At 59.9% G+C, this 45186-nt stretch carries 39 protein-coding genes and 5 tRNA genes (1 of these 44 cut by a window edge); 30 read left to right on the plus strand and 14 right to left on the minus strand.

Annotated features, from left to right (window positions below; genetic code table 11):
• The 5 genes from purD to QKD99_RS02675 all read left to right on the plus strand — a co-directional run.
• Positions 1-804, plus strand: the 3' portion of a protein-coding gene (purD, locus tag QKD99_RS02655; RefSeq protein WP_347950642.1) for a phosphoribosylamine--glycine ligase. The gene continues 471 nt to the left of window position 1, outside the view; 804 of the gene's 1275 nt are visible here — the last part of the coding sequence; its start codon lies off the left edge, out of view; the stop codon is at positions 802-804.
• Positions 805-845: 41 nt separating this feature from the next.
• Positions 846-2276: an adenylosuccinate lyase gene (purB, locus tag QKD99_RS02660; RefSeq protein ID WP_284766981.1), complete on the plus strand. Its 1431-nt coding sequence runs from the start codon at positions 846-848 to the stop codon at positions 2274-2276.
• 143 nt (positions 2277-2419) lie between these two features.
• Entirely contained in the window at positions 2420-3313 is an 894-nt protein-coding gene (locus tag QKD99_RS02665; protein ID WP_347950643.1) for a phosphoribosylaminoimidazolesuccinocarboxamide synthase, read from the plus strand.
• A 39-nt stretch (positions 3314-3352) separates the two neighbouring features.
• Positions 3353-5476, plus strand: coding sequence for a S9 family peptidase (locus tag QKD99_RS02670; RefSeq protein WP_179386956.1), 2124 nt, complete (start codon positions 3353-3355; stop codon positions 5474-5476).
• Between the two features lie 56 nt (positions 5477-5532).
• On the plus strand, positions 5533-6216 hold the full coding sequence (locus tag QKD99_RS02675; protein WP_005325788.1) for a DUF2334 domain-containing protein: 684 nt from the start codon (positions 5533-5535) through the stop codon (positions 6214-6216).
• Between the two features lie 186 nt (positions 6217-6402).
• On the opposite strand, the gene QKD99_RS02680 is transcribed toward QKD99_RS02675, so the two are convergent.
• Complete coding sequence (locus QKD99_RS02680) at positions 6403-9177, minus strand: ExeM/NucH family extracellular endonuclease (RefSeq protein ID WP_347950644.1); 2775 nt, start codon at positions 9175-9177, stop codon at positions 6403-6405.
• A 232-nt stretch (positions 9178-9409) separates the two neighbouring features.
• On the opposite strand from QKD99_RS02680, the gene purS reads away from it, so the two are divergent.
• Genes purS through purL form a run of 3 tightly spaced genes read left to right on the plus strand, consistent with a single transcriptional unit; the run spans position 9410 to position 12659 of the window.
• A complete protein-coding gene (gene purS, locus QKD99_RS02685) occupies positions 9410-9652 on the plus strand; it encodes a phosphoribosylformylglycinamidine synthase subunit PurS (RefSeq protein ID WP_150850979.1) in 243 nt (80 codons plus the stop codon).
• Entirely contained in the window at positions 9653-10336 is a 684-nt protein-coding gene (gene purQ, locus QKD99_RS02690) for a phosphoribosylformylglycinamidine synthase subunit PurQ (RefSeq protein ID WP_005325791.1), read from the plus strand.
• 13 nt (positions 10337-10349) lie between these two features.
• Complete coding sequence (gene purL, locus QKD99_RS02695) at positions 10350-12659, plus strand: phosphoribosylformylglycinamidine synthase subunit PurL (RefSeq protein ID WP_347950645.1); 2310 nt, start codon at positions 10350-10352, stop codon at positions 12657-12659.
• An 81-nt stretch (positions 12660-12740) separates the two neighbouring features.
• Here the strand turns inward: purL and QKD99_RS02700 are convergent, their stop codons facing one another.
• Positions 12741-13715: a GIY-YIG nuclease family protein gene (locus QKD99_RS02700; protein ID WP_347950646.1), complete on the minus strand. Its 975-nt coding sequence runs from the start codon at positions 13713-13715 to the stop codon at positions 12741-12743.
• Positions 13716-13805: 90 nt separating this feature from the next.
• Between QKD99_RS02700 and QKD99_RS02705 the strand changes: the two genes are divergently transcribed.
• Entirely contained in the window at positions 13806-18815 is a 5010-nt protein-coding gene (locus QKD99_RS02705; protein ID WP_347950647.1) for a DEAD/DEAH box helicase, read from the plus strand.
• A gap of 169 nt (positions 18816-18984) precedes the next feature.
• The gene (locus QKD99_RS02710; RefSeq protein ID WP_347950658.1) at positions 18985-19647 is read left to right on the plus strand and encodes a hemolysin III family protein; all 663 of its coding nucleotides are present in this window, start codon (positions 18985-18987) and stop codon (positions 19645-19647) included.
• On the opposite strand, the gene QKD99_RS02715 is transcribed toward QKD99_RS02710, so the two are convergent.
• Together QKD99_RS02715 and QKD99_RS02720 are read right to left on the minus strand one after the other, a co-directional pair.
• Positions 19644-20798 (minus strand): asparaginase, encoded by a 1155-nt coding sequence (locus tag QKD99_RS02715; RefSeq protein WP_347950648.1) that lies wholly within the window; start codon positions 20796-20798, stop codon positions 19644-19646. The two genes, QKD99_RS02710 and QKD99_RS02715, sit on opposite strands and share 4 nt — an antisense overlap.
• Before the next feature lie 136 nt (positions 20799-20934).
• Positions 20935-21945, minus strand: coding sequence for a hotdog domain-containing protein (locus QKD99_RS02720; RefSeq protein ID WP_347950649.1), 1011 nt, complete (start codon positions 21943-21945; stop codon positions 20935-20937).
• Between the two features lie 33 nt (positions 21946-21978).
• Between QKD99_RS02720 and QKD99_RS02725 the strand changes: the two genes are divergently transcribed.
• The 3 genes from QKD99_RS02725 to purM are packed head-to-tail and all read left to right on the plus strand — an operon-like array spanning position 21979 to position 24961.
• Positions 21979-22383: a sterol carrier family protein gene (locus tag QKD99_RS02725; RefSeq protein ID WP_317026927.1), complete on the plus strand. Its 405-nt coding sequence runs from the start codon at positions 21979-21981 to the stop codon at positions 22381-22383.
• A 10-nt stretch (positions 22384-22393) separates the two neighbouring features.
• The gene (gene purF / locus QKD99_RS02730; protein ID WP_049360063.1) at positions 22394-23890 is read left to right on the plus strand and encodes an amidophosphoribosyltransferase; all 1497 of its coding nucleotides are present in this window, start codon (positions 22394-22396) and stop codon (positions 23888-23890) included.
• 18 nt (positions 23891-23908) lie between these two features.
• On the plus strand, positions 23909-24961 hold the full coding sequence (gene purM / locus QKD99_RS02735) for a phosphoribosylformylglycinamidine cyclo-ligase (RefSeq protein WP_239230571.1): 1053 nt from the start codon (positions 23909-23911) through the stop codon (positions 24959-24961).
• 89 nt (positions 24962-25050) lie between these two features.
• On the opposite strand, the gene QKD99_RS02740 is transcribed toward purM, so the two are convergent.
• On the minus strand, positions 25051-25248 hold the full coding sequence (locus QKD99_RS02740) for a DUF3073 domain-containing protein (RefSeq protein ID WP_005330028.1): 198 nt from the start codon (positions 25246-25248) through the stop codon (positions 25051-25053).
• A gap of 140 nt (positions 25249-25388) precedes the next feature.
• On the minus strand, positions 25389-26453 hold the full coding sequence (locus QKD99_RS02745) for a folate-binding protein (protein ID WP_347950650.1): 1065 nt from the start codon (positions 26451-26453) through the stop codon (positions 25389-25391).
• 30 nt (positions 26454-26483) lie between these two features.
• Here QKD99_RS02745 and QKD99_RS02750 point away from each other — a divergent pair, with 30 nt between their 5' ends.
• Entirely contained in the window at positions 26484-27347 is an 864-nt protein-coding gene (locus tag QKD99_RS02750) for an aminodeoxychorismate lyase (protein ID WP_250413435.1), read from the plus strand.
• Here the strand turns inward: QKD99_RS02750 and QKD99_RS02755 are convergent.
• Positions 27344-28039, minus strand: coding sequence for an FABP family protein (locus tag QKD99_RS02755; RefSeq protein WP_284814367.1), 696 nt, complete (start codon positions 28037-28039; stop codon positions 27344-27346). The genes QKD99_RS02750 and QKD99_RS02755 overlap by 4 nt on opposite strands.
• A gap of 53 nt (positions 28040-28092) precedes the next feature.
• On the opposite strand from QKD99_RS02755, the gene QKD99_RS02760 reads away from it, so the two are divergent.
• Positions 28093-29130, plus strand: coding sequence for a diacylglycerol kinase family protein (locus tag QKD99_RS02760; RefSeq protein WP_347950651.1), 1038 nt, complete (start codon positions 28093-28095; stop codon positions 29128-29130).
• Here QKD99_RS02760 and QKD99_RS02765 read toward each other — a convergent pair.
• The gene (locus QKD99_RS02765) at positions 29114-29941 is read right to left on the minus strand and encodes a DUF2993 domain-containing protein (protein WP_347950652.1); all 828 of its coding nucleotides are present in this window, start codon (positions 29939-29941) and stop codon (positions 29114-29116) included. The genes QKD99_RS02760 and QKD99_RS02765 overlap by 17 nt on opposite strands.
• Before the next feature lie 33 nt (positions 29942-29974).
• On the opposite strand from QKD99_RS02765, the gene mshD reads away from it, so the two are divergent.
• The 5 genes from mshD to pstB all read left to right on the plus strand — a co-directional run bounded on the left by mshD (position 29975) and on the right by pstB (position 35132).
• Positions 29975-30892: a mycothiol synthase gene (gene mshD, locus QKD99_RS02770; protein ID WP_347950653.1), complete on the plus strand. Its 918-nt coding sequence runs from the start codon at positions 29975-29977 to the stop codon at positions 30890-30892.
• 214 nt (positions 30893-31106) lie between these two features.
• A complete protein-coding gene (gene pstS, locus QKD99_RS02775) occupies positions 31107-32210 on the plus strand; it encodes a phosphate ABC transporter substrate-binding protein PstS (protein ID WP_284769289.1) in 1104 nt (367 codons plus the stop codon).
• Between the two features lie 121 nt (positions 32211-32331).
• Complete coding sequence (gene pstC / locus QKD99_RS02780) at positions 32332-33378, plus strand: phosphate ABC transporter permease subunit PstC (RefSeq protein ID WP_347950654.1); 1047 nt, start codon at positions 32332-32334, stop codon at positions 33376-33378.
• 14 nt (positions 33379-33392) lie between these two features.
• Entirely contained in the window at positions 33393-34307 is a 915-nt protein-coding gene (pstA, locus tag QKD99_RS02785; RefSeq protein ID WP_239273290.1) for a phosphate ABC transporter permease PstA, read from the plus strand.
• Positions 34308-34358: 51 nt separating this feature from the next.
• Entirely contained in the window at positions 34359-35132 is a 774-nt protein-coding gene (pstB, locus tag QKD99_RS02790; protein WP_023019857.1) for a phosphate ABC transporter ATP-binding protein PstB, read from the plus strand.
• 72 nt (positions 35133-35204) lie between these two features.
• On the opposite strand, the gene phoU is transcribed toward pstB, so the two are convergent.
• Both phoU and dusB read right to left on the minus strand, forming a co-directional pair.
• A complete protein-coding gene (phoU, locus tag QKD99_RS02795; RefSeq protein ID WP_239278187.1) occupies positions 35205-35933 on the minus strand; it encodes a phosphate signaling complex protein PhoU in 729 nt (242 codons plus the stop codon).
• Positions 35934-36034: 101 nt separating this feature from the next.
• Positions 36035-37180 (minus strand): tRNA dihydrouridine synthase DusB, encoded by a 1146-nt coding sequence (dusB, locus tag QKD99_RS02800; RefSeq protein ID WP_239273288.1) that lies wholly within the window; start codon positions 37178-37180, stop codon positions 36035-36037.
• A gap of 191 nt (positions 37181-37371) precedes the next feature.
• On the opposite strand from dusB, the gene QKD99_RS02805 reads away from it, so the two are divergent.
• Positions 37372-38874: an acetyl-CoA hydrolase/transferase family protein gene (locus tag QKD99_RS02805; protein ID WP_239273287.1), complete on the plus strand. Its 1503-nt coding sequence runs from the start codon at positions 37372-37374 to the stop codon at positions 38872-38874.
• Positions 38875-38982: 108 nt separating this feature from the next.
• Positions 38983-39055 (plus strand) — tRNA-Lys (locus QKD99_RS02810).
• A gap of 31 nt (positions 39056-39086) precedes the next feature.
• On the opposite strand, the gene QKD99_RS02815 is transcribed toward QKD99_RS02810, so the two are convergent.
• Positions 39087-39419 (minus strand): metal-sensitive transcriptional regulator, encoded by a 333-nt coding sequence (locus QKD99_RS02815; RefSeq protein WP_005325826.1) that lies wholly within the window; start codon positions 39417-39419, stop codon positions 39087-39089.
• An 82-nt stretch (positions 39420-39501) separates the two neighbouring features.
• On the opposite strand from QKD99_RS02815, the gene QKD99_RS02820 reads away from it, so the two are divergent.
• The 6 genes from QKD99_RS02820 to QKD99_RS02845 all read left to right on the plus strand — a co-directional run bounded on the left by QKD99_RS02820 (position 39502) and on the right by QKD99_RS02845 (position 40648).
• Positions 39502-39577: transfer RNA gene (locus QKD99_RS02820), tRNA-Glu, on the plus strand.
• 35 nt (positions 39578-39612) lie between these two features.
• Positions 39613-39686 (plus strand) — tRNA-Asp (locus QKD99_RS02825).
• Between the two features lie 57 nt (positions 39687-39743).
• On the plus strand, positions 39744-40058 hold the full coding sequence (locus tag QKD99_RS02830) for a DUF4288 domain-containing protein (RefSeq protein WP_269953840.1): 315 nt from the start codon (positions 39744-39746) through the stop codon (positions 40056-40058).
• Between the two features lie 85 nt (positions 40059-40143).
• Positions 40144-40217, plus strand: a tRNA-Asp gene (locus QKD99_RS02835).
• A gap of 19 nt (positions 40218-40236) precedes the next feature.
• A tRNA-Phe gene (locus tag QKD99_RS02840) sits at positions 40237-40309 on the plus strand.
• A 48-nt stretch (positions 40310-40357) separates the two neighbouring features.
• Positions 40358-40648 carry a GNAT family N-acetyltransferase gene (locus QKD99_RS02845; protein WP_284767165.1) on the plus strand — a complete coding sequence of 97 codons (291 nt, stop codon included), beginning with the start codon at positions 40358-40360 and terminating at the stop codon, positions 40646-40648.
• A 39-nt stretch (positions 40649-40687) separates the two neighbouring features.
• Here the strand turns inward: QKD99_RS02845 and epsC are convergent, their stop codons facing one another.
• On the minus strand, positions 40688-41251 hold the full coding sequence (epsC, locus tag QKD99_RS02850) for a serine O-acetyltransferase EpsC (RefSeq protein WP_086589216.1): 564 nt from the start codon (positions 41249-41251) through the stop codon (positions 40688-40690).
• A 70-nt stretch (positions 41252-41321) separates the two neighbouring features.
• Complete coding sequence (gene cysK, locus QKD99_RS02855) at positions 41322-42257, minus strand: cysteine synthase A (RefSeq protein WP_347950655.1); 936 nt, start codon at positions 42255-42257, stop codon at positions 41322-41324.
• Between the two features lie 264 nt (positions 42258-42521).
• Here cysK and ramA point away from each other — a divergent pair, with 264 nt between their 5' ends.
• Positions 42522-43361, plus strand: a complete 840-nt coding sequence (gene ramA, locus QKD99_RS02860) for an acetate metabolism transcriptional regulator RamA (protein ID WP_005325834.1) — start codon at positions 42522-42524, stop codon at positions 43359-43361.
• Between the two features lie 21 nt (positions 43362-43382).
• Positions 43383-44651, plus strand: coding sequence for a UDP-N-acetylglucosamine 1-carboxyvinyltransferase (murA, locus tag QKD99_RS02865; RefSeq protein WP_239278180.1), 1269 nt, complete (start codon positions 43383-43385; stop codon positions 44649-44651).
• A 192-nt stretch (positions 44652-44843) separates the two neighbouring features.
• Here the strand turns inward: murA and QKD99_RS02870 are convergent.
• On the minus strand, positions 44844-45186 hold a 343-nt coding region (locus QKD99_RS02870), incomplete at its 5' end, for a hypothetical protein (protein WP_347950656.1).

Raw genomic sequence — 45186 nt, forward strand, 5'->3', positions numbered from 1 at the left:
GTCGTAGTCACCCCGGACCGCGCCGCCGCCCGCGCCCACGTCGATGCCGTCCTCGCAGCCGGTAACCCGGTGCTGTTGGAATCCTTCCTCGACGGCCCCGAAGTCTCGCTCTTCTGCTTAGTCGATGGCGAGACCGTTGTCCCACTGCTGCCGGCTCAGGATCACAAGCGTGCCTATGACAACGACGAGGGCCCCAATACCGGCGGCATGGGCGCCTACACCCCGCTGCCGTGGCTGCCGGAAGACGGCGTGCAGCGCATCGTGGACGAGGTCTGCACCCCTGTGGCCAAGGAGATGGCGCGCCGCGGCACCCCTTATTCCGGTCTGCTCTACGCCGGCCTGGCCTGGGGCGAAAAAGGCCCGGCCGTCGTCGAGTTCAACTGCCGCTTCGGCGACCCAGAGACCCAGGCAGTGCTCTCCCTGCTCAAGTCCCCGCTGGCTGAGGCCCTCCACGCCACGGCCACCGGCACCCTCTCCGAGCTCCCGCCACTGGAGTGGGAGGATGGCTTCGCCGTCATCATCGTAATGGCGGCCGAGGGCTACCCGGCCTCCCCACGCAAGGGCGATGCCATCACCGGCGCCGCCCTGGACGATCCGCAGCGCGTCCTCCACGCCGGCACCGTGCATACCGATGGCGCCTACCGCACCGCGGGCGGCCGCGTGCTCAGCGTGCTGGGCAAGGGCGCCACGCTTGCCGACGCCCGCGCAGACGCCTACGCCACCGTCGACGGCATCGAGTTTGCGGGTGGCTTTGTGCGCCGGGACATCGGCAAGCGAGCAGAAGACGGTGAGATTTCTCTCTAACCCTTCACCCCGCGGCGGGGCAGGCATGGAATAATGGCCACGTGGCTGAAAAGAAGAAGATTTCCAACGTCCTGTCCTCCCGCTATGCTTCCGCGGAGCTGTCCAATATCTGGAGCCCGGAGCATAAAATCATCTTGGAGCGCAAGCTCTGGATTGCGGTCATGCGCGCCCAGAAGGATCTGGGCGTAGACATTCCCGCCAAGGCCATCGATGCCTACGAGGCCGTGGTAGAGGACGTGAACCTCGAGTCCATCGCGGAGCGCGAGCGCGTCACCCGCCACGATGTGAAGGCCCGCATCGAAGAATTCAATGCGCTGGCCGGCTACGAGCACATTCACAAGGGCATGACTAGCCGCGATCTCACCGAGAACGTGGAGCAGCTGCAGATCCATACCTCGCTGGAGATCATCCGCGATAAGGCCATCGCCGTGGTCTCCCGCATCGGCCGTCACGCCGCCGAGTACCAGTCTTTGGTCATGGCGGGCCGCTCCCACAACGTGGCCGCGCAGGCCACCACCCTGGGCAAGCGCTTCGCTACGGCCGGCGATGAGATGCTGCTGGCCATCGAGCGCGTCGAAGACCTCCTCGGCCGCTACCCGCTGCGCGGCATCAAGGGCCCGATGGGCACCTCCCAAGATATGCTGGATCTCATGGGCGGCTCCGAGGACAAGCTCGCCTCCTTGGAGACAGCCATCGCGGATTACCTAGGCTTCCACCGCATCTTCAATTCCGTGGGCCAGGTCTACCCGCGCTCCCTCGACTTCGACGCCATCTCCGCCCTCGTGGAGCTCGGCGCCGCCCCGTCCTCGCTGGCCACCACCATCCGCTTGATGGCCGGCAACGAGACCGTCACCGAGGGCTTCAAGGAAGGCCAGGTTGGCTCCTCTGCTATGCCGCACAAGATGAACGCCCGCTCCTGCGAGCGCGTCGGCGGCCTGCAGGTCATCCTCCGCGGCTACCTCACCATGGCCGCGGACCTCGCTGGCCAGCAGTGGAACGAGGGCGATGTTTTCTGCTCCGTCGTCCGCCGCGTCGCGCTTCCCGATGCCTTCTTTGCCCTCGACGGCCAATTCGAAACCTTCCTCACCGTCCTCGACGAGTTCGGCGCCTTCCCCGCCATGATCGACCGCGAACTGGAGCGCTACCTGCCGTTCCTGGCCACCACCCGCATCCTCATGGCGGCTGTGCGCGCCGGCGTGGGCCGCGAGACCGCTCACGAGGTCATCAAGGAAAACGCTGTGGCCGTCGCGCTCAATATGCGCGAAAACGGCGGCGAGCAGGACCTAGTCCAACGCCTCGCCGCCGATGACCGCCTGCCCATGGACGAGTCCGACCTCGAGGCCGCCCTGGCCGATAAGCACGCCTTCATCGGCGCCGCCGAGTCCCAGGTCAGCCAGGTGCTCAACCGCATCAACGCACTGGTAGGCGAGCATCCCAAGGCCGCGGCCTATACCCCGGGCGAGATCCTCTAAAACGATCCTCGCTGGGCTCCTTCCTTTTTGCAGTGCGTCTTTCTTTTTCGCATTTCGATCAAATAGCCCCCGAATCCCGCGCGGATCTCGGGGCTTATTTGATCGAAACGTGCTCGCTACCCCAGGGCGCTAGAATGAAGGTCATGCGTCCTGAGCTTTCTTCTTATACCCATCTTGCCTCCGGCAAGGTCCGCGATATCTACGATGTAGACGAGAACACCCTGTTGATGGTGGTCTCGGACCGCATCTCCGCCTACGACCACGCCCTAGAGCCGGCCATCCCGGACAAGGGCCGCGTGCTGACCGCGACCTCGAAGTTCTTCTTCGACTCTATCGATTTCCCCAACCACTTGGCCGGCCCGCTCGATGATGAGCGCATCCCCGCCGAGTGCCTCGGTCGCGCGATGGTGGTCAAAAAGCTGGATATGCTGCCCTTCGAGTGCGTGGCGCGCGGCTTCCTCACCGGTTCCGGCCTGAAGGAGTACAAGGCCAACGGCACCGTGTGCGGTATCGGGCTGCCGGAGGGCCTGGTTGAGGCTTCCCGCCTGCCCGAGCCCATCTTCACCCCAGCCACCAAGGCGGAACAGGGCGAGCACGATGAGAACGTCTCCTTCGACTTCGTGGTGGATAGGCTGGGCGCCGAGCGCGCCGAGGAGCTGCGCTCGGCCACCCTCCGCATCTACTCCGAGGCCGCCGCGCTCGCGGAGGAGAAGGGCATTATCCTCGCCGATACCAAGTTCGAGTTCGGCCTGGACAAGGACGGCACCCTCGTGCTGGCCGATGAGGTCCTTACCCCAGATTCCTCCCGCTACTGGCCGGCCGATTCTTACGTGGAGGGCGAGGTCCAGCCGTCCTTCGACAAGCAATACGTGCGCAATTGGCTGACTTCCGACGCCTCCGGGTGGGATCAAGCCGCCGACGGCACCCCGCCCCAGCTTCCCGATGACGTCGTTTCCGCCACCCGCCTGCGCTATATCGAGGCCTATGAGCGGCTTTCCGGCGAGCGCTTCGCGGACTTCCTCTCGCCCGAGGCCTAGCTCTCGCTCTACGGGGCGCCACGCGTACAGTGGGGCGGCATGAGCAATGAGAATCTTTCCGCCCCGGTGGCTGCCGTCCACCCCGTGACCCGTTCCTTCCACGGACGCGAGTTCGTGGATAACTACGAGTGGCTGCGCGATAAGGAATCCCAGGAAACCCTGGATTACCTCAACGCAGAAAATGATTACACCAAGGCGAAGACCGCGCACTTGGATGAGATGACGGAGAATATCTTCCAGGAGATTAAGTCCCGCATCAAGCAAACCGATATGTCCGTGCCTTCTCGCCGCGGCGATTACTGGTACTACGGCCGTACCGAGGAGGGCAAGAGCTACGGCTACTCTTGCCGGCTCCCGGTAGAGGAGGGGGCTGACCCATGGACGGCCCCGGTTATCCCAGAGGAAGGCACCCCGGAAGGCGAGGAGATCATCCTCGACGCCAACGCGCTGGCGGAGGGCAAGGACTTCTTTGCCCTCGGCGCCGCCTCCATCTCTGATTCCGGCCGCTACCTGGCCTATTCCGTGGACTTCGCCGGCGACGAGCGCTTTGAGCTCTATATTAAGGACTTGGAAAGCGGCGCGCTTCTCGACGACCACCTCAAGGGCATCTTCTACGGCGCCACCTGGGCCGGCGACGGCTATATCTTTTACACGACCGTCGACGAGGCATGGCGCCCTGACGCCATCTGGCGCCACAAGGTCGGCACCGCGCAGTCCGAAGACGTGCAGGTGTTCAAGGAAGAAGACGAGCACTTCAACGTCGGCATCGGCAGCGCTCGCTCCGATAAATACCTCTTCCTTGGCGTGAGCTCCAAGGTGACTTCTGAGGTGTGGGTCCTCGAAGAAGACAACCCCGAGGGTGAATTCCGCCTGCTGTGGGAGCGCGAATCCGGCGTGGACTACGACGTCGATCACGCCGTCGTTAAGGGCGAGGATTACTGGATCGTCACCCACAACGCTACCGGCCCCAATTTCGAGGTCGGATATACCAAGGCCAAGGATGAGCTGCCCACCCTACGTGACCTGCCGGCGCTCTTGCCGCACGAGGAGACCACCCGCATCGAGGGCGTGGACACCTACCGCGATCAGATTGTGGTGGGCTACCGCCGCGGCGGCATCGGCCGCGCCGCCATCATGCGTGTGAATGACGGCTTTAGCGAATTCGAAGAGCTCAACTTCGACGAAGAACTCTTCACCGTGTCCGTATCCGGCAATCCCGAGTGGGACGCACCGGTGCTGCGCGTGAGCTACGTGTCTTTCACCCAGCCCTCCCAGCTCTTTGATTACCGCGTGGATACCGGCGAATTTACCCTGCTCAAGGAGCAGGAGGTTCCCGGCGGTTATAACCCGGATGACTACGTGGCCTACCGCCTGTGGACCACGGCTGCCGACGGCACCGATATCCCCGTCTCCATCGTCCACCGCGCCGACCTCGACCGCACCCAGCCGAATCCGACCCTGCTCTACGGATACGGCTCTTACGAGGTCAGCGTTGATCCGGCATTCTCCGTTACCCGCCTGTCCCTCATGGACCGCGGCATGATCTTCGCCGTGGCCCATGTCCGCGGTGGCGGCGAGATGGGCCGCACCTGGTACGACGATGGCAAGATGCTCAAGAAGAAGAACACCTTCACCGATTTCATCGATGTCGCCGATGACCTCATCGCCCGCGGCGTGACCACCGCGGATCAGATGGTGGCCGAGGGCGGCTCTGCCGGCGGCATGCTCATGGGCGCGATTGCCAATATGGCCCCGGATCGCTTCACCGCTATCCAGGCCGTCGTGCCGTTCGTGGATCCGCTGACCTCTATCCTCATGCCGGAGCTTCCACTCACGGTCCCTGAATGGGAAGAGTGGGGCGACCCGTACCACGATCCAGAGGTCTATGACTACATGAAGTCCTACTCGCCGTACGAAAATATCGAGGCCAAGGACTACCCGGACATCCTGGCTATCACCTCGCTCAATGACACCCGCGTGCTCTACGTTGAGCCGGCCAAGTGGATCGCCCAGCTGCGAACGACGGCCACCGGCGGCGAGTTCTTGCTCAAGACCGAAATGGCAGCAGGCCATGGCGGCGTGTCTGGCCGCTATGAAAAGTGGCGTCAGAACGCCTTCGAGTATGCGTGGACCATCAACAAGGCCACCGGCTTGGAGAAGTAAAACCCGGATAGGGGGCCAACGCGCGAATCCTGAATTCCTGTGCGATAATTCTCCTTATGAATGGCCACCTTCTGGTATCTATCTCCAGCATCTTTGATGACACACGGAAGCAGGCTAGCCGACTCCTCTCGATCCTTGATCGGGAGGAGATTCCTGTTTCCCTGCTGATTGCCCCGCATATCGACGGCAACTGGCACCTCGCCAAAGACAAAGACACCAAGAAGTGGCTCCAAGACCAGGCCGATGCTGGCCGCGTTCTTATCCTGAACGGTTTCGATCGTTCAGTGCAGGGCCGCCGCGCGGAATTCGCCAACCTCGATTCGCACGAGGCGAAGCTGCGCCTCGCCGGAGCTACCCGCCAGATGGCCAAGATCGGCTTCGAGCCCACCATCTTCGCTCCTCCACGCTGGCGCATGTCGCCCGGTACCTTGCAGGTCTTGCCGCAGTTCAAGTTTGAGGTAGCCGCCTCCACCCGTGGCATTCTCCAGATTAATTCCGGTAAGTTCCACCAGGCCCGCAACCTGTCCTTCGGTGAAGGCTTTGGTTCCGCCAAGTGGTGGCGAAAGAACATTATTCGCGCTGCTGAGCGCTCTGCTCAACGCGGTAACACCGTCCGCCTTTCGGTTTCCGGCCGCAACCTGGATGACCGCAAAGTAATCAATGACTTCGTCAAAGCCGCCGACCGGGCCATCAACGCCGGCGCGACCCCTGCCGATTACGGCGCTTATCTTCCAAAATAGCCCGCGCATTCTCTCGTCAGAGGCTCCGCGGGGCAATAAGCACAGCTTCGCGATTTTCGTCCATATAAAAGCCCATTTCCGTCGACGGTTGTGGTGGTTTATATGGACGAAAGTCGTGAAATGACAAAAGGCCCCGCCGCTAGGGAGTCTTCCTCCGAAGCTGCGGGGGCTAGGGCTGATGGGTGATTAGCGCTGCAGGCTAGTGATGAAGTCCTTCACTTCCTTGGGCAGCATGACCCAGATGGGGGCCGGGATGGCCTTCTGGAGGTTGCCGGTCACGGCGAGGAAACCAGGGATGGCGACAAGGCCGGCGATGGCCGCGATGGCGGCGGCGATGCCTGCGCCGACGGAGCTGGTGCTGGAGCTAGAGCCGGAGGCAGGCTTATTCGGCTTCTCAGAAGGATTCTCGGAGGGCTTGTCCTCTGGCTTACCTGGCTCATCGGAAGGCTCGTCTGCAGGATTGTCCGCAGGGTCATCCGGCTGGCCGGCGGAGTCGTCCTCGCCGAGGGTAAAGCCGACTTTGACCGGGTCGTGGTCGGAGGCGCGGAATGGGGAGTCATCGTAGAAGTCCACGATGTTGTAGTTGCGGCGGGAGTATTCGAAGGCGACGGGTTCGTCGGCGTTGATGTTCCAGACTTGGGCGTCGTCAAGCGTGCCGGTGGCAACCTTATTGGCCAGCACGTGATCGAGGGTGCCGAGCAGGCCGGAGAACTGGTAGGAGGGGTCAGCCTCGTACTTTTCGGCAGGGACGGTGAAACCATCGTTGCGGAAGACATCGAGTGCGGTCTCGTGGGTGTAGGTATTGAAATCACCCAGGGCGAATAGCGGCTTGTCCTTCCAGTCCTCCTGCTTGTGCAGGGCATCGAGGACGGCCTGGGCCTGTGCGTTGCGGACGTTTGGGTTATTTCCCTGGCCGTCGCCAGAATCGGCGTCGCCTTTGGCTACCGAGCCCTTGGACTTGAAGTGGTTGGCCACGGCAACGAAGGATTCCTCGCCCTCCTTCAGCGGCTGGAATTCCTGGGCGAGCGGTTCGCGGGCAGTGCCGGTGAAGCGATCGTCTTGGAAGATGCGGGATTCGCCGACGGGCTTGACCACATCCTTGTGGTAGATGAACGCGGTGCGGATAACATCCGGAGAGCTCGGTACGGCGTCCTGGGACGGGGAGGGGACGAAGGCCCACTTCTCGGAACCGGCGGCCTCGTTGAGCTTTTCCGTCAGGTGCTTGAGGGCCTTATCGCGCTGGGCGAAGTCACCGGTAACGGCGTAGCCATCTTCGATTTCGGAAAGGCCGATGACGTCGGCATCGAGGCCGTTGATGGCGGCGACGATCTTGCGTTCTTGGTCCTCGAGTGCGGATTGGGTATAGGCACCGCGGGTCTTACCGCGGTTGACGGTGACCTTATTGCCCTCGCGGTCGGTGTAGGCGCTGCCGCCAAATTCCTCGCCCAAGGAGGTGAAGTAGTTCAGCACATTGAAGGCGCCGATGGTGTACTCGCCCTTGACGTCATCGATGGCGTGGAGCTCGGCCGCGCGGGAATCCTCCCAAGAGATAGGCAGGTCCGCGCCCTTGGTGTTGCCGGTGACTGGGATGGTGGGCTGGAAGCGCCACTGGTCGTGGGAGAAGCCCACGATGACCGGGTGCTGGAAGGACACGGTATCGGTGGTGCGCAGGGACTTGATGGTTTGGGCATCATCCTGGGCGATATAGGGAAGTGGGGTGTCCTGGTCGGTCTTGAGATAGTCGCGGGTGCGGCCGTCATCCAGGGTGACCAGCTTATCGGCGTTGTCCTTGGTCAGCTTCTGAATATCGGAGTTGGGATCCGTGGAGGGGGAGAAGATATCGGAAGGCTGGCGGAAGGCTTCCTTGCCGGGGGCGAGGCCGACCTCGCCGTACTGGTTGAGCGAATAGTTATTGGTCACGGTGTGCTCGCCAGGCTGGATGAGCATGTGCTCGAAGGGCTCGCGGGCCTCGGTGCCATCAGGAAGCTGGTCCACCTTGAGTGGGGTGACCTTCTCCAGCGGGGTATCGAGCTGCGTGACCGCGGAGGCGGTGAGTTGGGTGGAGCCATAGAATTCGGAGACCTTGCCGGTTACCTCGACGGAATCTTCTAGGGCAGGGTACTGATCCGCCGGCTTATCACCCATATAGACAAAGATGGCCTGGGAGGCATCGGTGATCTCGGCGCCGGTGCCACCGGTCTGAATAGTGAAGCCATTGAGTCCGCCTTCGGCCCACACGCCGGTGACGACGCCCTCGGTGGCCACGGTCTGGCCTTTGAGTGGGGATTCGGCGCCGGTGCCCTGGATATCGGCGATGGCGGTGACGCCCTCGGGGGCCGGCTGCTCGGGTTCTGCCGGCTCCTCAGGCTGCGGGGCGGGGGCCTCGTTACCGGTGTTTGTCGGGGTGGGAGCGCCGATGGTGAAGTCGGCGGCGTTGTCATCGCTATCGGTGCCCTCAGTGTCGCGGGCGGCGGACGTGGCATTGGACAGGCCCGCGGCGGCGGTGCCTTCCTTGAGGGAAGCGGCGCCGTAGCCGATGGCATCGATGGGGGTACCGGTGGCGTCGGCAAGCTGCACGGAGCCCTTGGAGCCGGACATGTTGAGGTTGCCCTCGGCATCTGGGGCAGGCAGGGCCTCGCCCGCGCCATTGCCAGCCGCGCCCTGCACCAGGAAGTAGCCGTGCGGTGCGATGGTGCCGGAAAGCTCCACCTTGCCGCCGGTATTGCCGGAGGCGGAGAAGTACTCCACGGTGTAGCCGGTCAGGTCAATCGGGGCATCGGTGGGGTTATAGAGCTCGATGAAGTCATGGGTGAAGGCAGCGCCCTTATTGCCGCCGCCCCCGTAGACCTCGGAGATGACTGCGGCGGAGCCATCGGTGGCGGCCGTGGCGGTAGGAACGGCAAGGGCGGCAGAGGACAAGGCGGTGGCAAGTGCCAGCGCACCGAGGCGGCGAGAAGACATAGATTCAACCTTAAAAAGAGAGCGACAGTGTGCGTCGTCTATTAGTAGAGCACCGCGCCGGGCCAGGCTGGAGCGCACGCCGAAGTTTGCCAGAGCGTCGTTTGGGGTTCACGTAGAGTTTGCTCAACCGGGGTGAAACCCACACTGCGGGGGTGAGTCTAGGTAAAAGGCGGGGGTGCCAACTAAACTAAGCCGCGCAGACCAAAGCCCCATACAGTAAGGCAAATATTTCATGGCTCGTGTAGTTGTCAATGTCATGCCCAAGGCGGAAATTCTGGATCCGCAGGGCCAAGCCGTCGTCCGCGCGCTGGGTCGCATCGGGGTATCCGGTGTCAGCGATGTGCGCCAGGGAAAGCGCTTCGAGCTCGAGGTCGATGACTCCGTCACCGCAGAGGACTTGGAGAAGGTAGCCGCCACGCTGCTGGCCAATACCGTCATCGAGGACTACGAGGTTGTTGGGCTGGAGGTCAAGTAAGTGACCGCCACAATCGGAGTAATCACTTTCCCCGGAACCCTGGATGATGTGGATGCCGCTCGCGCTGCCCGCACCGCCGGCGCAGAGGTGAAAAGCCTCTGGCACGCAGATACCGATCTGCACGGCGTGGATGCGGTAGTAGTGCCGGGCGGTTTTTCTTATGGTGACTACCTGCGCTCGGGCGCCATTTCCGCGCTCGCGCCGGTGATGCAGTCCGTTATTGATCGTGCCAAGCAAGGCATGCCGGTGCTCGGCATTTGCAATGGCTTCCAGATCCTTACCGAAGCGGGCCTGCTGCCAGGCGCGCTGACCCGCAATAAGGGACTGCACTTCCACTGCACCGATACCTACCTCGAGGTGGCCAATTCCACCACCGCGTGGACCAGCGAGTTTGAGCAGGGCCAGAAGATCCTGGTGCCGGCCAAGCACGGCGAGGGCCGCTTCCAGGCCGGCGATGATGACATCGCCCGCATCGAGGGCGAGGGCCGCGTGGTCTTCCGCTACACCGATAATTACAACGGTTCCGTCAACGGCATTGCCGGTGTCAGCGATGAGTCCGGCCGCATCGTCGGCCTTATGCCGCACCCCGAGCACGCCATTGACACGCTAACCGGCCCATCCACCGACGGACTGGGACTTTTCGTATCCGCCATCAAGGCCGTCGCCCAGGCGCCGGCGGTTTAAGGAGGCCATTTTCATGACCGTTCATAATGACACCGTAGAAAAGGCGCAGTCCACCCCGGACGAGCAGCAGCCCTACGCGGAGTTGGGCCTCAAGGATGACGAGTACCAGCGCATCCATGACATCCTGGGCCGCCGCCCCACCGATGCGGAGCTGACCATGTACTCCGTCATGTGGTCGGAGCACTGCTCCTATAAGTCTTCCAAGACGCACCTGCGTTATTTTGGCGAGACCATGACCGAGGAGATGGGGGAGAAGATCCTCGCCGGCATTGGTGAGAACGCTGGCGTGGTGGACATTGGAGACGGCAACGCGGTGACCTTCCGCGTGGAGTCCCATAACCACCCCTCCTACGTGGAGCCTTACCAGGGTGCGGCCACCGGCGTGGGCGGCATCGTCCGCGACATCATGGCTATGGGCGCTCGCCCGATTGCCGTGATGGATCAGCTGCGCTTTGGGCCTGCCGACGCCCCCGATACCAAGCGTGTCCTGCCTGGCGTTGTTTCCGGCGTGGGTGGCTACGGCAACTCCCTGGGCCTGCCCAATATTGGCGGCGAGACCGTCTTTGATGAGACCTATGCCGGTAACCCGCTGGTCAACGCCCTGTGCGTGGGCACCCTCAAGGTCGATGACCTCAAGCTGGCCTTTGCGTCCGGCAAGGGCAACAAGGTCATGCTCTTCGGCTCCCGCACCGGTCTGGATGGCATCGGCGGCGTGTCCGTGCTGGCTTCCGATACCTTCGAGGACGGCGCCGAGCGCAAGCTGCCGGCCGTGCAGGTGGGCGACCCCTTCGCCGAGAAGGTCCTCATCGAGTGCTGCCTGGACCTCTACCACGCCGGCGTGGTCGTTGGCATTCAGGACTTGGGCGGCGCGGGCCTGGCCTGCGCTACCTCCGAGCTGGCTGCCTCCGGCGATGGAGGCATGGAGGTCAACCTCGATAACGTGCCGCTGCGCGCGCAGAATATGACCGCGGCCGAGATCCTCGCCTCCGAGTCCCAGGAGCGCATGTGCGCCGTTGTGGCTCCAGAGAACGTAGCCAAGTTCCGCGAAATCTGCGAGCACTGGGACGTCACCTGTGCGGAGATCGGCGAGGTCACCGAGGGCAACCACCTGGTCATCCGCCACCAGGGCGAGGTCGTAGTGGATGCCCCGGCCGGCACCATTGCAGACGAGGCTCCGGAGTATGACCGCCCGTATGCTCGCCCGGAGTGGCAGGACGAGCTGCAGAAGTACCAGGGCACCGACAAGCGCGGCCTGGTTGAGTCCCTGCAGAAGCTCGTGTCCTCCCCGGCGCTGTGCTCGCGCGATTTCATCATGAACCAGTATGACCGCTACGTGCGCGGCAATACCGTCCAGTCCCACCACGCGGACGCCGGCGTCCTGCGCATCGATGAGGAGACCGGCCGCGGCGTGGCCGTTTCTGCCGATGCGTCCGGCCGCTACACCAAGCTGGATCCGAATATGGGCGCCCGCCTCGCGCTGGCTGAGGCCTACCGCAACGTCGCCGTCACCGGCGCCAAGCCCGTCGCGATCACCAACTGCCTGAACTACGGCTCCCCGGAGAACCCCGACGTTATGTGGCAGTTCCGCGAGTCTGTGCATGGGCTTGCCGACGCCGCCGTGGAGCTTTCCATCCCCGTCTCCGGCGGCAACGTCTCCTTCTACAACCAGACCGGCGAAGAGCCGATCCTGCCCACCCCTGTGGTGGGCGTGCTGGGCGTTATCGATGACGTACACAAGGCCATCGGCAACGAGCTGGGCACCGTGGGCGAGAAGGAAGTGCTCATCGCCCTGGGTGAAACCAAGGAAGAGTTCGGCGGCTCCATCTGGCAGCAGGTCAGCGCCGATACCTCCGATGCTTCCTCTCTCAATGGTCTGCCGCCGCAGGTGGATATGGCCAACGAGAAGCGCCTGGCCGAGTTCTTCCACGGCAATGAGCTGCTCACCGCGGCACACGATATCTCCGAGGGTGGCCTTGCCGTCACCGCCTTTGAGATGGCAAAGCGCGCCGGTGCGACTGCCGACGGCGCCGGCCTCGGCCTCAACCTGGACCTCACCGCGGTCCACGAGGACGAGTTTGTCGCCGCCTTCTCCGAGTCCGCCTCCCGCGTGCTCGTGGCCACCACCGCCGACCGCGCCGATCAGGTCCTCACCCGCGCCGGCGAGCTGGGCATCCCAGCCGCCATCGTTGGTGAGACCACCGAAACCGGCGCCCTCACCCTCGGCGGCGAGTCCGTCGCCATCTCCCAGCTGGTCGCCGCCTGGTCCGCCACCCTGCCGGACCTCTTCGACCACGCTGTGGGCGCTAACTCCGTAGTGGAGTAAGCCGCCCGCACTCCCGTCGCACAACGACGCGGACACAAGTTAAGCCCAGCTTCGGCTGGGCTTTTCTTCTGCGCAAGATCCTTAGTGCAGCCCTTTATTTTCATCAACCCACTGGTCGATGCGCTTAAAGATGGCATCCGAGAGCGCCTCATTGTGGTACTTCGAAAACATCGTGGTTCCCTTGCGCATCTGGCCCAGAGCAAGCTCGCGTGCCGCGAGCAGGATGGCATCGTCCATCAAGAGCTCCTTGATGAGAAAGTCACCCATGATGCTAACTACTTTCACGGGACCCGCAGAACGATAACTATGGGAATAGACATAGTCCCTCATATACGGGGGCGCCTGGTAGGTATCGGCCACATTGAGAATGGTCAAGGGGGTCCAATCTCCGTTCTCGTAATCGCGCAGGAGCCTTAGGTACATCATTTCCACGTTATTGACGCTGAGAGTAGCCACACGTTTGTCCGTGGAGGTCCTGTTGGTCGAAGGCATTGCGGTGACAGTCCAGGTCTTCTTTTCGGTCAGGTGCGGGTAGGGAATGACATAGGCTACGTACGCAGCAAGGGATTTGAGCGCTTCTTCGAAGTGAGGTTGCTGCTGTAGCTCAGCAAATTTCTTATTGGATAGGGTGCGTTCGCGAGCCAGTTCGGCCCTGCCTCCGATGTGGATTTCTTCGTCATCGGTTGCTTCAACGTCGAGCCATGCTGCTTGCTCTTGCTGGTCGATGAGATCGTCCAAAGGAGAATCGCCCAAGGGCTGCGCTAGGAGTGTCTTATTGCGCAGAAGAATTCCAGATCTACGGCGCCGCTGAATCTCGCTGTATTCGGCCATGTTGAGGTTGTCCGCGGGAACCTCAGCGAAGTTGATGGCGATGATATCCGGGTAGGTCCGCCGGTGCTTAGCCAGGCGGATGGGGAAGTGAATTGTTTGGCCCACATACTGCTCGCCGTTGGAGAATTCAAGCACATAGATGCCGCATTCATTTTTCAAGGACAACACCGCAGACGGAGCTAGATCCGACGTAAAGTTCCATCGTTTGAATTGCAGCCTGTCCATAATCTAACTCCTTGAAAATCTTTAAGCAGCCGACCTAATTTTTGCCGAGTCTTGGTCACGAGTGCAACAGAATTTAGGCACAATACTTGTATGTCAAAATTCTCTGAGGTATTGGATCAACTGCGCGAAAACCAACCAAAGGCGAAGTATGGCATAGCTTTTGAAAAGCTAATGGTCAACTATTTCAAGACCGATCCCACGCTGAAAGCACAGTTCGATGAGGTCTACCGATGGACTGATTGGCGCTACAACGGTGGCACCGCTGATACTGGCATCGACCTAGTCGCCCACCGCGTAGATGACGGCACGTGGATGGCCATCCAGTGCAAGTTCTACGCATCAAATGCGCGTATCCAGAAATCTCATCTCGATTCCTTCTTTGAAGCTTCAGGGCATTCCTTCGAGACCGAAAATGGCAGCGAATATTTTGGCAGCCGCATGATTATCTCCACCACGGATCATTGGTCTTCACATGCGGAAGCGGCGTTGGCTAACCAGATGATTCCCACCAGCCGTATCGGCATTTCGACCATTGCCGAGTCCCCGATCAACTGGGATGTGGCGTTCCCAGGCTCTGAGGTTCGGGACAAAAATATCCAAATTAACCTTTCTCAGCGCGAAACTTTCGAACCGCGTCCTCATCAGCAGACGGCCATTGATAAGGCCATTGAGGGATTTAAGACCCATGATCGCGGCAAGCTCATCATGGCCTGCGGTACCGGCAAGACTTTCACCGCACTGCGCCTGGCGGAGCGCGTAGCAGAAGAAAATGGTGGCAAAGCCCGCATTCTATTCCTCGTTCCTTCCATCTCCTTGTTGTCGCAGACACTAAAGGAGTGGACCGCTCAAGGCCGCCTAGACATGCGTGCCTTTGCAGTGTGCTCGGACTCCAAGGTCTCAAAGAAGGCGGAAGACATCGCGGTCTATGACCTCGAGGTCCCCGTATCTACGGACGGTGAAGAGATTACGCAGCGCTTTGCTACTGGCAAGCGCGCTAAGGGTCTCAATATCGTCTTCTCTACCTATCAGTCCCTGCCAGCGGTCCATGAAGCGCAGCAGCAGGGCCTGGATGATTTTGATTTGGTCATCTGCGACGAGGCCCACCGCACCACTGGTATTACCTTGGCCGGTGAGGATGCCAGCAACTTTGTCCGCATCCATGATGCTGGCTATATCCGGGCGGCAAAGCGCCTTTATATGACCGCCACGCCAAGACTTTATGACGACGCGGTAAAGGGCAAAGCAGCTGAGCACTCAGCCGAGTTGACCTCCATGGATGATGAGGGAATTTATGGCCCCGAGTTCTACCGCCTTGGCTTTGGGGAGGCCGTGGATAAAGGCCTGCTTACGGATTACAAGGTCTTGGTCATGACAGTGGATGAGTCGGTGGCTGCGGAAGCGATGACCCGCACTGATGACAACCAGATAAACCTCACCACGGCCTCTGCGATGATCGGTGCCTGGAATGGTTTGGCCAAGCGCTCTGGTGAATTGCAGGGCAAGAAAGGCGGCTTTGAGGAAAACGCCCAGCCTATGCAGCGCGCTGTCGCCTTTGCCAAAGACATTAAGTCCTCACAGCTCATCGCTGATACCTATCCTTCGCTCATCGCCACCCACCAAGAGCTGCTCAAGGATAAGGCAGTGCTGAACGATGTCTCCTTGACTAACGTTGATCTGCGCGTTGCTGCACAGCACGTTGATGGCGGTATGAACGCCATGGAGCGTGGCACCAAACTTTCCTGGATCGAATCCCCAGCGGATGAAAACGAAAGCCGCATGCTTACAAACGCCCGCTGCCTGTCGGAGGGCGTGGATGTGCCGGCGTTGGATGCGGTCGTATTCTTTAATCCACGCAACTCCATGGTGGACGTGGTCCAGTCCGTAGGCCGCGTGATGCGTAAATCTGCGGGCAAGGATTACGGTTACATCATCTTGCCGGTGGCGGTGCCACCGAATGTTCCGCCTTCGGAAGCGCTTAACGATAATCAGCGCTTCAAGGTGGTGTGGCAGATTCTCAACGCGCTGCGCGCCCACGATGATCGCTTTAACGCCAAGGTGAATTCGATTGCGCTTAACGGAGCGAATGCGCAAGATGAACTGCCCATTGACGTCAACCATGTGTCTGGTGACGAAGAGAAAAGCGATAAAGAAAAGCTTGATGGGGCAGATAACGCTAATTCCGCTGAGGCGTTCGACGATGCTACGGCCATGACGCAGCAGATTGCATTGTTCTCGTTAGAGCAATGGCAAGAGGCAATTTACACAAAGTTGGTGGATAAGGTTGGCACCCGCACCTACTGGGAAGATTGGGCCGATGACGTGGCCACCATCGCGGAGAACCAGGTCACGCGCATTAAGTCCTTGCTGGAAGGCGCGGATGGCAACCTACGCAAGGAATTTGATGACTTTGTCGAAGGCTTGCGCAATAACCTCAACGATGGCATAAGCGACGAAGACGCCATCTCGATGCTCTCTCAGCACCTGATCACCGCACCAGTATTTAACGCATTGTTTGAAAACCATAATTTCATTACCCACAACCCGGTGGCCCAGGTGATGGAGAAGATGGTTAACGCTCTGTCCAAGGCGAACCTTGATACCGAGACCGAATCCCTGGAGAAGTTCTACGAGTCCGTGCGCGTGCGTGCTTCTGAGGTGACCTCCGCTTCAGGCAAGCAGCAGGTGATTAAGGAACTGTACGAGCGCTTCTTCCGCAAGGCCTTCAAGAAACAAGCTGAGGCGCTCGGGATCGTCTACACCCCAGTGGAAATCGTGGACTTCATCCTGCGCGCCGCTGACGAGGTCTCCCAGAAGCACTTTGGCAAGGGTCTGAGCGATGAAGGCGTAAGTATCCTCGATCCCTTCGCGGGTACTTCGACGTTCATGGTCCGCTTGCTGCAATCCGGGCTTATCAAACCGGAGGACCTAGCCCGCAAGTACGCCAATGAACTCTTTGCTACAGAGATCATGCTGTTGGCTTACTACGTTTCCGCCGTCAATATTGAGACCACCTACAACGCCCTGCGCGAAGAAGCCGCGCAGCGCAACGGTGAGCCGGCACCGGACTACGTACCGTTCACCAACATCGCTCTAGCAGATACCTTCCAAATCCACGAAGACGGCGACATTCCAGACCTCAACATCTTTCGAGAGAACAACGAGACCATCGAGCGCCAAAAGAATGCACCCATCAACGTAGTAATTGGTAACCCACCGTACTCAGTTGGTCAAAAGTCTGCGAATGACCTCAATGCGAATCAGAAGTATCCAAGTCTAGATGCGCGGATCTCGGACACTTATGCCGCTAGGTCCACCGCAACAAATAAGAACTCACTTTATGATTCCTATCTGCGTGCCTTCCGTTGGGCGACTGACAGAATTGGAGATCAGGGTGTAGTTGTTTTTGTCACGAATAATGGTTGGATTGATGGAAACACAGGCGATGGTATCCGCTTGTCCATGGCGGAGGATTTCACTGACCTCTACATTTTTAATCTAAGGGGTAATTCTCGCACTGCCGGAGATCTCGCGAAACGGGAAGGAGGAAATGTATTTGATATTCGAGTAGGAATTTCTATTGCCATCGGTGTCAAGGACGAAAACCAAAAGTCGTTTGAGTTGCATTATGTAGCTTCGCCTGACTATGCCTCCAAGGCACAAAAGATTGAAGATGTGGTTAATGCAACGATCGGCAATTTGGATTGGCAGTCAATTGCTCCCAACAAGGATGGGGACTGGCTGAATCAGCGTTCGGAAGACTTTGTAACCTGGCCGGTCATCGGTGAGAAAAGAGGGACTTCGACAACGTTTTTTGAAAAGTTTTCAGCGGGTTTAAAGACTGGACGAGACACGTGGGCTTACGCGCAGACTGAAGGACTGTTGGTGTCGAGACTCTTAAGGCTGACCACTGTTTACTCGGAAACACTCCCGGTACTACAAAAATGGATCAGTGATAATGCCCTTACAAATCCGAACGCTTCTGATACGACAGAGTTCCTGAAACTTAATCCCGATTTTGCCAATTCGAAGAAGATTTCATGGACCGAAAATCTCAAGCGATTGGCGGCAAAGAATGAACAAGTTCCAGTGAAGAGGGAGAGGATTTATGGCTCCCTTTATCGTCCTTTCACTAAGGTGAAATCCTACTTCGAGCCCGCTCTCAACGATAGGCAATACCAACTCCCGTCTATGTTCCCAACCCCGGAGCACTCCAACATTGGCTTCTATGTTGTCAATCCGGGAAGCGCTAAGCCGTTTTCCACTATTGCTGCGGATTTGATACCAGACCTTGCAATGTGGGGAAGTAATGCTGGCCAGTTCTTCCCCCGCTTCACTTGGAGCCCAGCTGAGGCCGATGATGGTGGCTTGTTTGGTGAGGGGGACGTCGCCAAGCAGGGCGAATCCAGCATCTATGGCAAGGTCGGTGAGGTTGTTGATGGGTATGTACGCGTGGACAACATCACTGATGAGATTAAGGCGCTGTATCGGGAGGCGTTGGGCGCTGATGTCACGGGTGATGACATCTTCCACTTCGTTTATGGCAAGCTGCATGATCCGGGCTATCGCACTAAGTATGCGGCGGACTTGAAGAAGATGCTGCCGCATATTGAAACGCCTTCCTCGCGTGCGGAGTTCGATAAGTTTGCTGCGGCTGGTAAAAAATTAATGGACCTGCATGTGAACTATGAATCCGTGGAACCCTGGCCGCTAGATATCCAGGTTAAGGGTGATGAGTCCGACCGTGAGACTTGGCGTGTACTCAAAATGAAGTGGGCCAAGCGTAAGGACCCGGAGACAGGCAAAAACGTCAATGACGTGACCAAACTGATTTACAACAAGCGCGTGACTATCGCTGGCATTCCTGCGGAGTCGGGTGAGTACATGCTGGGCTCGCGCTCAGCGGTGGCGTGGTTGATTGACCGCTACCAGGTCAAAAAAGATAAGACCTCCGGTATTGTCAATGACCCGAATGATTGGGCCGATGAGGTGGGCAATCCGCGCTACATCGTGGATCTAATTGGCAAGGTCACTCGAGTGGCGATGGAGACGGTGCGCATTGTTGATGGGCTGGTAGAGGAAGGCTCGGCTGCGGAAAGTTAGCAGCGTTTCGAGGCGATTTTCCTTGAAGCCCTCCGGCCACGCCCGTAGACTTACGGTATCGTAAGTTCCTTGTTGGGGTTCGTTGCGGCTAGCAGAAGGGAAGTACCTCGTGGCACAGATTCATGCGGATAGTGCGCCGGGGCCGGGCCTTGTCCAGCGCACTTACTGGATGGCGGATCGTGGCCCGAGGCCGCTGAGCCGTGGTTGGGGGCATGCAATAGCGGCGTTATTGTCGGTGATTGCCTCCACCGTGCTCATTACCTTTGCGTGGATGACGCTGCAGTGGTGGCAGGGGCTTGGCGTAACTGTTTACGGCGTGGGGCTGGTGGGCCTCTTTGGCGTCTCGGCGCTCTACCACCGCTACCCGTGGGCGAGTGCGCGTGCCGTGCAGTGGTGGCGGCGGGCGGACCACGCGACCATCTCGGTGTTTATTGCGGCGACGTATACGCCGCTGTGTCTCATTGTGCTTTCGCCGGTGCAAGCGGCGTGGATGCTGGCCGTCGCTTGGGGTGGTGCCGTCTTAGGTGCGGTGCTCAACTTGGTGTGGATCAACCACCCGCGCTGGTTGGACGTGGTGGTCTACCTAGCGCTGGGCTGGCTGGTGCTGCCGCTTTTGCCTACGCTGTGGACGCAGGCTGGTGCGGCCGTCGTCTGGCTGCTCTTCGCCGGCGGCGTGGTCTACTCGCTCGGTGCGCTGGTCTATGGCTTTAAGTGGCCAGGGCGCAATGCGCGCTACTACGGCTACCACGAGCACTTCCACACCGCGACCATCGCAGCAGCGGTGGTGCACCTTGTCGCGGTGTGGATGGTCGTGGTTCAGGGGGCTGCTTAGTCGGCGTCGGGGAAGAGCTCCGCGGGATCGGTGTCGGTGCTGATTGCGGCGGCTAGCAGCATGCGGGCTTGGGGAGCACGCAGGGTGCCAGAGGAGATGACGCCGGCGTCGGCAAGCGTGGCACCGCCACCGGCCCCGCCGTAGATGCCCTCCACCGGGCCGTGATCCACGCGGGTGGTGAGCACAACCGGAACCTTCTTGGCCGCGGCCTTAGCGGCCTGGGCCAACTCGTCGCCGATATTGCCGGCGCCCATTCCCTCAATCACGATGCCTTCGGCGCCGCTGTCCAAGGAGCGCTGGATAAGGTCAGCCGGCGCGCCGGGGTAGGCGGCGATGATATCGACGCGGGTATTGCCCAGCGGCTGATGCTTCAGAGCCTTTGGGCGCTTAGGCTGCTTCTTGCCATTGTTATTGGCAAAGCCATCGGCCTTCGACGTATCGGACTTAAAAGCGCCGCGGGCAGGGATGACGTGATCCGCAAAGGCAATGAAGGTACCGCGGCCCTTGTTCGAAGGGTCAGTTACGGTCTTGACCGCGAGCGCCAAGTTGTCCGGACCATCGGGATCCGGGTCATCAAAGGGGCGCATCGCTCCGGTAAGGGCTACCGGCTTATCGCTGTCTTGGAAGGTATCGACGGCGATGGCGGTCTCTTCCATGGAATCGGTGCCGTGGGTGACCACTACGCCATCGACATCATCACGCTGTAGTTCCTTATTTACGGCCTCGATGATGGTATCGGTATCGTCCAAGGTCATCGCGGAAGAATCCAACTTGGCAATGTCTTTGACCTCTAGCGTGAGCTTGTCCTTGTCAAAGGTGCCGGAGAGGGGCTCCACCAGCTTGGAGCCGGTAACGGTGGGAACCACCGCACCAGTTTTATCGTGCGTGCTGGCAATGGTGCCGCCGGTGGAAAGGACCACCACGTGGCCCTCGGCAGTGGCGTGTGGGCCCTCGTTTTCCGCTGCGGAGGCCTCGGTGGTCTCTGCGGGTGCGGCGCTGGTCGCGCTGTGTGGCGCGGAGGACTCGGGTGCCGCGGCCGAGGTTTGCTCCTCGGGGTGGCTATCCGGATTCTGGCAGGAAGCCAAAAGGCAAGCGGAAGCGACTAGAGCAAGGCCGGCACGGGCCGAGCGACGCATTGTTGAGGTGTGCATAGTCCCTCGTTTCTGTGTGTGGGAGGCGAAAGCGGGCGGCGGGAATCGTCGGCCGCATATACGTCTATCTAACGCAGAAAGACGGGGAGCCCGCTGCCACTATGGACTTGCTAACACCGAAACGAGGGGATAACAGCTAGTCGATGTGCTGATTCGACGGCGCCACCACTAGCGGCTTCGGCGAGTACTTGGCGCGCAGTCCGCGCAGGAGGGTGGCGTGCTCGGCCAGGCGCTTGTCTTCCTCGGTATGCGGGTGGAAGGGGCGGGCTACCTGCGGCTGGCCATCGTGGTCCAGGGCGATATAGGCCACGGTGGCATGAATGGCGGTCTGCAGGTTATCGCGGCCACCGCGGGGATTGCCGGAGCGGACGTGGATGGACATCTGCATGGAGCGGGTATCGGTGCGCATCATGCGAGCGTCGACCTCGATGAGATCACCGATGGAAATAGGCCTGTAGAAGCGGATGCCGCCGGCGTAGACAGCAACGGTGCGCTCGGCGGACCACTCCATGGTGCAAGCTGCACCGGCCTCATCGATCCACTGCATGGCGGTGCCGCCGTGGACTTTGCCGCCCCAGTTGACGTCGGTGGGCTTGGCCAGGAAGCGGTTGACCATGCGCGGGGCGTCGGAAGGCCCGTTGTAGGTTTGCTTTTCCATCTCTTCCTCGATGGCCTTGCGCAGCTCAATGCGGGACTTGGCGGCCTCTTCCACGCGGCGTTGCTCATCGGTCTCCGGAACGAAGGGCGGCACTGGGGTGGACTTGCCGGTGGCAGGGTCCTTGGCTACGAAGATGACCAGGCAATCGCAGGCGCGGGTAAAAATGCCTTCGCGCGGGTCGGCAGAGAGCACCTCGTTGACGATGTGCATGGAGGAACGGCCGGTCATAGCGATGCGCGAGCGGACCTCCACGATGTGCCCGGAAGGGATCGGCCGGGTGAAGTGAATATGGCCCACGTATGCGGTCACGCAGTACTGGCCGGACCATTGCACGGCGCAGGCATAGGCCGCCTTGTCAATCCATTCCAGGACGCGGCCACCGCTGATGCCGGGGGCGCCGGCCATGGTGACGTCGGTTGGCGATGCCATAAAGCGCAGCGTCAGCGCCGGCGATTTCTGATTTTCCGCAACGGAAGGCGTAGGTGACATAAACAACAAGATAACAGTAGCTATGATGTAGCTATGAAAAAGCCCGTCGATCCCGCAGCCACCCGCGCGGCCGTTATGGCCATCAAAGACTGGATTGCCGCCCCGGCGGAGCACGATAAGCCTGGTAGGGCCCTGCTTGCCGACGCCGTACGTCGCACCGCCCGCACCCTCGAGGCCGACGCGCCGGGCCATTCCGTGGAGCTGCGCGTACCCCCATTTGTTGCGGTGCAATGCATTGAAGGGCCCCGCCATACTCGCGGCACCCCACCCAATGTGGTGGAGACCGACCCGGAAACCTGGCTGCGCCTCGCCACCGGATTGGCGGACTGGGAAGAGGTCGTAAGCACTGGTCGCGTCGATGCTTCCGGCTCCCGCGCGGGCGAAATTGCGCAGTGGTTGCCGCTTATTCCGTTAGTTTCCGGCGGCGCGACAGGCTAATATAAACGCCGTGGTAGAAGTACATACTCCTAGTATCACCAATCTTGACGATCATAATGAGCAGGAGCCCCGCGAAGAGTGCGGCGTCTATGGCGTGTGGGCTCCCGGGGAGGAAGTCTCCAAGCTGACCTACTTTGGTCTCTTCGCCCTGCAGCACCGTGGCCAGGAGGCTGCCGGCATTGCGGTGGGCGATGATGACCGCATCGTCGTCTTCAAGGACATGGGTCTCGTGGCCAATATCTTTGATGAGTCCACCCTGTCCGCCCTCCAAGGAAACGTAGCGGTGGGCCACACGCGCTATTCCACCGCCGGCGGCAAGGAATGGTCCAATGTCCAGCCGATGTTTTCTACCTCCTCCACCGGGGTAGACATCGCCCTCGGTCACAACGGCAACCTGGTCAACTACCTGGAGCTGCGCGAGGAGGCCGTGCAGCGCGGGCTAATTAAGCCGCACGAGGAGTCCGTATCTGACTCTATGTGCTTGTCTATGCTGCTTGCCGACGGCGTGGATGAAGACACCTCCGTCTTCGACTCCGCTCGTGACTTGCTCCCGCGCGTGAAGGGCGCATTCTGCCTGACCTTTACCGATGGTCACACCATGTACGCCGCGCGCGACCCGCACGGCGTACGCCCGCTGGTCCTCGGCCGCTTGGCCAAGGGCTGGGTGGTGGCCTCCGAGACCTGTGCGCTCGATATCTGCGGCGCTCAGTTCATCCGCGAAATTGAACCCGGCGAGCTCGTCGCCATCGATGAGGCTGGCATCCGATCCGTGAACTTCGCGCCAGCCAAGCGCCACGGCTGTGTCTTCGAGTACGTCTACTTGGCCCGCCCGGATAGCGATATCAAGGGCCGTTCCGTCAACGCCTCCCGCGTGGACATCGGCCGCCGCTTGGCCCGCGAATACCCGGCCGAGGGCGCGGACCTGGTCATCCCGGTTCCCGAATCCGGCAACCCGGCCGCCGTGGGCTATGCCCGCGAATCCGGCATTACCTTCGCCCACGGCTTGGTCAAAAACGCTTATGTGGGCCGCACCTTCATCCAGCCCACCCAGACCCTGCGCCAGCTGGGCATCCGCTTGAAGCTCAACCCGCTGCGTGAAGTCATTAACGGCAAGAAGCTCGTCGTGGTGGATGATTCCATCGTCCGCGGCAATACCCAGCGCGCGCTCATCCGCATGCTGCGCGAGGCCGGCGCCGCCGAGGTGCACGTGCGCATCGCCTCCCCGCCAGTGAAGTGGCCGTGCTTCTACGGCATCGACTTCGCCTCCCCGGGCGAGCTGATTGCCAACGCCAGCCCCTCCGACGATCCGGAAACCGTCTGCGCCACTATCTGTGACACCATCGGCGCCGATTCCTTGGGCTTTGTCTCCATCGAGGAGATGGTGGCCGCCACCGAACAGCCCCGTTCCGAGCTGTGTACCGCCTGCTTCTCGGGCGAGTACCCACTCGGCCTGCCCGCCGGAAACTCCAATGCAGACGCCGTGCGCACCCTGCTCGGCACCGAATAACAAAGGACACCTGAAACCATGAGTGACAATACTTACGCAGCAGCCGGCGTCAGCATCGAAGAGGGCGACCGTGCCGTGGAACTTTTCGCCCCGCACGCCAAGCGCGCCACCCGCCCTGAGGTTCTGGGCGGTCTTGGCGGCTTTGCCGGCCTGTTCAAGCTCGGCGATTACAAGGAGCCCATCCTCGCCGCCGGTTCCGACGGCGTCGGCACTAAGTTGGCCGTGGCCCAGGCCATGGATAAGCACGACACCATCGGCATCGACCTCGTCGCCATGTGCGTGGATGACCTCGTTGTCTGCGGCGCGGAGCCACTCTTCCTGCAGGACTACATCGCCGTGGGCAAGGTCGTGCCGGAAAAGGTAGCCGAGGTAGTCAAGGGCATCGCCGAGGGCTGTGTGCAGGCCGGCGCCGCGCTGCTGGGCGGCGAGACCGCCGAGCACCCCGGCATGATGGAAGAAAACGAATACGATGTCTCCGCCACCGCGGTCGGCGTCGTTGAGGCCGATGGTGTACTCGGCCCAGACAAGGTCCGTGATGGCGACGTACTCATCGCCATGGGCTCTTCCGGCCTACACTCCAATGGCTACTCCCTGGCCCGCCACGTCCTGCTGGAGCAGGCTGGCATGCCTCTCGACGGCCACGTGGAAGAGCTTGGCCGCCCCCTCGGCGAGGAGCTGCTGGAGCCCACCCGCATTTACGCCAAGGACTGCCTGGCGCTGGCTAGCGAGTGCTCCGTATCCACCTTCTGCCATGTCACCGGTGGTGGACTGGCTGGCAACCTCGAGCGCGTCATCCCAGAAGGCCTGGCGGCCGATATTAACCGCGCCACCTGGACCCCGGGCCAGATCTTCAAGCTCATCTCCTCGGTGGGCAAGGTGGAGCTGGCGGAAATGGAGAAGACCTTCAACATGGGGGTCGGCATGATTGCCGTAGTCAATCCTGAAGACCGTGACCGTGCCCTGGCAATGCTTACCGCACGCCACATCGATGCGTGGGAGCTGGGCACCGTCCGCTCCGCTTCCGGCGAGGAGCCGCGCGTGGTCATGCACGGCGAGCACCCCAACTTCTAGCGGGGCCCTGCCCCTGCCAGGGGAAGGTATGAGGAAGGGCCCTAGGAGATTTCCTAGGGCCCTTGAGCTATCCGGCGGCGAGCGGAAGATTAGCGTTCGTCGCGGTCGTCATCATCCCATTCGTCGACGTAGTCGGCGTATGGGTCATCCTCTTCATAATCGCGGGAGTCACCCTCTTGCTGTGCGGCGAGTTCCCGTTGCAGGGACTCGATATCCATCTCGGGTGAGTTGTACTTGAGCTGGCGTGCAACTTTGGTCTGCTTTGCCTTTGCGCGTCCGCGTCCCATGTGCATGACCCCCTTGGGTTAGTAGGGCGCGCCAGGGATTCTTGGGCGCCCCATCGACTTGTCTATTGAGTATCTTCCTGTAAGACACAATAGCCTGTGTGACGAAAAAATTCCGCACCGCCCCCTAGCTAGTGGGAGATTTAGCGCCCGCGCAGCCGGTTTACTGCCTCGCGCCCAGCCTTGGGGCCCTCATCCTCGGGGATGGAGGAAGGATCGATAGACGCCGCGGTATCGCCCACTTCTAGGGCGCCGACGTCCAGCGCAGAGCGCTTCACTAGGCCTAGGGCGATGGGGCCGAAATCGCAGTCATCCACAATCGTGCCGATGCGGCCTACCTTACGTCCATTGAAAGTAATGTCATCGCCCACATTTGGACGTTGCGGCGCGGAGCCGTCGAGGTGCAGCTGCACCAATAGGCGAGGAGAGCGGCCCAGATTTTCTACGCGCGCCACCGTTTCCTGGCCGCGGTAGCAGCCCTTACTGAGGTGAACGTGGGCCGGATTGGCGGCGCTGCGGCTGATCCACTGCGGTACCTCGTGGGGGATGGACTTATTATCCAGATCCGCCGCCAGCTCCGGCTCGCGGGCGCGGACGCGCTCGGCAGTAAACGCCATGAGCCCCGCTAGCCGTGCACCGGATTCCTCCAGGTGTTTCGTTGCCTCGACCAAGGATTCGCGCGGAATGCCCAGGTCAACGCGCTTGATTCCCGGCCACTGGACCTGGCGGGAAAACTCCACCATGGGTGGAAGCGAAACATCGGCCTCACCCAGAAGAGTGAGTATGGCGATATCGGCTTCCTCTACGGTTACCTCGGACCAAAAGACCATCATGGTGAGGAACTTAAAGAGGGAGTCGAATTGCGCCGCAGGGACGTCGATAAGAAAGGCATCGTCGGTCCGCACGATATCCATGTGGTGGAGGATATGGCCTTGGATGTCCAGGTCGAGGGCGCCGGCGGTGAAACCCACGGGGGCGTCGTCAAGCTTTTGTGAAAGCAGATTATTCAGAAACTCGGCGGCGTCCTTGCCGCTCACGCGAATGACGCGGCGCTGGGAGCGGTCAATGACGATGGTGCCGCCATCGGCGGCCCGTTGCTCGCCCAGCGGATTGCCATAGTGCCAGGCCACGCCCTGGGCATCGAGTACGGTCGCGTCCTGGTGCTCCGCGGCACCGGCGCGCTGCAGAAGAGGCGAAGAATAACTCACAACTACCGATGGTAGGGCATAATCAAAAGTATGAAGTTTTCGCCGCGAAAAGAGCCGGTCATCTACGTTGTGGAGCCCTTTGGAGGGTCGGTACGCAGGCACATGCCCGCGCTGCCTCTCATCTATGCCGACGATGCCGCGGTCACCCGCGGCGACGGCATCTTTGAATCCCTGCTCGTACGCGGAGGCAAAGCCGCTAACCTGCAGCGCCACGCGCAGCGCTTCTGCGATTCAGCCCGCACGATGAACCTGCCAGAGCCGCCCATGGACAAGTGGGAAGAAGCCACCCGGCTCGCCATCGCGGACTTCTGCGGGGACGAGCAAGGCGATGCTAAATGCACGTGGACCTATACCCGCGGGCGCGCCTCTACGGGGCGGCCGAGCGCGTGGGTTGTTGTGCAGCCGATTGAGGACAAGGTGCTAGAGCAACGCGCCCACGGTGTCGCCGTCATGACAAGCCCCCGCCTGTGGCACGTTGCGGAGGAATTGCCCGCCAAGACGCTCAATTACGCGGCCACCATGGCGATGCTGCGCATGGCGCGGGAGAAGGGCTTTGAGGATCTCATCCTCACCGACCCGGACACCGGAGAAATTCTTGAAGGCGCCACCTCTACCGTGGTGGCCGTCAAGGGCGAGAAACTGCGCACCGCCGCCGGCCGCGGCATCCTGCCCGGCACCACGCAAGCGGCGCTCTTCGCGCACGCCAAAGAGAAAGGCTATCGCTGCAAGGCCAAGCCGCTGACCGTGGAGTATCTGGAAAAAGCGGACTCGGTGTGGTTGGTGTCCTCGGTGCGCGTTGCCGCGCGCGTAACTAGGCTCAATGATAAAAAATTAAAGGCCCCGGACAACGTGGACGTCATCCGAGACCTTATTGATGCAGCGCTTGGGGCTTAGCCGGCGATGCGGGTGAGCTCCGCGGACATGTAGGGGCGCATCTCGCCATCCACCATGCGCTCGTCTACCCAGCCCAGATTGTTATTGGGCATGAGGCCGTACATGCGCTTGCCTGGGCCCAAGTTCTTCGGACCGGTTTCCGTGACCATGGTGGAGGCGGATTCCAGCTGCCATGCGCGGTCATTGAAGGGTTCGCCGTAGAAGATTTCCACGATGCCGGTAGAAGAGGTGTAGGTGACCTCGATTTCATCCTTTTCCGAGATGCGCCAGAAGCCGTTCTCGCGCACAGACGGGCCTTCCGGCTTGCCTTCGGTATCGATCTTCCAAGTACGGGAGCTAAAGGTCAGGTAGTTTTCGCCATCGTGAGCGATGACCAGCTGCTGGCCAAAGGTGTACTCCTGACCCTTCGTATCGTGGGCCTGGCCCTCGCCCTGCCAGACGCCAACAAGGGGGAGAAGTCCCAGCAGGCCGTCGTGCAGCGACGGGCCCTGGCGCAGGTTCGCGGTATCGTCCGGTACCGGGGTATCGCCCAGCTCGAGAGCGGGGATATTGCGGCTAGCGGCGTCCTTCCACTGCTCGGCAGCTTGGTTCACGGCATCGTTGCCGTTGAGTTTTCCAGGATCATTTTCCGGGTGGGAAGCCGCGGTGGTTTCGATGTTTTCAGGGGTGGTTTCATTATTATTTTCGCTCATGGGCGTCCAGCCTAGTCGTGCACCCGCCTTTTTAACTACTAGACTTGGGCCTCGTGCATGCATTGATGATCTCGAATCCAAACTCGACCTCACAAACCAACGCCCTCTTCCGCCAAATCGTTCCTTCCCTACAAGCGGTAGAGGGACTGCACCTCAAGGTTCAATTTACGCATTACCCTGGCCACGCAGAAGAGATGGTCAAGGGAATGACCAGGGACGACTACGACGTCATCATTGCTGTGGGCGGAGACGGAACCGTCAACGAGGTAGTCAACGGGCTCCTCGGTCCGGCGGATGAGCAGCGCCCCGATCCGCAGTCCATCCCGGCGCTGGCCGTAATTCCTACCGGTTCCGCCAATGTTTTTGTGCGCGCCCTAGGGTTCCCCAACACCCCAGTGGAGGCCACCCATGTGCTGGCGCGCATGCTCGACCGGGATCTGCGCCGCACCATCTACCTAGGAACGTGGAACGAGCGGTGGTTTGCCGTCAACGCCGGCTTCGGTTTGGACGCAGACGTGTTGGCGCGAGTGGATCGTGCCCGCGAGCAAGGTTTTGCCGCCACCCCGCTGCGCTACCTCAACGTCGCCATTCGGGCCTGGAGTCGTGCGCGGAAGAACCCACCGCATATTGCGGTGACAGCCGAGTCCAGTGATGGCGAGCGGCTGCACAAGAATGATGTGCCGCTGATGTTTACCTCAAATACCAATCCGTGGACATTCTTGGGCCCGCTGCCGGTGGTGACAAATCCGCGCAACTCCTTTGATGAGGGATTGGCTCTGTTTGGGCTGGAGGAGTTTAGCGGGCTCGGCGGCGTCGTCGGCCTGCTGCACCTCTTCGGTGCCGATAAGCGCGGATGGCTCAATACGCTCACCAAAGAAAAGACGGTGGCCTTCGACGACGCCATGCGGGTTGAGCTAGTCTGCCGCGAACCGCAGCGCTTCCAAGCCGATGGAGAATCGGAGGGGCGCTTTGATGCGGTTACCTTGGCCTCCGTGAAGGATGCCATCGAGGTATTCGCCCCGCAGGATAGGAGAGAGGTCCATCAGCGCACGATGAAGGAAGTTCTCCGGGACTTTATTCGTCTGCGCTAGTCTGCGGCGCGGGGCCGACCCGGTGCTTGGTATCGGCGGCCTTCTTTTCCGCCTCTTCCACGGCTTTTTGCTCCGAGCCTTCAATCTCTAGCGGGGAGAGCTGGGCCAGCTGCACCTTAATATTGCGGCGCTGTACCTCGAAGGAAATGGTGCCGCCCTGCATCTTTACCGCGGTTGCTTGGGCCGGAAGAGGTAGCTGCCGGGTATCGAAGTTGAGGGAAAAGGCCTTTTGCAGGCGCTCATCGTCCGTGTCATAGACGTGCATGCGAAACTCCGGACCAACCAGGCGGAGGGTGACCTTGGCGGTGGATTTGTGGGCGTCGCCAGGCAGGGTGCCCGTTAGCTCTGCTTCTGCAGAGGTGCCACCGGAGGGGGAAATATCGTCTGGGTTAGCAATCGAGAGATCGGTAATCCCCAACAAGCGGCCCAGCGCCACACCATCCAAAGAAATGCCGCGCGAGTAGGTGGAAACGGGCGCGCCCTCAATATCTCCATTCATTACCTGCTCTGGGGTGACGGTGATATCGCGCAGCACGGTCGAAGCATTGACCATGCCCAGCTTGGGCACCTCCACATCCAGCGCCTTGACCTCGAGATAAGGGATTTCCTTCGAGGCCGCCGCCCACACGTAGGGGGTGCCGCCGATGAAAACATCCGGCGTATTATCCAGCCGCGAATTGGCTTTCACAGCTTGCGCCACCTTGTGTTCCGTGTGCATAGCCACGCAGGCATCCGCCACCCAGGCCGCAAGGAGCACACACACCACGAGGAGGACGTGCACGATGCGCCGGTCAATCTTTAGAACACTCACCCTTTCATTCTTACCCTACGTATTCTGGGCCCTATGACTAGCAATGCCTTTAAGATTACGGAAGAAGACCTGCCGGACGCCCCGGAGCTGGCTCGCCGCGTAGAAGCGCTGGCTGAGCAGGCTGAACGCCAGGATGGGATGGCGCCGCTGTCGGAGCAATACCTCAACGGTCTTAGTGATTCCCGCCTGGAGCACCGCCACCTGGTGGCCTGGGTAGGGGAGGAACCGTGCGGCGTAGCCGGTTTGGAAGGGTCCACCGCCGAGCTATTCATTGCTCCCGACTTCCGCGGGCAGGGCTATGGTGCCGCGCTTTACGACGCCGCCGCTAAGACCCCCAACCTCCACGCCTGGGCCCACGGGAACCTGCCGGCGGCACAGGCGCTCGCGCACTCCCGCGACCTACAGGTCACCCGCAAGCTGGTGGTCATGGGTATCGGGGGAGAAGAGCTCGCAGCGGCCGCCCGCCCCGAAGGCTTGCCACTGACCGCCTTGAATTACACCGAGACAGTGGATAAGTGGGGCAAGGACTTTGTGGAAGAGCAGTGGCTCAAGGTCAATAACGAGGCCTTTTCCTGGCATCCCGAACAAGGTGGCTGGGATCTCGATCGCCTGCATCGTGGCATGGAGGCAGACTGGTTCGACCCCGCAGACCTGCTTTTCCTGTGGGATACGGCAGATGAGCCGGCACTGGCCGGCTTCCACTGGACCAAGTGGCATGCGGAGGAAACTCCGGGCTTCGGTGAGGTCTACGTGGTGGGCTTGGCGGAAGATTACCGCGGCAAGAAGTTGGGCGGTCCGCTGCTGCAGATTGGCCTGCGCCGCATGGTGGAAAAGGGGGCTCAGCGGGTAATTCTTTATGTAGAAGCGGATAATGATCCGGCACTGAAGGCGTACGAGCGCCTAGGCTTTGAGGTTGATGAAGAACACGTCGTATGGGGCGTGTGTGACTAACGTCATGGGTTGAGCTGTGTTTGTTCACCCAGTGTTTACCTCTTGGCACCCTTTTGGTCAGATCCTGCGGATAGCTTTACACCCTGTGAGTTAACCGCACCTGTGCGCCTGCATCTCGCCTCAGAAGGCGGAGCGGGATGCAGGAAATATCTCTCTAGGAGATGCGGTTTCCTCGGACAATCAATCTCTGATCTGCACCGGAAAGGGTTTTCCCGTGATTCGCAACTTCAAGCGCACTGCCGCAATCTTCGGCATCGTAGCCGCAACCTCCACCGCTCTCGTAGCTTGCTCTGAGGAGTCTGGCTCCTCCTCCGACTCCGCTGGCGGCGAGGACGTCTCCGGCGAGCTCGTCGGCGACGGCGCATCCTCCCAGCAGAACGCAATGTCCTACTTCCAGACTGCGTTCTCCGAGGATCACCCAGACGCTTCCCTGTCCTACAACGCTTCCGGTTCCGGCGCCGGCGTTGAGGCCTTCACCAACGGCCAGGCTGACTTCGCTGGTTCTGACTCCGCTCTGAAGGAAGACGAGGGTGAGGTCGAGGCTGCCGCTAAGCGTTGCGATGGCAACGAGGCATGGCACCTGCCAACCACCATCGGTCCGGTTGCCATCGCCTACAACCTGGGTGACACCGAGATCAACCTCTCCACCGAGACCCTGGGCAAGATCTTCAAGGGCGAAATCAAGAAGTGGAACGACAAGGCCATCGCTGCTGACAACGAGGGCACCGACCTGCCGGACAAGGACATCACCGTCATCTTCCGTTCCGACGAGTCCGGTACCTCCGCAAACTTCCAGAAGTTCCTGAAGGCCGCTACCGGTGACTGGGACTCCGAGGGCAAGCAGTTCCCAGACGCTGTTGGTGAGGGTGCTAACGGCTCCTCCGGCGTTGCTGACCAGGTTGCAAGCATCGATGGTGCTATCACCTACGTCGAGGCCGGCTTCGCAGACCAGAAGGAAGGCGAGGGCGTCAAGAAGGCCAAGATTGACTTCGGCCACGGCCCGGTTGAGCTGTCCACCGAGTCCGTCAACAAGGCTCTGGAGAACCTGGAGTTCAAGAAGACCGACTCCGAGCACAACATGGTTGTTGACTCCGAGGCACTGTTCTCCTCCGACAACGAGGGTGCATACCCGCTCATCCTGACCACCTACAACATCGTTTGCTCCAAGGGCTACGATGAGGAGACCTCCAAGCTGGTCAAGTCCTTCTTCACCACCGTCCTGGATCATCAGGATGACCAGCTGGCTGAGCAGGGCTTCATCCCAGTTGAGGGCGCACACCTGGACAAGCTGAAGGCTGCTGTTGACGCTCTGCAGTAAGCGCTAAAGCTGTAAAAGCTTAATACCTCCCGCCCCCACTGCCGCACACGATTCGCGCTTTGGGGGCGCAGGTATGTAACGATATTTTCCATTTTTAACGCTGAAAAGGATTAACAGTCTCATGGCAGACAATAATCTCACCACGGCTCCAGAGCAGACGGATGCAAACGCCACCTCTGCCGAGCGAGTCTCCAACAGCGGACACGACGAGGTAGTTGCCACCAGCTCCAATAGCGGCGTTAAGCGCCCGGGTGACCGTATCTTCGAGTTCCTGTCCACTGCTTCGGCAACCCTTATCACCGTCATGATTGCCGCCATTGCCGCCTTCCTGCTCTGGCGTGCGGTTCCCGCACTGGGCGTCAACGACGGCGGCCTCATGGGCTTTTTCACTTACGGTGGCCGCTGGGAGACCTCCGATACCTCCGCGATGAAGTTCGGTATCCCAACCATGTTCGGTACCACCGTTCTCATCTCCGTCTTCGCCCTCCTGCTGGCTATGCCGGTGGCCCTAGCCATCGCCATCTTCCTGTCCAACTACGCGCCTGCCCGCTTGGTTAAGCCGCTCGGCTTCCTCGTGGACATGCTCGCTGCAGTTCCGTCCATCGTCTACGGCCTGTGGGGTTGGCAGGTTCTTGGCCCGGCACTGTCCGGCTTCTACTCCTGGCTGGAATCCTGGGCCGGTGGCTTCTTCCTATTCCACGTCTTCGATAACTCGCCGTCGTTTGCAACCGGCCGCAACCTGTTTACTGGTGGCATCGTGCTTGCCGTGATGATTCTGCCGATCATCGCTGCTACCGCGCGCGAGGTCTTCGTGCAGACCCCTCCAGGCCAGGTGGAATCCGCCCTGGCTCTGGGCGCTACCCGCTGGGAAGTTATCCGCATGACCGTTCTGCCATTCGGCATGTCCGGCTACATCGCCGGCTCTATGCTCGGCCTGGGCCGTGCACTGGGTGAGACCATGGCGCTGTACATGGTTGTATCCCCGCTGATTGACTTCCGCTTCTCGCTTTTCGACGGCGGCACGACCTTCGCCACGGCCATCGCCCTGGCATCTGCCGAGTTCGGTAACGAGATGCGCGCTGGTGCCTACATCGCCGCCGGCCTCATGCTGTTCTTGTTGACCTTCGTGGTCAACGCAATTGCCCGCGCCATCGTGAAGAGTAAGTAAGGAGGGGAGGATCAATGACTACGACTACTAATGCCAAGCCTGCCTCCCAAGGCGGCGCGACCTTCCTGGACATCTCCGGCTCCCGCAAGATGACCAATAACATCGCCACCGCGGTGGTCTGGGGCGCAATGATTCTGGCCATGGTTCCGCTGGTGTGGGTTCTGTGGGAACTCATTGCCCGCGGCAGTGGCGTCATCCTCAACCCTGAGTGGTGGACCGCTTCCCAGCGCGGCATCATGAATAGCTCTTCTGGTGGCGGTGCCGCTCACGCCATCGTGGGTACCTTTGTCCAGACCATTCTGGCCTCCATTATCTCTATTCCGATCGGCATCTTTACCGCCATCTACTTGGTGGAGTACTCCAAGGGCGGCTGGCTCGGCCGCATCACCACCTTCATGGTGGACATCCTGTCCGGTGTGCCTTCCATCGTTGCGGCCCTGTTCATCTTTGCCATGTGGATCACTCTGTTCGGCTTTGGCCGCTCCGGCTTCGCCGTGGCGTTGTCCCTGGTGCTGCTGATGATTCCAATTGTGGTGCGCAATACCGAAGAGATGCTACGCGTGGTCCCCATGGATCTGCGTGAGGCGTCCTACGCACTCGGCGTTCCGAAGTGGAAGACCATCGCCCGCATCGTTCTGCCTACCGCACTGTCCGGCATCGTCACCGGCATCATGCTGGCGATTGCTCGCGTGATGGGTGAGTCCTCGCCGGTGCTGGTCTTGGTTGGTTCCTCCTCCGTCATCAACTGGGATGCCTTCAAGGGCTCTCAGTCCTCGCTCCCGCTGATGATGCTGGATATGTACAAGGCCGGCGCACAGCCCGCCGTACTGGACAAGCTCTGGGGAGCAGCGTTGACGCTGGTTATCCTGATCGCCGTCCTCAACATTGCGGCCCGCATCGTTTCCGCGAAGTTCTCGGTTAAGAAGTAAACGCCGTACCACTCGATTCCGCCATACACTTGCTAGAGGAGAAACTCCCAAATGTCTAAGCTCGCGCTCAATGACGTGAACATTTTTTACGGCGACTTCCACGCCGTGCAGAACGTGAACATGCAGATCCCGGCCCAGGCCGTGACCGCATTCATCGGCCCTTCCGGCTGTGGTAAGTCCACCGTGCTGCGCACCATCAACCGTATGCACGAGGTTATCCCTGGCGCCTCCGTGAAGGGTGAAATCCTGCTGGATGGCACCAATATCTACGGACCGAAGGTTGACCCGGTATCCGTACGCAATACCATCGGCATGGTCTTCCAGAAGGCAAACCCATTTCCCACGATGTCCATCGAGGACAATGTGGTGGCAGGCCTGAAGCTGTCCGGTGAAAAGAACAAGAAGAAGCTCAAGGAAGTTGCGGAGAAGTCCCTGCGCGGCGCCAACCTGTGGGATGAGGTTAAGGATCGCTTGGACAAGCCAGGCGGTGGCCTCTCCGGTGGTCAGCAGCAGCGTCTGTGCATCGCCCGCGCTATCGCCGTGGAGCCAGAGGTATTGCTCATGGACGAGCCTTGTTCCGCACTGGACCCGATTTCCACCCTCGCCGTGGAGGACCTCATCCATGAGCTGAAGGAAAACTTCACCATCGTTATTGTGACCCACAACATGCAGCAGGCAGCCCGCGTGTCCGATAAGACCGGCTTCTTCTCCCTAGAAGCAACCGGTAAGCCGGGCCACCTGGTGGAGTTCGACGACACCACCAAGATCTTCGAGAATCCTTCTCAGAAGGAGACCGAGGATTACATCTCTGGCCGCTTTGGCTAAAGAGTAAGAGAGATTGTCCGAGAGAAAGGGGGCCGGTTTGAACCGGCCCCCTTCTTTGACGCTTAAATCCGTCTAACGGCGAAACTGACGCTCGAGTTCTGCCATCCGTGCTTCAAATTCGGCGTCCTTTTTGTCCTCCTCTAGCTTCTTGGCGTAGACATTGGGCAAGAGACCCGTGGTCAGATAGATGATGTGGCCGGCCACGGAGACGCAGTGGTCCGCATAGCGCTCGTAGTAGCGCGTAATTTGTGAGGTCTCAACGGCTTCGCGCACGCTGCCTTCCCATTCGCGCTGAGTCAGGATGCGCAGAATATGGGAGTTGATATCATCCACTGCATCATCGTCGGCACGGAGGTTGACGGACAAATCCGCATCAGGGGTGACGAGGATATCGTGCAGCACCGACCCCATTTCTTCAGTGAGGCGGTACATCTCCTCGAAGTAGCCGATGTAATTCGCCGGTACCACGGCGTCAGGGTGGCGGCGGCGCGCGGAGTCCGCGATGTGCTGGGAAAGCCGGCCCATGCGGTAGAGATCCTCCACGATATAAATCGAGGAGACCACCTGACGGAGGTCCTGCGCCATGGGGTTTTCCAGCGCCAAAAGTGTTACAGCACGCTCAGAGCACCTAACGCGGATCTCATCTAGCTCCTCAGTCATGGTGAGGGCATCTTCCGCGGAGTCCAAGGCGCCTTGCAGTAGTGCCTGCGAAGCCTTATCCAAGATGGTGCGCACGGTATCGCACATCACGATGAGGTCATGGGAGAAGTTATCTAAGTGTTCCCTGTAGGCGGCACGCATGCCAAAGATAATAGCGAAAACTTTTCGCTTTTGCGCAACTTAAGAAGGGGTTAAATGCACGATTCCTGTATGTATTTAGCTGCTCTTAAATTGCTGTCAGGCTATCCGCCGGAATTCATAATGTCCGCAGCAACGGGAACGCAATCATCCTCGGGATCGTCGAGCCAGCCATCCGGCAAAGCCACCTTGGATGGCGAGCCCTGGCGGCCGCGGGCTCCGTCGGCGTCGGCAGCCAGGGCGTCGGAATCCGCCCAAGGCGCAAGGAGCTCACGCAAGGCATCGAGGGAATTGACCTTGGCTAAGCCCGCGCGGACCTGGCCACCAACCGGGAAACCACGCAGGTACCAACCGATGTGCTTGCGGATATCGCGGGAAGCATTGTCCTCGCCATCGTGCTCCGCCAGTAGCTCTGCGTGGCGAAGGATTACCTGGGTTACCTCGCCCAGGGTGGGCTCTGCCGGAATTGACTCACCGCGCAGTGCGGCGCCGAGCTCGGCAAAAAGCCACGGGCGGCCGAGGCAGCCGCGGCCTACCTGCACGCCGTCGCAGCCGGTTTGTTCCATCATGCGGCGGGCATCCTCGGCACGGAAGATATCGCCATTGCCCAGCACTGGCACGCCAGTATCTGCCAGATGTTCTTTGAGGCGCGCGATTTCGTCCCATCGTGCTTCGCCGGAGTAGCGCTGAGCGGCGGTGCGGCCGTGTAGGGTAACGGCGGCGGCACCGGACTCGACGGCGATACGCCCGGCGTCGAGATGCGTATGGTGCTCGTCGTCAATGCCCACGCGCATCTTCACCGTGACCGGGATATTGGTTCCCTCGGTGGCCTTGACCGCGGCGGAGACGATATTGCCAAAGAGGCGTCGCTTATAAGGCAGCGCGGAACCGCCGCCGCGGCGGGTCACCTTGGGAACCGGGCAGCCAAAGTTCATATCGATGTGGTCCGCCAGGTTTTCATCGACGATCATCTTCGCGGCTTTATAGGTATATTCCGGATCCACCGTATAGATCTGCAGGGAACGGGGATCCTCCTGCGGCGCAAAGGTGGTCATGTGCAGCGTCTTTTCATTGCGCTCAACCAAGGCGCGGGCTGTGACCATTTCGCAAACGTAGAGGCCAGACACCGTGCCGGTGCGCTCCAGCTCTTGCTCACGGCACAACGTGCGGAAGGCAACGTTGGTTACCCCCGCCATCGGGGCGAGGATGACGGGGGAGGAGAGATCGTAGTGTCCAATGCGCAAATTCACGCCCCAATTGTGCTAGTTAACGGGGGAAAATAGCAACCGGGCCCACAGTGGCGCCGTCCCCTATTTCTGCTTTATGGGGTAGGGATCACACAAGAGTGGTGGAAATCTTGCAAAGATTCGCTAATGTGGGCTGTGTAACTATTTAGGACGGCCGTTATTTTGGCTGGACCCTTAATGAAGGAGGATTACCCTTGTCCGAAAGAATTGCGTATGCCCCATTCGAGAAGCTCGTAGTTTCCGCAGAAGAGGCTGCTCAGCACGTCAACCACGGTGACCGCGTGGGCATTTCCGGCTTCACCGGTGCTGGCTACCCCAAGGGTCTGCCCACCGCTATTGCAGAGAAGGCCAAGGCTCTACATGAAAAGGGCGAGGAATTTAAGATCGACATCTTCTCCGGCGCTTCCACCGCCCCGGACTGCGATGGCGTTCTGGCGGAAGCTGAGGCGATTCGCTTCCGCTCTCCTTATAACTCCGATCCCACCCTGCGTAAGCAGTTCAATGATGGAACCGCGCTTTACCAGGATATCCACCTGTCTCACTCGGGCCAGCAGGTAGAAGAGGGCTTCTACGGTGACTTCCAGGTAGCCATTATTGAGGCCGTGCGCATTACCGAAGAAGGCCACGTGGTGCCGTCCTCCGCAGTGGGCAATAACCTCGAGTTCATCGAGGCTGCCGATAAGATCATCATCGAGATCAATGAGTGGCAGTCCATCAACCTCGAGGGCATGCACGATATCTACCGCATTGAAAAGCTGCCTAACCGCCAGCCAATCCCTATCACTAAGCCGGGCGACCGCATCGGTACCACCTACATGGAGGTCCCGGAGGACAAGGTTGTCGCAGTGGTTAAGACCGATGCCCCGGACCGCAACGCGCCGTTCAAGGAACCGGACGAGATTTCCGAGAAGATCGCCGCCAACTTCATCGAGTTCCTCGAGGGGGAGGTTGCTGCGGGCCGCCTCGAGTATGACAAGTTCATCATGCAGTCCGGCGTGGGCAACGTCCCCAACGCCGTGATGGCCGGCCTGCTGGATTCCAAGTTTGAGAATATTCAGGCCTATACCGAGGTCATTCAGGACGGCATGCTCGATCTCATCGATGCGGGCAAGATGACCATGGCTTCCGCCACCTCTTTCGCGTTGTCCCCGGACTACGCAGAGAAGATGAATGAGGACGCAGAGCGTTACCGCAAGCACATCATCCTCCGTCCGCAGCAGGTTTCCAACCACCCAGAGGTCATCCGCCGCGTCGGCCTGATTTCCTCCAATGGCATGATTGAGGCCGATATCTACGGCAACATCAACTCCACCAACGTGTCCGGCTCTCGCATTATGAACGGCACCGGCGGCTCGGGTGACTTCACCCGCAACGCGTATATCTCCACCTTCGTTTCCCCGTCGGTGGCCAAGGATGGCGCAATTTCCGCACTGGTTCCGTTCGTGTCCCACACGGACCACACCGAGCACGACACCATGGTCATCATTACCGAGTACGGCGTAGCCGACCTGCGCGGCCTGGCGCCGAAGGAACGCGTGGAGAAGGTTATCTCCGTGGCACATCCGGATTACCGTCCGTTGCTCGAGGAATACTTCAACCGTGCCAAGGAAAACAAGTTCCAGCACACCCCGCACGACCTGAAGACCGCCTTTGACTTCCAGGTCCGCTTCATGGAGAAGGGCGATATGCGCGGCTAATGTAGCCACGCCCCGGCAGGCGCTCAGCGGCGAGCTGGGCGCCTTTCGCTTGCCGACGCCCCCTAATTAGGACTTTGCAAATACCGCACGCTAAAATGTAGCGACGTTGGGCCTTTAGCTCAGTTGGTAGAGCTACGGACTTTTAATCCGCAGGTCGTGGGTTCGATCCCCACAGGGCCCACAACTGGAGCCACCTTTTTGGGTGGCTCCTTTTAGTTTTTGACCATCTTCTTAATGGCGCGCATGGCCTCTTCTAGTTTCTCGGTGGCTACCTCACCGTCCTCGGCGGCGGCGCCGGCCACACAGTGCTCAATATGGTCTTCTAGGAGCGCCAGTGAGACATTCTCCAGCGCCGACTTCACCGCCGAAATCTGGGTAATGATGTCGATGCAGTATTGGTCTTCCTCGACCATGCGGTGGATGCCGCGTGCCTGCCCCTCAATGCGCTTGAGTCGGGCAAGGTAGCGATCCTTGCTCTTAGAATCCGCGTTATATCCGTGTACGTGCGGCTCGTGGCAGGAGCACGTTTGATGCTGGTCAGACATGGTTCCTAATCTTTCTTGGGGAGCGATTTTGTAACTAGGTGAGGTCTCCAGTATATTTCTAGAGGTCGCCTTAGCGCGACGGGCCCCCATCGTCTAGCGGCCTAGGACACTGCCCTTTCACGGCAGCGGCACGGGTTCGAATCCCGTTGGGGGTACCAACACGAAAGTGTTGGTTCGAATTGGATATTCGATTGGCCTTGTGGCGCAGTTGGTTAGCGCGCCGCCCTGTCACGGCGGAGGTCGCGGGTTCAAGTCCCGTCAAGGTCGCAGAATGAGCAGCAATCGATTCGGCGGTTGCTGCTTTTGTTTTGTTAGGCTGGCGCTATGGAGCCATACGTCGGAATCGCTGTCTTTGAACTCGCCTCCCAAAGCTCGGAGCATTCTAACTTCTTCCGAGAGGACTTCTTTCTCGTCTATGCAGGCTCGGATGAGGAGGCGCACCGGAAGGTCGAGGCACGGGCCCATGAGCAAGAATATGAGGGCCTGTGGCTGCGCCACATTGTCGATGTCGCACCCGCTCTCTACGGCCATGTGGATCGAGATTGTGACCTTTACTCGCGGCACTTTGCTGCAATGGAAGACTATGAGCGCTTTGAGATGAACTTGGGCGGAAAAGATCCGCTGGAGAGCTCTAAATAGCTTTCTGACGTGCTGATTTGGTGAGCATTGGGAGTCTTCTGTAAAGTAACTATCCGTGCCCAAGAGGGCACGCATAATTAAAAATGGCCCTGTGGCGCAGTTGGTTAGCGCGCCGCCCTGTCACGGCGGAGGTCGCGGGTTCAAGTCCCGTCAGGGTCGCGGAAACCTTCGGGTTTCTGGCCAGATAGCTCAGTCGGTAGAGCACACGCCTGAAAAGTGTGGGGTCGCCAGTTCGATCCTGGCTCTGGCCACAATAATGGCTCCTCGTAAGAGGGGCCATTTTGCTTTAGTATGGGCACATGGAACACGCTATTGCACACCAGCCCGATAAGTCCCGCTACGTCCTTACCGTGGACGGTGTCGAGGCGGGCTCGTGCCACTATGTAGACGCAGACACGACCCGCGAGTTCAACCACACGGTCATCAAGGATGCTTTCCGTGGTCAAGGATTGTCCGCGCCGCTGATTAAGGCCGCGCTTGACGACGTCCGGGGCGTCGGCAAGCAAGTCATTGCTTCCTGCTCCGCCGTGGCGCGCTTTATAGAAAAGAATCCCGAATACCGCGACCTGCTGCGCCCAGAGGGCATATAAAAGCGGCCCACAGTTGCCTGTGAGCCGCTGGGAGAGGATTTAGATGTAGTAGTCGGGGTCAACCAGTTTGATGCGCTCATTCGGGTTGCGCGGACGGTTCTTGGCCGGAATGCCCACCGCGATATGCTCCGCGGGAACGTCCTTCGTCACCACGGCATTGGCGCCAATAGCCGATCCTTCACCGATTGTAATCGGACCGAGCACCTTGGCGCCCGCACCGATGGTGACATTGTCTTCGACGGTGGGGTGGCGCTTGGTCTGGGTAAGGACCTGGCCGCCGAGGGTGACGCCGTGGTAGAGCATGACGCCATCGCCAATCTCTGCGGTTTCACCAATAACGATGCCCATGCCATGGTCAATAAAGAACCGGCGGCCGATAGTGGCGCCAGGGTGGATCTCCACGCCGGTAAAGAAGCGGTTAATCTGCGCCAAGATGCGCGCGGGCCCGCGCAGCCCGCGCTTCCACATCCAGTGCGAAATGCGGTGAGACCACACCGCGTGGAGACCGGAGTACACTACTGCATTTTCGACGTCGCCACGTGCGGCCGGATCGTGATCTCTTGCATTTGCTAAGTCTTCACGGATGTAGCTCATAATGTTCATGCCCACATAGTACTGGCATAAAAAAGGCACCCGCCAAGGTTGGCGGGTGCTTTTATTCAAGCGAAGCAATTTAAGCTTCGCGGATGTCCTCGAAAAGGATGGTGGAGACATAGCGCTCACCAAAGTCCGGCAGGACAACCACGATGGTCTTGCCCTCGAACTCTGGGCGCTCCGCCAGCTTCAGAGCTGCGGAAACGTTGGCGCCGGCGGAGATGCCAACCAGCAGGCCTTCCTGGGTAGCCAGGTCGCGGGATGCCTTGATGGACTCCTCGGTGGTGGCGGTAAAGACTTCGTCGAGAAGCTCGCGGTCAAGTACCTCAGGAACGAAGTTAGCGCCGATGCCCTGAATCTTGTGCGGGCCAGCGTGGCCTTCAGACAGGACAGGGGAGTCGGACGGCTCAACCGCAGCCAAGTGCAGGTCTGGGTTCTTGGACTTCAGGAAGCGGCCCACACCGGTAACGGTGCCGCCGGTGCCTACGCCAGCAACGAAGGCGTCAACCTTACCCTCGGCGTCTTCCCAAATCTCTGGGCCGGTGGTCTCCTCGTGAATCTTCGGGTTCGCCTCGTTAGCGAACTGTGCGGCAAGGATGGCGTTATCGGTCTCGGCGACGATTTCATTCGCCTTGTCGACGGCGCCCTGCATGCCAGCCGCACCAGGGGTCAGTACGATTTCTGCGCCGTAAGCGCGCAGCAGCACCTTGCGCTCATTGGACATGGTCTCCGGCATGGTCAGAATGACCTTGTAGCCCAAGGTGGCGCCAGCCAGCGCCAGGGCGATGCCGGTATTGCCGGAGGTGGCCTCCACGATGGTGCCGCCCGGCTTGAGCTGGCCGGACCTTTCAGCGGCCTCAACGATGGCCTTGCCGATACGGTCCTTGACGGAATTTGCCGGGTTAAAAGACTCAACCTTGGCAAGCACGGTAGCGCCCTTGCCCTCGGTAAGGCGGTTCAGGCGGACCAGTGGGGTGCCGCCGATGGTTTCCATGATGTTGTTGTAGACAGCCATTTTGTGGACTCCTTTGGGAATCAGATTTGGGTTCAAATCGCGTACAACGCAAGCGTACACTACACAAGTAGACCAGTCAGTATATAAATTCTAGACCGGGCATTCGGGCATTTCATGTGGGATTGCAGCGCCAGATAAGCCGAGGGCGATTTCGAATTACCCCCACATGCTGTCTATACTTCCACTCAGTTGCCCGCTGATCCCCAAATTCCCGGGGGAGGACGGGTACACCTGCTTGGTTACCCCCGACGAGGAAAGAGTCTCATGGAGTCGCATCGCCTCAAAGATGATGAAGAATCCGTACGCGCGGCCCTGTCGTCCCTGAAGACCGCTACAGGTATTCCGGTGACGATGTACGCCACGCTGCTGCCCGATAATCGCCTGCAGATCACGCAGTGGGTGGGGCTACGGACCCCAGCGCTGCAGAATCTGATCATTGACTCCGGCGTCGGTGTAGGTGGCCGAGTGGTCAGCACTCGCCGCGCGGTAGGTGTCTCCGATTACACTCGTGCCACCACCATTTCGCACGAGAATGACCGCGTAATCCAGGATGAGGGCCTGCACTCCATCGTGGCCGTGCCCGTTACTGTGCAGCGCGAAATTCGCGGCGTCCTCTACGTAGGCGTGCACTCCCCAGTTCGTTTGGGCGACAAGGTCATTGAAGAAGTGACGATGACCGCGCGCACCCTAGAGCAAGACCTGGCCGTTAATTCCGCCATGCGACGTGCCGATGGGTCCAAGGGTGGAGCGGCTCGGGGCCACGTCATGAACGGTGCCGAGTGGGAACAGGTCCGCTCCACCCACTCCAAGCTGCGCATGTTGGCCAACCGCGTAGAAGACGAAGAACTGCGCAAGGAGCTAGAGACGCTGTGTGACCAGATGGTCTCGCCGGTGCGCGTGAAGCAATCTACCAAGCTCTCCGCCCGTGAACTCGACGTTCTCTCTTGTGTGGCCCTAGGCCACACCAACGTAGAAGCGGCCGAGGAAATGGGGATCGGCGCAGAAACCGTGAAGTCTTATTTGCGCTCGGTAATGCGCAAACTCGGTGCGCATACCCGCTACGAGGCGGTTAATGCCGCCCGTCGCATCGGCGCGTTGCCTTAAGAACCGGTAGCGTAGGCAGTTGTGAAAGATCAGTTTATTGTTTCCGGCGGTGCCCGCCTTGAGGGCACCGTTAAAGTAGATGGCGCAAAAAATAGCGTCTTGAAGCTCATGGCCGCATCCTTGCTGGCAGAGGGCACTACGACGCTGACCAACTGCCCAGAAATTCTGGACGTCCCCCTCATGAAGAAGGTTCTTGAGGGGCTCGGCTGCGAGGTAGTCATCGAGGGCTCTGAGGTCCGGATTACTACCCCTGCACAGCCGCAATCCAACGCGGATTTCGACGCGGTCCGCCAATTCCGCGCATCCGTCTGCGTGCTCGGGCCTTTGACGTCACGCTGTGGCCACGCAAAAGTAGCGTTGCCCGGTGGTGACGCGATTGGCTCCCGTCCGCTCGATATGCACCAGACCGGCTTAGAGAAGCTCGGCGCCACCACCCGTATTGAGCATGGTGCCGTCGTGGCAGAGGCTACGCACCTGCGTGGTGCGAATATCCGCCTAGACTTCCCGTCCGTAGGCGCAACCGAAAATATCCTTACCGCTGCGGTTCTCGCCGAAGGCGAAACCGTCCTCCATAATGCAGCTCGCGAGCCGGAAATCGTCGATCTGTGCACCATGCTCAAGTCCATGGGTGCCGACATCGAGGGTGAGGGAAGCTCAGTGGTGACCATCCGCGGCGTCGATAAGCTGCAGCCCGCCCAGCATGAGGTTATTGGTGACCGAATTGTGGCAGGCACGTGGGCGTATGCTGCAGCCATGACCCAGGGTGATATCACCGTGGGTGGAATTTCCCCGCGCCACCTGCACCTGCCGCTAGAAAAGCTGAAGTCCGCCGGCGCGGAACTAGAGACCTATGAGAATGGTTTCCGCGTGCGCATGGACCAGCGACCACAGGCTGTGGACTACCAGACCCTCCCATTTCCGGGGTTTCCCACCGACCTGCAGCCGATGGCTATTGGCATCTCTGCCATTGCGGACGGAACGACCGTCATTACGGAGAATGTCTTTGAATCCCGTTTCCGGTTTGTGGATGAAATGCTGCGCTTGGGTGCCGACGCCCAGGTTGACGGCCACCATGTAGTAGTCCGCGGTAAAGAACGACTCTCTTCTACTCACGTGTGGAGTTCCGATATCCGTGCGGGTGCCGGTCTTGTACTTTCTGCACTATGTGCGGATGAGACCACTACGGTCCACGATGTTTTCCACATCGACCGCGGATATCCCAACTTTGTAGAAAATCTGCAGCGCCTCGGTGCCACAATTGAAAGAACTCAAGAAGAAGAGCTCTTTTAACGACATCCCCAGCACACCTTTTTCCGTTGTGTGCTGGGGATTTGGCATTGTTGAAGAGGGTGGACTACATTTATCCAAGTCGCCGCGAGGTAGCCGGGAGGTTACTTCTTTGCGAATTTTGTACGGGCTTGGTTCAAGGATTTGACAGGGTTCAATGAGTTGAGTAGGTTTGTACGAGCCGCCAACGAGAGGTTAACGGAAAGTTAATTTTTTGTGGTGTGCGGATGATGTTTGAGAACTCAATAGTGTGCCAATGTACTTTTTATTTTTTGTGTGCATGGTTGTGTGTTGATTGGTTTGTCTGCCAGCAGGCCTAGGTGGTTTGTTGGTTGGTGTGTGCCGGTTGGGTATGTGGAACACGTACCTTATTTGAATGCTGTTTGGTGTTTCGGCTGCATTGAGATGGATTGGTTGGCATGTGATTGTGTTCAACTTTTTGGTTTCCTCTTTTTTGACCCCGTCGGGTTGAGGGAACCGTTTATTTTTCTTTGTAGTAATTTTTTGGACGCCAGCACAGGCTTTTGTGGTTTGTGGC

The sequence above is a fragment of the Corynebacterium sp. c3Ub_189 genome (assembly GCF_039907195.1).
Lineage (GTDB): Bacteria > Actinomycetota > Actinomycetes > Mycobacteriales > Mycobacteriaceae > Corynebacterium.

What these genes read in the sequence shown, in the direction of transcription:
- QKD99_RS02830 (WP_269953840.1), top strand. Translation starts at nt 39,744, where the DNA reads ATGGAGCCATACGTCGGAATCGCTGTCTTTGAACTCGCCTCCCAAAGC.
- pstB (WP_023019857.1), top strand. Translation starts at nt 34,359, where the DNA reads ATGTCTAAGCTCGCGCTCAATGACGTGAACATTTTTTACGGCGACTTC.
- QKD99_RS02755 (WP_284814367.1), bottom strand. Translation starts at nt 28,039, where the DNA reads ATGAGCGAAAATAATAATGAAACCACCCCTGAAAACATCGAAACCACC.
- QKD99_RS02750 (WP_250413435.1), top strand. Translation starts at nt 26,484, where the DNA reads ATGAAGTTTTCGCCGCGAAAAGAGCCGGTCATCTACGTTGTGGAGCCC.
- QKD99_RS02845 (WP_284767165.1), top strand. Translation starts at nt 40,358, where the DNA reads ATGGAACACGCTATTGCACACCAGCCCGATAAGTCCCGCTACGTCCTT.
- phoU (WP_239278187.1), bottom strand. Translation starts at nt 35,933, where the DNA reads ATGCGTGCCGCCTACAGGGAACACTTAGATAACTTCTCCCATGACCTC.
- QKD99_RS02725 (WP_317026927.1), top strand. Translation starts at nt 21,979, where the DNA reads ATGAAAAAGCCCGTCGATCCCGCAGCCACCCGCGCGGCCGTTATGGCC.
- QKD99_RS02715 (WP_347950648.1), bottom strand. Translation starts at nt 20,798, where the DNA reads ATGCACACCTCAACAATGCGTCGCTCGGCCCGTGCCGGCCTTGCTCTA.
- QKD99_RS02815 (WP_005325826.1), bottom strand. Translation starts at nt 39,419, where the DNA reads ATGTCTGACCAGCATCAAACGTGCTCCTGCCACGAGCCGCACGTACAC.
- purS (WP_150850979.1), top strand. Translation starts at nt 9,410, where the DNA reads ATGGCTCGTGTAGTTGTCAATGTCATGCCCAAGGCGGAAATTCTGGAT.
- epsC (WP_086589216.1), bottom strand. Translation starts at nt 41,251, where the DNA reads ATGAACATTATGAGCTACATCCGTGAAGACTTAGCAAATGCAAGAGAT.
- QKD99_RS02700 (WP_347950646.1), bottom strand. Translation starts at nt 13,715, where the DNA reads ATGGACAGGCTGCAATTCAAACGATGGAACTTTACGTCGGATCTAGCT.
- QKD99_RS02740 (WP_005330028.1), bottom strand. Translation starts at nt 25,248, where the DNA reads ATGGGACGCGGACGCGCAAAGGCAAAGCAGACCAAAGTTGCACGCCAG.
- ramA (WP_005325834.1), top strand. Translation starts at nt 42,522, where the DNA reads ATGGAGTCGCATCGCCTCAAAGATGATGAAGAATCCGTACGCGCGGCC.
- purM (WP_239230571.1), top strand. Translation starts at nt 23,909, where the DNA reads ATGAGTGACAATACTTACGCAGCAGCCGGCGTCAGCATCGAAGAGGGC.
- QKD99_RS02710 (WP_347950658.1), top strand. Translation starts at nt 18,985, where the DNA reads ATGGCGGATCGTGGCCCGAGGCCGCTGAGCCGTGGTTGGGGGCATGCA.
- pstA (WP_239273290.1), top strand. Translation starts at nt 33,393, where the DNA reads ATGACTACGACTACTAATGCCAAGCCTGCCTCCCAAGGCGGCGCGACC.
- cysK (WP_347950655.1), bottom strand. Translation starts at nt 42,257, where the DNA reads ATGGCTGTCTACAACAACATCATGGAAACCATCGGCGGCACCCCACTG.
- QKD99_RS02720 (WP_347950649.1), bottom strand. Translation starts at nt 21,945, where the DNA reads ATGTCACCTACGCCTTCCGTTGCGGAAAATCAGAAATCGCCGGCGCTG.
- QKD99_RS02665 (WP_347950643.1), top strand. Translation starts at nt 2,420, where the DNA reads ATGCGTCCTGAGCTTTCTTCTTATACCCATCTTGCCTCCGGCAAGGTC.
- mshD (WP_347950653.1), top strand. Translation starts at nt 29,975, where the DNA reads ATGACTAGCAATGCCTTTAAGATTACGGAAGAAGACCTGCCGGACGCC.
- purL (WP_347950645.1), top strand. Translation starts at nt 10,350, where the DNA reads ATGACCGTTCATAATGACACCGTAGAAAAGGCGCAGTCCACCCCGGAC.
- QKD99_RS02670 (WP_179386956.1), top strand. Translation starts at nt 3,353, where the DNA reads ATGAGCAATGAGAATCTTTCCGCCCCGGTGGCTGCCGTCCACCCCGTG.
- pstC (WP_347950654.1), top strand. Translation starts at nt 32,332, where the DNA reads ATGGCAGACAATAATCTCACCACGGCTCCAGAGCAGACGGATGCAAAC.
- QKD99_RS02705 (WP_347950647.1), top strand. Translation starts at nt 13,806, where the DNA reads ATGTCAAAATTCTCTGAGGTATTGGATCAACTGCGCGAAAACCAACCA.
- QKD99_RS02675 (WP_005325788.1), top strand. Translation starts at nt 5,533, where the DNA reads ATGAATGGCCACCTTCTGGTATCTATCTCCAGCATCTTTGATGACACA.
- QKD99_RS02680 (WP_347950644.1), bottom strand. Translation starts at nt 9,177, where the DNA reads ATGTCTTCTCGCCGCCTCGGTGCGCTGGCACTTGCCACCGCCTTGTCC.